This window comes from Halioxenophilus aromaticivorans (genome assembly GCF_042850945.1).
Lineage (GTDB): Bacteria > Pseudomonadota > Gammaproteobacteria > Pseudomonadales > Cellvibrionaceae > Halioxenophilus > Halioxenophilus aromaticivorans.
Map to the genome: position 1 here is coordinate 57,672 of NZ_AP031496.1, position 57,671 is coordinate 115,342.

Here is a 57,671-nt window from a genome sequence, read left to right on the forward strand (position 1 = left end):
TTTATGTTAATTGGCCGAGAAAATCTGAAGATTGAAGTAGACGGTAAAACCGACCTCGAATCTGTTGTTAGTAGTTCCATAAAAAAAAATCTTTATTTGATTTCTGATAAAGAAATATCCGTCGCGAATCACGTCGAAGCTAATGTCGTATTACCACAGCCCAGGCAACTATTAGAAGTGGTGATCGATAATGTTTTGCGCAATTCTTTCCAATATACCGATCATGGTAATGTGACCATACGAGGTGATCATCGTTACATTAGTGTTGCGGACACGGGCATCGGCTTCGATCAAGCCGCACTGGATCGCCTAATGCAGCCCTATGAAACGTTTCACGGTCAAGGTGTGGGTTTAGGGCTAAACATCATCAAACGAATTTGCAACCTGACTGGTTGGCAATTACAAATAAGGAGTCAGCAAAGTATTGGTAGTTTATTAATGGTTAGCTTTGAAGGCGATGCCGATCCGGTATTTCCCGCGGGTTAATAGCTAACCATACTCGTGATTAAATGTTGTAGACGGTAAGGTGGTTTCTTCATGTTAAGACTGAATAGTGTCTTAAATTCCGTTTTGACCTTGTTGTAGTTCTTTTCTCTAAGTTTGACACTGTACAACTAAATTCAACAGCGCCATTTTACCGTTCTGTCACATATAGAGTTTTAGTCTGTATTTCCTCAAGTGTAAATTAACTTAGTAGGATACTACGCTATGAAGCGCTCTATCTTGATTCTCCCGGGGATGTTTGTCTGTATTTCTCAATTCGCATACTCACTGACGCTCGTAGAAGCGCAATCCATCATTGATGGGCACTCAAATGGTGGCGTTGCGACAGGGATCAGAACCTTTGGTGGTGGCGAAACACAGGTCCATGAAATTGAATATGTACTTGATAAGAAAGAGTATGAAATTCACGTCGATAACCAGGGCCAATTAATTGACCACTATTACGGTCCGCGATTGCCCGTGACTATGAGTTTGGCGGTTAATGTATCTGACCAAATTTACGCCGATCAAGACGTAGACCCAACAGCTATTCCGGTAATTATAGGTGATTGGGGGCGCTTTTGGTTTCGCGGTTTAAATCATGGCTTTTATGCCTATCGAAACAGGCTGGTATCTATTTCCCCGATGATTAAATTGAATTTTGATCGCGGCTATGAAGCCAGCGAGGCCAATAGCGGCTCGACTCTGTACGACGATTTTGACGATACCACGTTTAATGTCACCGCCGGGGCTCAAATTCTTTTTAACCTAAGAGCTACACAACTCGAAATCAATTTAGTAACCGATGTGTTAAACGAACATAACGGTAATATCGCTGAGATCGCTTTATCGGCGCCGCTGATGATTGGTGGGGTTTTGATCAAGCCAGAAGTCAGATTTAGCTATAACGATTCGGATGTGAATCAATATTACTTTGGTGTGAATCAGCGATTTTCCAACACACAACGTCCGGTGTACTTTGCTGATTCCGGCGTCAATGCGGAAGTTGGCGTAATAGGGATGTGGAATTTCTTACCAGACTGGCAGATTTTAGGAAAAGTCGGTTATCGACGTTATGACGATTCGATTGAAGACAGCCCATTGATTGATGAGGCAGACGAGTACAGCGTGTTCTTCGGTCTCGGCTACGTTTTTTAATCACGGTTTTTGATTGGGCTTGGTAGTACGTTGTCTAATGGCGTTACAGGCTAAGCTCGGCCTAATTTGTTGAAAATTTTGCGCATCATTATGAAAGCACTGACTGCTTATTCTGGTTTCATATCGTGTCCATCCATGGGTGATCTTGGTAAGTGCTATGGTTGCGTCATTCTGGTAGTTACCTGTTTTCTATCGGGTTGTTTAAACAAATCTCCGGTGAGTTCCCCTGCGTCGGACACTCAAGAGTCCCCGCTGTATGAAGTGCGAGTACAACCCTTATCTCGGGCGCAATATACCAACACGGTTTCTTCCTATGCAGAGATACAAGCGCATCAAACCAGTCAATTAAACCCGTTAGTTTCTGCCCGCGTTGAATGGATCAGTGAAAAGTTTGAAGTAGGCCAATTTGTCTCTCAAGATGAGCCTCTAGTAAGGGTAGATACAACAGATTTTGAGTTTGCATTAGCCCAAGCCCAGCAGCAAGTTCAACAGGCGCACGTTGAATTGGCAGAGCAGCGCGCCTTGCAAAAACGTGCTCAAGCCGATTGGCGCACTGTTAATAAGTCTGGTCAACCAACGGGATTGGCCGCCCGTGGCCCCTACGTAAAGGCCACTCAGGCGAAGCTCGACGCAGCAGAAAAAAACGTTACCAAAGCCGAACGTGACCTGGCAGCAACTGAAATTAAATCACCCTACGGTGGGTGGATTACACAGCGTAACGTGAGTTTGGGGGATCGAATATCGCCGCAGGATGCGGTGGCTCAGTTGATTTCGGCCGATAAGGTTATTGTTCGTATCCCTGTGACAGTGGCGCAATTGTCAACGATAGAACATGCTGGTGGTTTGTCTGAAACCCAGGTTTTGCTGCAGCGCTCAGAACCCGCTGGCGAGAAGTGGCAACTGCAGGGCTTGTCGTTGCGACCAGTTACTGAAACCGAAACCCGTAATCTTATGTTGCAAGCCATTATGGTACGCCAGGATGACAGTAAAACGGCACTGCCTTTTCCTGGCGAAGTGCTGGAAGCACAGATACAGACACAAGAATCTGGTGAGTACTTCGCCATTCCGGAATCCGCCATTAATGAACGGGGTGAGGTGTTTTTATTTGACCAGGGGGTGGTCCGTGCTGTGGCCATTGATGCGTCTTTTCGGACACAAGGTAAGGTTGTTGCTGGCGTTGGACAGTTTGAGGATATCAATTTAATCGTCAATAACACTCAGCGAATTTGGGACGGCATGCCAGTTAAATCCAGGGTATTAGATCCATGAACAAAAGCTCCGGGATTGTCGCCTTTTTTTGTCGACATGCCATTGCCAGTAAAACTCTTATGCTGGGGTTTATATTAGGTGGTCTTTTGGGGGCTCTGGCCTTGCGGCAAGAAGTGTTTCCGCCGTTTGCACCTGCTCGGGTCGATATAACCATCCCGGTCCGTGGCGGGTCTGCTGCTGAAATCGAGCAGCTTATCTTACTCAGTATTGAGCAAGCGATCAGTGAGATACCCGAGGTTAGTCGTATTACCGCGAGGGCGTATTCTAATTATGCCCGTATACAAATTGAATTGGCTGAAGGCGAAGACCCAGATGCGATGTTGACGGTGATTAAGTCCCGTGTTGATGGCATAGCCAGCTTTCCCGATTACATGGAAGAACCGCTATATTCTATACCGCAGACAACGGGCCCTTTGCTGCGGGTTGAAATCAGTTCTGATATAGATCCTTTGGTCTTGTATCAGCAAGCGGTAACGCTTCGTCGTGAGCTCAGTTTGTTGTCTGCTGTCAGTGCTGTTGAGATCGATCAAGCGCCTGAATTGGAAGTAGCAGTATTATTAAAGCCCCTGGTACAACAACGCTATAACCTTGATTTTGTTCAAGTGGCCGAGGCAATTCGCGGTCAATCGACGCGTTTAAATGCCGGTTCCATCGAGTCTGATAATGGCCGAATTTTGGTTCGTGGTGGTAATTGGTCGGTAGTTGCTCAAGATTTTTTAAAAATACCCATTAAAACTCTCGCCACTGGAGAACAGATTCTGCTAGATGAAATTGCGGAAGTCGTTATTCAGCCAACCCGGCAGTACAACTTCCCCACTTTAAACGGTGCCCCTAGTTTTACGCTGGAAGTTAGGCGCAACGTATACATTCCTTTACAAAAAGCCAGTGATCAGGTGCATCAATTTATCGAGCGAACCCAAACCAAATATGGTGATAATGTTAAGTTGTCCATTTGGATGGATGACTCTAAGGAATTTAAATCGCGTGTGGGATTATTGATTAAAAACGGCATGCTCGGGTTTATTATTATTTGTTTTTTTATGGCGCTGTTTGTCAATTTGCGAGTCGCTTTTTGGACAGCGGTGGGAGTACCGATATCGATGCTGGGAGCCTTGGGTATATTGTATTTTAGTGGCTTGGATATCAGTTTAAACGCCATTACTTTGTTTGGATTTTTAACGGCTATTGGTTTAATAGTCGACGATGCCATCGTTATTGGGGAAAGTATTCACGATTGTACCCAACGCTTAGGTCAGACCTTAGATAATGTGGTTGATGGTGCTCAACGCGTGGCTTTCCCAACCACCTTTGGGGCGTTGACCTCCATTGCTGCTTTCTTTCCTTTGACGTTAACCGACGGAAAAATGGGCAGCCAGATGGCGGGTATTGGGCTGATTGTTATTTTGTGTTTGGTTGCATCAATCATTGAATCAAAACTAATTTTACCTCGTCACCTTAATGGACGCAGTCGCTTAGACCAGCAGGGTGGTTTTCTAAGTGGATTACAGAATCGTAATAATCGCCGATTGGCGCAGTTCAGCCACGGACCCTATCGCAAAGGGTTAACTTACGCACTTAATCATCCTTGGTGGGTGATTGCCGGGGCAGTAGTTTGTTTGGCAATAAGTGTGATTTTGTTGGGCAGTCGCGTGATTCCGTTAGTGACGTTACCGAACTTAGCAGACTATGAAATAGAGGGAGAGTTTGATCTTGATCCCAATTTAACGCGAGATCAACGGCAATGGGTCATGAACCGCGTGGAAGCGTCATTGCTTTCGACCAACCGAGTCATAGAACAAAAGTACCCGGATATGCTTCGCATGCTGGCCAACTACGCCATCCGTGCGGATACCACGCAATTGTTTGTCGATATCGAATTGGATATAACACAGACTTTGCCGCTCGATGCCCATCAGGTGGCGGCTATTTGGAGGACTCAGCTACCAAATTTACCTGAGATATTGGCGACGAATATAGCCACAGGCCCCAATGGCGATGAGCAGATTGAAATTCAATTATCCGGCGAAGATTTAACGCAGTTGCACCAGGTAGCGCAGTTGGTGAAGTCTCACTTGCAGGGTATTAACGGTGTAGTCGATGTGCGCGATAGCCAGATGAGTCAATCGCAAGACGTGATCGTTAAATTAAATAAACTAGGATGGACGCTGGGGCTGACTGAAATGGGGTTGCTGAATCAAGTGCGCAATCACGTTTACGGCTTTGAAGCCCAGCGGGTGCAGGTGGGTGAAGAAGAACGTCGTGTTATGTTGCGAAGTTCGGCGTCGTACTTGTCTTCTATCGATGAGCTGCACGAATTGCCCATTGTATTGTCCAGTGGCGAAGCGATTTCGTTGCGGCAGGTTGCTGACATCGAGTACTCCATGTCAGACAGTTTCATTCAGCGGGTTGATGGCCAACGTACGGTGGTAGTGTACGCCAATACATTGGACGGCGTCAGCGCAGAAAGCGTGGCAGAAAGCGTGGTAGAAGAGCAGTTGCCCAAGATGATCGCGGCGTTTCCGGGGGTGTCTTATGGATTAGAAGGGGCTGCCAAAGAAGCCAATAAATCCGTACAAAGCTTAACGTATGGTGGCGTATTTGCTGGCTTTTTCATGTTGGTGCTGTTGGCCATACCCCTTCGTTCCTACCGTCTCACCTTTGTCATTTTGGGAATTTTACCCATGTCGTTTGTCGGCGCCGTTGTTGGCCATTTAATTGTACCGGTGGAGTTCAGTTTAATATCCATGTTTGGTGTGATTGCCTTGATGGGGGTTATGGTGAACAACGGCCTGTTATTGGTTGATGCTTACTTAGCGGAAGTGGCTCGTGGCGTACCAAAACGGGAGGCACTTATAAAGGGGTGCATTAGCCGTTTGCGACCGATTATGTTGACCGCGGTAACTACATTTGCTGGCTTGATGCCGTTGTTATGGGAAACTAACCCCGAAGCCTTGTGGTTAATTCCGATAGCAGTGTCCCTTGGAATTGGAATTCTGGTGGCTACTGTTCTAACACTTGTGTTACTTCCGTCAGTTTTGATGCTGGTTCCGTTACACCCGCTGCACAACCGGCAAAGCGAGTCAGAAGAGATAACCCGAGATAGTACAATACCGTCGCCAACGTCGGGTTATGTTCAACGAAGGGCATCCTAAGGTTGAGCACATAGTAGAGTGCGAGTGAGAATGCTTTTACTGAGCCAAATTCAGCCTGTCGAGATACGCCGGTTTGCCGTTCCCAGTGATGCTTCTTGTATTCGCTAAGCCTAATTAAACATGCCAGTTCCTAGTAGCTAGCGGATGACTCTTACGGTGAGTGCCGCTGCTAATCATCCCTCTTAGCAGTGTTCCTTGGCGGCCAAGCTCAACAAAAACAAAATCGCCGCACACAACACAATAGATGGCCCGGCCGGGCTGTCCCAGAAGTAACTGGCGGTTAGGCCACCGATCACCGAAGTCATTCCCAATAGGCTGGCAAAAATGGCCATTTGTTCTGGGGTTTTACTCAGCTTGCGGCTGGTGGCGGCGGGGATAATTAATAGCGCGGTAATCAGCAACACACCCACCACTTTCATAGCAATGGCAATCACTAAGGCCATTAACAACATCAGGCTGGCGCGCACCCAAAACACCGGCACATTCTCAACATGGGCTAAATCTTCGTCCACCGTTATGGCCAGCATAGGCCGCCATAGGGCGACAATAACCAGCAACACCAAAACACTGATAGCGCCAATGGTGATGGCGTCCACCCATTCCACTGCCAATAAATCACCGAATAGATAAGCCGTGATATCCAGACGGTAGTCTGATTGAGTCGCGGCGATTACCAAGCCGAGGGCCAGGGTGGCGTGGGACAAAATTCCCAGCAGAGTATCGGTGGCTAAAAAGCGTTTTTGCTGCGCCATAACCAGCAACAAGGCCAAAATTAAGCAGCCACAGGTAACGGCAATATTGATATTGATATCAAACAACCAGCCAAAACTCACACCCAATAAAGCGGAGTGGGCCAAGGTATCTCCAAAATAGGCCATGCGCCGCCACACCACAAAGCAACCCAGCGGGCCGGCAACCATGGCTACTGCCAGGCCGGCAAACAGCGCAAGTACAATAAATTCAGGTATCACGAGGGCATTCAGTCGCTTAAAAACAAGTTAAGGATCACAGCATTCACCGCTGCCATGGCGGTGTTGGTGATCGTGATGGTGGGTGTACATGGCCACGCCAGTGTCTTGCTCGCGGCCGAACAGCTCCAAAAAGGCCGGGTCGGCGCTGACGTTTTCAGGGTGGCCTTGGCAACAGATATGGTGGTTTAGGCAAATAACGGTATCGGTTTGCGCCATTACCAGGTGCAAATCGTGGGAGATCATCAGCACGCCACAATGAAGCTCATCGCGCAGTTGGCCAATTAAGCCATACAACTGCGATTGGCCGGCGATATCCACGCCTTGAACGGGTTCATCCAAAACCAGAATATCCGGCTTGCGTAAAATAGCTCGGGCTAACATCACCCGCTGCAGCTCACCACCGGACAGCTTACTCATGGCTTGTTGGCGTAGGTCGGCCACGCCGACCCTGGCTAATGCGCGGGCGATATCGTCTTTGCCGCTGCGGGTGAGGGCCAAAAACCGATACACAGTGAGTGGCATGGTGGCATCGATAAACAACTTTTGTGGCATATAGCCTACAACAGCGCCGGGTTTGCGGGTGATCACACCGGAATCCGCCGCCTGCAAATTGAGCAATATCTTCACCAGCGTGGTCTTACCCGCGCCATTGGGGCCAATAAGCGTTAGTATCTCGCCTGCGCTCAAGCTCAGATGAACATCGCTGAGAATTGCTTTGCCATCTCGCGTAAAATGAACGTTGCTTGCGGCCAACAATTGAGTCAAAGGGTTCCCCAGGGGTTTAAATCATCACTGCGGGCGATAGGACTCCCGCGGCCGCTATTAGACCATTGTATTGAAAGTGGGTAAATGAAGAACCAAACAAACCCCAACCCGGCAGGGCTCTGCCTGTTATTGATCAGCGCGCTGATGCTGCTGGCAGCCCCCGTGCGGGCCACCACGGTGGTGGCCAGTATTCAACCGGTGTATCTGCTGGCCCGAGAAGTTCTGGCACCCCAGGTGCAAGTGCAGCGCCTACTGCCGCCTGGTGTTACGCCCCATGGCTTTCAAATGGCGGTTTCCCAGCGGCGAATGCTAGAACAAGCCGATGTGATCGTTTGGGTTGGGCCCCAGTTAGAGACCTTTCTCACCTCGGTGCTGCGCAACAAAGACAACCTGGCCTTGGCCAGCGTGCCCGCGTTGCAATGGCCTGCCAGAGGCAGTGACCACAGCCACAACAACAGTCAAAAGAACAGTCACAACGGGCAGGACCCGCATATCTGGCTGAGCCCGGCCAATGCCTTGGTGATGGCCCAGGCAATTGTGGAGGCCGTTGGCCGGTTAGAGCCAAGCTTGCAACCCGCGTTGGCTACCAACTTGGCCCGGTTTACCCAGCAGTTACAAGCACAGCAACGGCAGTGGCAACAGAGCTTGCAGGCGGTGAGCGCACAACCCTGGTTGCTGTACCACGATGCCGCGCAACACTTTGAGCAGTTCTTTAACCTGCGCCAATACCAAACAGTAACGCGCACCCCAGAATCCAAACCCGGTGCCCGGTACCTACATCAATTGCGCCAGCAAATCACCCCCGGGCAGTGCCTGCTGGTGGAGGCATATTACCCCACCAAACAAGCCGATAAACTGGCCCAAGAATTTAATTTGCGGGCCACGCCCTACGACCCGCTCGGTACCCAAGCCAACAGTTACCTTGAATTAATCTCTGCCATGGTGCGCCAAGTAGAACACTGCCTAGCACCCGGTTTAGCCACGAACAACAACAGCAATTAAAAACAATATGAGTAAAAAAGCCCCCCTAGTACTGGTTGATGGTTCCTCTTATTTATACCGCGCATTCCATGCCATGCCGCGTTTAACCAGCACCAAAGGCCAAGAAACCGGCGCAGTGCGTGGTGTAATCAGCATGCTGCGCCGTATGGAAAAAGACTTCCCCGACAGCCCCGTAGCGGTTATTTTTGATGCTAAAGGCAAAACCTTCCGCGATGAGATCTATGCCGAATACAAAGCCAATCGGCCACCCATGCCGGATGAGCTGCGCAGCCAAATAGAACCCATCCACAGCATTATCAAAGCCATGGGCGTGCCGCTGATTATCATCGATGGAGTGGAAGCCGATGATGTTATCGGTACGCTGGCAGGGCAAGCCATAGAGCAGGGCATCGAGGTAGTGGTATCTACCGGCGATAAAGACATGGCGCAATTGGTGAATAGCCACGTCACCCTCGTAAACACCATGAACGACACCACCATGGACCCGCAAGGCGTACAAGATAAATTCGGCATACCGCCGGAGCTAATTATCGACTTCCTAGCGCTGATGGGTGACAAGGTGGATAACATCCCCGGCGTTCCAGGTGTGGGCGAAAAAACCGCTCTAGGGTTGCTACAAGGCCTGGGCAGTTTAGATACCATCTACGACAACCTCGATAAAATCAAAGGTCTGAGCTTTCGCGGCGCTAAAACCATGGCCAAAAAACTCGAAGACAACAAAGACAACGCCTATTTGTCCTACGAGCTGGCCACCATTAAAACCGATGTTGCCCTAGAGGTTGGGCTGTCTGATATCAAGCACCCCGAGCCCGACCAAGCGCAATTGCTTGAGTTATTCAAAGAGTACGAATTCAAATCTTGGGTTAGCGAACTAGAAAAAGCCAGCGACGGGCCGGTGGCTGAGGCGGAGCCCGAGATCGAAAAAGATTACCAAATTATATTGGATGCCGAAGCGTTAGACACATGGCTAGAAAAGCTCACGGCGGCGGAGTTGTTCGCCTTTGATACCGAAACCACCAGCCTAAATTACATGCAGGCAGAGATCGTGGGTGTATCGTTTGCGGTGCAAGTCGGGGAGGCCGCCTACGTACCCTGCGGCCACGACTACCTAGGCGCACCGGCGCAAATCAGCCGCGATGAACTACTGCAAAAGCTAAAGCCACTTTTAGAAGACCCCAGCGTTAAAAAAGTTGGCCAAAACTTAAAGTACGATCGCAACGTACTGCGTAACTACGACATTACCTTGCAGGGTATCGAGTACGACACCATGTTGGAATCCTACGTGCTCAATTCCGTTGCAACGCGCCACGACATGGACAGCCTAGCGGAATTTTACCTCAACAAAAAAACCATTCATTTTGAAGACATAGCCGGCAAAGGCGTCAAGCAACTCACATTTAATCAAATTGAGTTAGACAAAGCCGGCCCCTACGCCGCAGAAGATGCCGACATTACCCTGCAGCTGCACAACACGCTGTGGCCCAAATTAAGCGCAGAAAGCTCCCTACAAAGCGTGGTGGAAACCATCGAAGTGCCGCTGGTATCCGTGTTGTCGGATATAGAACGCACCGGTGCCCTGGTGGACGTTAGTCAGTTAAATAAGCAAAGCGACGAAATCGCTAAGCGCCTCGGCGAAATAGAGCAAGAAGCCTATGGCTTGGCCGGCGAAGAATTTAATTTGGCTTCGCCCAAACAATTGGGCCAAATACTGTTTGAAAAACTCGAAATCCCAGCGCTGAAAAAAACCAAAACCGGCACGCCATCCACCGCAGAAGATGTATTGCAAGAGTTGGCGTTGGACTACCCGTTGCCCAAGGTGATTTTAGAGTATCGTGGTTTGGCGAAATTAAAATCCACCTACACTGATAAACTGCCGCTGATGGTGGATGCCGCATCCGGTCGTATCCACACCTCTTATCATCAAGCCGTGGCCGCCACCGGGCGATTATCGTCGTCCGATCCCAACCTACAAAATATTCCCATCCGCACCAGCGAAGGCCGTCGCATTCGCAAGGCGTTTATTGCCCCCAAAGGCTACAAGGTGGTGGCTGCGGATTATTCCCAAATAGAATTGCGAATAATGGCGCACCTATCCGGTGACCAAGGTTTACTGTCTGCGTTTCAAAATGATTTGGACGTGCACAAAGCCACCGCTGCGGAAGTGTTTGGTGTAGAGGTGGATAACGTCAGCTCGGACCAGCGGCGCAGCGCTAAAGCCATTAACTTTGGGTTAATTTACGGTATGTCCGCGTTTGGCCTATCGCGCCAGCTCAATATTGCACGTGGTGACGCTCAAGGTTACATCGATAAATATTTTGAGCGTTACCCCGGCGTAGCCGAATTTATGGACGAGATCCGGGCCAGCGCTGCCGAAAAGGGTTACGTAGAAACGTTGATGGGGCGCAGGCTCTATTTACCAGAAATTAACTCTAAAAATGGCATGCGTCGCCAGGCTGCGGAGCGCACGGCCATTAACGCACCCATGCAAGGCAGTGCCGCGGATATTATTAAAACAGCAATGATTCAAGTACACAGCTGGCTCGCTGATAGCGAGCTAGACGCTCGTATCATTATGCAAGTACACGATGAATTGGTGTTAGAAGTGGAAGCATCGGTAGTAGACGGCGTGAAACAGAAGCTGTGTGATTTGATGTCACAGGCGTTGGACTTGCGTGTGCCTTTATTGGTGGAGGCCGGTGTAGGGGACAGCTGGGACGAGGCGCACTAGCGCCTCTTTCTGCCTAGCGTGATAAATAAAGTGTGGTATATAACAGTGGTTATAACAACAGCAGTGGACTAGGCCATATAGAATTTGAGTAGAGTGCGCCGTGCTTGTACGATAATTTTTCGCGTGGCGTAGGCTTTGGCAAAGGTCGCTTTGCCGCCGGCGAGCCCATAGAGCGCACCCAGCGCTGCAGAAGAAAGCAGTACCTTGGGTTTCTCTGCTTGGTGGCTGCACCAAGCACCCATGTTACGAGCAGCCGATACATTTTCAATGAGGCTCTCGTAAGCATCTAATTCATCTTTGCGGCATTGTTTTTTTTGAGCAAGGTAATGATTCAACATGTTCAAGTCTCACATACGTGCGCAGTCTATTTGATCAGTGCGCTAGGACTCAGATAATACGATCTTTATTAACCGCTCGGTCTTAGGGATGCCGATAGAATCGATAAACCCTTTGAGCGCGTACACCAAGCCGAAAATAATCATCAGCTGGGCGACTATCAATGTAAGTATTGTGGCCGCAAGACTCCAGCCTGCGGAGGTAACCAGCAACACACCCACCAGCGCTAAAATGCCTAACCACGCTGACAAAACCATCATCCCTACTAGGGAAGAGGTGATCAGAACTAAAGTAATACTGATCTTAGACAGGTTTAATTCGGCGACTAGTAGTCGCCATAGGCTACTGACGCTGTGGGCACTGGCCGAGCCAAATTTGCCGGCTAAGGCAGCTCCGGCAGCGAAGTCTTCGGTACGGACTCCGCCGGGTGCCGGTGCGATATTCTCTCGCGCACCGAAGGGCTGCTGTGTGCTCTGTGTCGTGTGTTGCACGGTTCTTTCTCTACACTTGCTCTAGGGCTGTAACTGATTACTTACGTTTGCCCAATAGAGCGGCTACTAAAGCGCCGGCAGTAAATGCGGCGCCAATGGTTAGCACTGGGTTGCGGCGCGCGAAGTCTTTCGACTGCTCAAGGCCATCATTAAATTTTTGCTTGGCCTCATCAGACTTTTCTTTGACGTAAGCCGAGGTATCTTCGCTGCCAGTGCGCAGGCGCTGCTCCATTTGCTCGAGCTTCGGGCTTGCTTGGTCGATGGCGTTATGGGCTGCCGCAGCAACGCGCTCAGCAACGGTGTGGTTGGTAGGTTCTGTAATGGTGTTTGCTTTACTCATGGTGAAACTCCTGGTGTGCCTATTTTGTTGCGCATAATTGCGTTGGAGGAAACGGCTTGGCTGTTTCCGATTGTAATATTACTAACGCAAAAGGCTTGCCAAAAAATGAAATCCCGTAATTACGGGCGTTCTAGCGGACCACTCAGCACAAAAATTCATTTGTCAGGAAGCTTTTACACACGGTAGATTGTGTTTTTGAACAAGTTACAAATAATATTTTTATTAACGTTTTAAAGAAGAGATTTTTTATGACAACAATTTTATATGGGTCCACCACATCGCCCTACGTGCGCAGAATTCGTTTGTTGTTAGAAGACAGCGACTATCAGTTTGAACCGGTCAATGTGTATGAACAAACCGCGCGGCAAGCGTTCTCCGATATTTCGCCCATTCGCAAATTGCCGGTGTTAAAAATAGACGACAACGTGATCTACGATTCCGGTGTCATCTCACAGTACTGGTTAATGCAAGCAGGCGCAGACCCGCTCACGGTACAACAACACAATCTGATCAGCGCGGTGGATGCAGCTACGGATTCACTTATCATCATTATGCAGAGTAAAAACTCCGGATTGACTGTGGACGAATCCAAGCTGTTCTACGACCTGCAAATTGGTCGAGTGGAGGCCTGTTTTGATTGGTTGGAGACGCAGGCGGAGCAGGGCGCATTTGCCCAGTGGGATTACCCCACTATCGCACTGTTAACGCTAGTTGGCTGGGTGGAGTTTCGACAGCTCAGGGATCTTTCAGTATACCCGGCAATTGAGGCAGCTTTGGCGCCGTTTGCCAATCGCCCCAGTGTGCTGGCCACCGTACCTCAGGCCTAGCGCAGCGCGAGCAGAGGCGTCGCCCGGCTGTGGTTTGGTGTCTAGCCGCGCGGACTGGGGTTGGCGCCTAGTGTAAAGTTTACGTAAAGGTGAAAAAAATTTCGACTTGGAGTGAACAAACTCCAATAAGGGCAGTCAGAGTATACGAGCCTAGGTTATGGTGGTGACATAGGCTCAAAGCTTCTGCCGACTACTCTTACAAGTCAGTCGGCGAGCTCTCCCTAAAGTGTGTGTTGTGCCCCGGCCACGATTGTGGTTGGGGCTTTCTTTTTTTTGGCCTTTGTGATGGCTCTAGTCTCACACACCCGCAGTACCATACCCTGCTCGCAGTCTTCGCGCCAGCCTAATTAAGTAAAATCTTGTTATTCCGGTTCGCTCATTGGTTCACAGGCCAGTGTTGGCGGCTCTGGCTGTAGCCATTGGTTAAGCGTGGTAGCCAGTTGCTCTACTCCGGATTTTTTAAGCGAAGAAAACAGCTGAACTGATACCAAATCGTCGATGTTTGCCTCTTTTAGTTGCTTTTGTACGGCAAATTGCGTGGATTTGGCAGGGCCTTTCTTAAGTTTATCGGCCTTAGTTAGCAGTATTTGCACCGCCATCTCCCGTTCAACGGCCCAGTTCAACATCATGGTATCGAACTCTTTCATGGGTTGGCGAATATCCATCAGTAGAACCAAACCAACCAGGCTCTGCCGCTCGTACAAGTACTCCGAGAGGTTCTTGTCCCACTCTTTTTTGGTGGCCAGCGGCACCTTGGCAAAGCCATAGCCGGGTAAATCCACCAAATACAGTGGCTCGTCGCCGAGTTGGAAATAGTTGATCAGCTGCGTGCGACCGGGGGTCTTACTGGTTCGCGCCAGTTTGCCGTTGCCGGTTAAACAATTGATAGCGCTGGATTTGCCGGCGTTGGAACGCCCCGCAAAGGCAACTTCCCGGCCCACTTCTGGAGGGCAGGTGGCGAGGGTTGGTGCGCTTTGAAAAAAGGCGGCTTTACGAAAGTCGAGTTTTGACATAGGTCGATTGCAGGGCAAGTCCTTAGAAAAATTAGTGTCTATATGAGCGCATCGTATATAATATTGCGCCCTAACGCCGGATTGTACGGGCGATAGTTCAATAGCAAAACCACCAATTACGAACTACCGCCGATAGGGGGTGTGTCATTATCACGCTCTTACGTATAAAATCCGCGTGGTTTTAGCACCTAACACGTTAGATAGTCATAAGACTCCACGGATTAGCCAATGTATAAGATAGTTAAACACGCATTTTTCGCAGTTGCCCTAGGGTGCGCTGCACAAACCGCCCTGGCTGCGGGCGACGCTGCCGCCGGTAAAGACAAAGCGGCAACCTGTGCTGCCTGTCACGGTGCAGATGGCAACAGCATGATGCCCACCTTCCCAAAATTGGCAGGGCTGGGTGAGAAGTACATATATAAGCAGCTTAAAGATGTGAAATCCGGTGCCCGAGTCATTATGGAAATGACCGGTATCTTGGATCCGCTTTCCGATCAAGACATGGAAGACATCGCAGCCTACTACGCCGCTCAAACCATGCAGCTCAGCGGTGCTAAAGATCTGCAACTTCTTACCAACGCTGGTGTGGAGGTCGATGGCTTAGAGCTAGGCGCTAAAGTATACCGTGGCGGTAATAAAGAAACGGGTGTACCTGCCTGTATGGGCTGTCACAGCCCAACCGGCCAAGGCAATTCGCCCGCTGGCTATCCCCGTCTTAGTGGCCAGTACCCAGAGTACATAGAAAAGCAGTTGCGTGCTTTCCGCGCCGGTGAGCGCACCAACGACGGTGACCCAATGACCATGCGTTCCGTGGCCAAAGGCCTATCAGACGCAGAACTTAAAGCATTGGCAAACTACATCGCAGGCCTTAACTAAGCATTAAGCTTGGCGCGGTAGTATTAGAGAGGCGGCCTAGGCCGCCTTTTTTGTGGTTATTGCCTGCCAAAGGGCGCAGTTACGACCTTTTGGCGGCTATAAATTGCCAGTTACGGTAACTCCAAGGAACCCATCGTGCTTTTGGAGTCTAAAGCTGGCTTTGTAATTTAAAGATGGAGATTTTTATGCGACTGATAGCAGCTACATTGGCCATAGTCTTTGGCCTAGTTGGATCAGCCTTTGCCGAGGATGCCTTTAAAGAAGGGGTACACTATCAGAAGTTGGCGCAAAAGGTTGCCACCGTAGACCCATCCAAGATAGAGGTTACCGAAGTGTTTTGGTACGGTTGTGGCCACTGTTACACCTTTGAACCCATGCTTCAAAGCTGGAAAGCAGAGCAGGCTGAAGACGTGAATGTCGTACAGTTACCTGCTATTTGGAACGGGCCCATGGAAGTTCACGCCAAGGCGTTTTTTACTGCAAAAGCGCTGAATAAGTTAGATACACTGCATCAGCCATTGTTCGATGCCCTCAACAGTCAGCGCGCGCGCCTGGATAACGAACAAGCACTGGTCGATTTCTTCGAAAAGCACGGTGTCAGTGAAGAAGATTTCCGCAAAACCTACCGCTCATTCGGTGTTGTGAGCCAAGTGAACATTGCTAACTCCAAGGCACGCGGGTATGGCATCACCGGAACTCCGGAAGTCATCGTCGATGGCCAGTATCGCATTAGCGCTCGTATGGCCGGTAGCCAAGAAAAAATGCTGCAAGTGGCAGACTTCTTGGTAGAAAAAATCCGCAACAGCCAAGGCAGCTAATCCGCCTTTGGCAACATTCAGTGGGTCGCCCGGCCCGCTGATGCTTCGCCCCCCCCCCGCTTTCCAGCAGTCCACACCTGTACCGCCGTCTATACTCTTGGTTCTAAAACCGAATAAAGAGACCGGCAAAAGTGACCTCCAATTGGCGTGAGAAATACCTACAGGCACTCGAAGATCAAGAGAATGCCGAAAAGCGCAGCACTAAACAGATTCAGCATCTTAGAGCTTGCTTGCAATCCATGGCTGGCGCCGCTATGGGGTTGGACCCAGAGCTAGACGAGTTGCTAGAGCCATTATTGGATCAGCAATCCGCCCGTCCCGTTAAGTCGGATCAAATTGTAGTGGCGGCCAACAAGGTACGTGATCGCAAACCAACTCGCGAGGCAGTAAGTAAAGACTCGCTTACCGCTATGGTGTTTGCGTTGCTGGATCTCAACCCGGATGTCGAGGTCACAAAAAAGCTCAAGCACTACCAAAAATTGTTGCCGCAGCGTGTGAAAAACCACCACGCCTACCCGCAGCTATTAAAAGAAATCGTCACCTTGCACGATCAGGTGTTGCGCAGCGTTATCACCAAAAAACCAGGTAAGCTGGCCAAGCTATTTGGCGCGAGCCCCACACTGGATATCGAACACTCACAGGCAGGTGAGGTTGAGCCACTAATCGGAGATGAAAGTGGCGGTGGTGAAGAAGCTTCGGCTGGAGAAGAGATGCCAGCCTTGGTAGATAAAGCCAACGATTCATCGCTGGCCAGGGAGCCTGCTTCGCCGGCTGCCGAACCGGTGGCCCCGGTAAGTTCGCAACAGCAAGTGGAGGCGGGCTTTGCCAGTATCCAGGCTAAGATTCAGTTTATTCTGCAAGAGTTGGCGCAATCCGCCGAGGTCGATTCCGGCGTTAAAGAGCAATTTGTTGAGGCCAAAAATAAATTAGAAGAGGGTCTCAATTGGTATGAAATGATCGCCATGCTAGAGCAGGTGCGTAACCTGTTCGCTAGCATGCAAAAAACCGCTAACGATCAATTTGCCGGCTACTTAAAAGAAGTAGACAGCACGTTAATCGCTATTAAGCAAAATTGGGCAGAGCTAATTGACGGCCAGCTGCGCCAGGTGGCCCACCATCAAAAGGTTAAAAAACAACTCCAAAGCCAGGAGTCTCAATTGCTGTTAGAGGTTGAAAAAACCACAGAGCTAGATGCGCTCAAGGCCTCGGTTAACAACCATGTTCGAGATCTAAACGCTACCATAAGCCTGGTCAGCACTGCCGAAGACCAAGCGGTGTCGTCCAGCCAGGTCATGCAGGCCATGCAAACCCAACTGGACGAGCTGCAGGCCAAAAATGACATTCTTCAGCAAGAACTGGAGAACCAAAAACACAAGGCCACCCATGATGCTCTAACCCAATTGCCCAATCGGGCCGCGTATGGGCAGCGCGCCCAAGAGGAGCTTAATCGGTGGCAGCGATACCAGCGGCCGTTGTCGGTGGCAGTGGTGGATGTCGATCACTTTAAACGCTTTAACGACACCTATGGCCATCAAGCTGGAGACCGGGTGCTAAAGATCCTAGGTAAGTTATTACGAGATAAACTGCGCAGTGTTGATTTTGTGGCAAGGTATGGGGGAGAAGAATTTGTCATGCTACTACCAGAGACAGCCTGCGAGGATGCCAAGGTTGCCTTGGACAAATTACGTGTATCGTTGTCTAAAACCCAGTACAAATTCAAAGATGAGCCCGTCACCATCACGGCTTCCTTTGGTGTAACGCAGTTCACGGAAGGCGACAGCGTAGAAACCGCTTTCGAGCGAGCCGACCAAGCCCTATACAACGCCAAACAGGAGGGCAGAAATTGCGTGTCGGCTCTATAACCCGTTACTGAGCTTACTATGAATCTACTTATCGTCCTTGTCGTACTGATTGTCGCCTTGTTAATACTGGTGCCGCTGATAGAGCGCAGCGGGTTGGGCCAAAACAGCCCAAGGTTAGCGGCAGTGAGTAAATGGCTGTTGCCTTTAGTTGGGGTTAGTTTGCTGTTACAAATGGCATTTTACTATTTGGGCTAGCCGCGCGGGGCACTTTGGAGTCAGAAAAGGCCGATCGGAAGTGGCGACTAAGAAGTGGCTTCTTGTACCTTAAGTGTTGGTCTAGCAGAGAAGCACAAAAATTCAACATTCTGAGGCAATTAAAAAGTTTTCAATTATTTTGAAAAAACGGTTGCCACAAAAAATTCCTGGGCGTATAGTTCGCGCCCTCTTGAGCAACAGCGCGCAGCGCTACCGCCACAGCTTTTACAGTCGTTGGCACCGCACAAGAGCCTTTGAAAAGTTTTTAAAATTAATGCTTTACAAAGGAAATCGGATCCGTATAATGCGCATCCCTAGCTTGAAGGCGGGGCAGAAAACAAGCCCTAACCAAACCCTTCAAGCAGCCGCCAAACCCACGGGTGACGCGGCCTACGAAGAGCGCCTGGCGCGCCTTTGGTACTTTAACAAGTTAAACAAGCAATGCGTGTGGGAACTTGCGGAGATGAATCAGCCATATGATTTATCAACGCAAGTCCGACAATTCAAACGTTCTGTTTATCTCAAGTTATCTTGGGGTGAGCATAACCAGTTAAGAATGACGATTAAGCGTTGAGCTAAGTTTGGAGTTACCTAGATTTGATGTTCGCATCAAGCAGTATTTAGAGTAATTCAAAGAAATTAAACTGAAGAGTTTGATCATGGCTCAGATTGAACGCTGGCGGCAGGCCTAACACATGCAAGTCGAGCGGAAACGAACCTAGCTTGCTAGGAGGCGTCGAGCGGCGGACGGGTGAGTAACGCGTGGGAATCTACCGAGTAGTGGGGGACAACTTAGGGAAACTTAAGCTAATACCGCATACGCCCTACGGGGGAAAGAGGGGGATCTTCGGACCTCTTGCTATTCGATGAGCCCGCGTCAGATTAGCTAGTTGGTGGGGTAAAGGCCTACCAAGGCGACGATCTGTAGCTGGTCTGAGAGGATGATCAGCCACACTGGGACTGAGACACGGCCCAGACTCCTACGGGAGGCAGCAGTGGGGAATATTGGACAATGGGGGCAACCCTGATCCAGCCATGCCGCGTGTGTGAAGAAGGCCTTCGGGTTGTAAAGCACTTTCAGTTGTGAGGAAGGGGTTCTAGTTAACACCTAGGATCATTGACGTTAACAACAGAAGAAGCACCGGCTAACTTCGTGCCAGCAGCCGCGGTAATACGAGGGGTGCAAGCGTTAATCGGAATTACTGGGCGTAAAGCGCGCGTAGGCGGTTATTTAAGCCAGATGTGAAATCCCCGGGCTCAACCTGGGAACTGCATTTGGAACTGGGTAACTAGAATGCAGCAGAGGATAGTGGAATTTCAGGTGTAGCGGTGAAATGCGTAGAGATCTGAAGGAACATCAGTGGCGAAGGCGACTGTCTGGGCTGACATTGACGCTGAGGTGCGAAAGCGTGGGTAGCAAACAGGATTAGATACCCTGGTAGTCCACGCCGTAAACGATGTCTACTAGCCGTTGGGATCTTTAAGATTTTAGTGGCGCAGCTAACGCGATAAGTAGACCGCCTGGGGAGTACGGTCGCAAGATTAAAACTCAAATGAATTGACGGGGGCCCGCACAAGCGGTGGAGCATGTGGTTTAATTCGAAGCAACGCGAAGAACCTTACCTACTCTTGACATCCAGAGAATCCTGTAGAGATACGGGAGTGCCTTCGGGAATTCTGAGACAGGTGCTGCATGGCTGTCGTCAGCTCGTGTCGTGAGATGTTGGGTTAAGTCCCGTAACGAGCGCAACCCTTATCCTTAGTTGCCATCAGTTCGGCTGGGAACTCTAAGGAGACTGCCGGTGACAAACCGGAGGAAGGTGGGGACGACGTCAAGTCATCATGGCCCTTACGAGTAGGGCTACACACGTGCTACAATGGGCAGTACAAAGGGTTGCGAAGCCGCGAGGTGGAGCTAATCTCATAAAACTGTTCGTAGTCCGGATTGGAGTCTGCAACTCGACTCCATGAAGTCGGAATCGCTAGTAATCGTAAATCAGAATGTTACGGTGAATACGTTCCCGGGCCTTGTACACACCGCCCGTCACACCATGGGAGTGGGTTGCACCAGAAGAGGCTAGTCTAACTTCGGAGGACGGTCTCCACGGTGTGATTCATGACTGGGGTGAAGTCGTAACAAGGTAGCCCTAGGGGAACCTGGGGCTGGATCACCTCCTTAAACGAAAGCTGACATCTTCGTAAGTTTCCACACGCATTGCTTGTTTCTTGTTATTGCAGCTTAGGCTGCGGTAAGCGTTTCGCTTTACCTTAAAGCTTTTGTGATTGAGTTATTGCAATCAGCTTTTATTAAAAGCCTTAAGGTAAGGCGAAAGTCTTAAGTGTTTTAAAAATCAAACTCCGAGCGGGTTTGAGTTCTTTAAAAAAGTGGAAGATAAAGTAATAGTATTGATATTGCTGAGTCGTTAGTTTTGAGTTTGCGCGTAAGCGTGATATTAAAATTAACACTTTCAAAGTGACCGAGTTTAAGTGCCGTAACTTAAGTGAATCGTGACAAGAAATTGTTTCAATTTATGAAGAGTTATCGTGTTTAAAAACAAAACTCTGTCCGGTGATATTATCGTTACAAGATTGCAATCAAAGAGAACGTTTGTTTGTTTTGGTTTTAGCTTGCAGTTTAAGTTGAGGTTTAAAACAGATGAACACTATCAAACATTGTAAGTCGCAATGGCGTGAAAGGCGCCAAAACAGTAGCTTGAGTTATATGGTCAAGCGACTAAGTGCACACGGCGGATGCCTTGGCAGTTAGAGGCGATGAAGGACGTAGGAGCCTGCGATAAGGTGAGGGGAGCCGGCAAACATGCTTTGATCCTCACATTTCCGAATGGGGCAACCCACCTGTTTACAGGTATCTTGCACTGAATACATAGGTGTAAGAGGCGAACCCGGGGAACTGAAACATCTAAGTACCCGGAGGAAAAGAAATCAACCGAGATTCCCTAAGTAGCGGCGAGCGAACGGGGAGTAGCCGATTGTTATTGTGTTAGTGGAACCATCTGGAAAGTTGGGCGATAGAGGGTGATAGCCCCGTACACGAAAACGCAGTAATGACATATTAAGTAGGTCGGGACACGTGTTATCTTGACTGAAGATGGGGGGACCATCCTCCAAGGCTAAATACTCCTAACTGACCGATAGTGAACCAGTACCGTGAGGGAAAGGCGAAAAGAACCCCGGAGAGGGGAGTGAAATAGAACCTGAAATCGTGTGCATACAAGCAGTAGGAGCAGATTTATTCTGTGACTGCGTACCTTTTGTATAATGGGTCAGCGACTTATTGTCTGTAGCAAGGTTAACCATTTAGGGGAGCCGTAGGGAAACCGAGTCTTAATAGGGCGTATAGTTGCAGGCAATAGACCCGAAACCCGGCGATCTACCCATGGCCAGGTTGAAGGTGCCGTAACAGGCACTGGAGGACCGAACCGCCATCTGTTGAAAAAGATTCGGATGAGCTGTGGGTCGGAGTGAAAGGCTAATCAAGCCGGGAGATAGCTGGTTCTCCCCGAAAACTATTTAGGTAGTGCGTCATGTCTCACCCTCGGGGGTAGAGCACTGTTTGGGCTAGGGGGTCATCCCGACTTACCAACCCCATGCAAACTCCGAATACCGAGGAGTGCAATCATGGCAGACAGACGGCGGGTGCTAACGTCCGTCGTCGAAAGGGCAACAACCCAGACCGCCAGCTAAGGTCCCCAATCTCAGTTAAGTGGGAAACGATGTGGGAAGGCTTAGACAGCTAGGAGGTTGGCTTAGAAGCAGCCACCCTTTAAAGAAAGCGTAATAGCTCACTAGTCGAGTCGGCCTGCGCGGAAGATTTACCGGGGCTCAAACTGAGAACCGAAGCTGCGGATATTTTCGAATATGGTAGGGGAGCGTTCTGTAAGCCGCTGAAGGTGAACTGTGAAGTTTGCTGGAGGTATCAGAAGTGCGAATGCTGACATGAGTAACGATAAAGGGGGTGAAAAACCCCCTCGCCGGAAGACCAAGGGTTCCTGTCCAACGCTAATCGGGACAGGGTTAGTCGGCCCCTAAGGCGAGGCTGAAAGGCGTAGTCGATGGGAAACGGGTTAATATTCCCGTACTTTGTGTTATTGCGATGGAGGGACGGAGAAGGCTAGGCCAGCGTGGCGTTGGTTGTCCACGTTTAAGCTAGTAGGCTGAGATTTTAGGTAAATCCGGGATCTTAAGGCCGAGAGGTGACGACGAGTCCTCTTTGAGGATGAAGTGGTTGATGCCCTGCTTCCAGGAAAAGCTTCTAAGCATAGATAACACAGAACCGTACTCTAAACCGACACAGGTGGTCAGGTAGAGAATACCAAGGCGCTTGAGAGAACTCGGGTGAAGGAACTAGGCAAAATGGTACCGTAACTTCGGGAGAAGGTACGCTGCTGACGGTGATCCAATCGGAGTTGAGCTGTTGGCAGTCGAAGTGACCAGGTGGCTGCAACTGTTTATTAAAAACATAGCACTCTGCAAACACGTAAGTGGACGTATAGGGTGTGACGCCTGCCCGGTGCCGGAAGGTTAATTGATGGGGTTAGCACTTGTGCGAAGCTCTTGATCGAAGCCCCGGTAAACGGCGGCCGTAACTATAACGGTCCTAAGGTAGCGAAATTCCTTGTCGGGTAAGTTCCGACCTGCACGAATGGCGTAATGATGGCCACGCTGTCTCCACCCGAGACTCAGTGAAATTGAATTCGCAGTTAAGATGCTGCGTTCCCGCGGCTAGACGGAAAGACCCCGTGAACCTTTACTATAGCTTGACACTGAACTCTGAGCCTACTTGTGTAGGATAGCTGGGAGGCTTTGAAGCGATGACGCTAGTTGTCGTGGAGCCAATCTTGAAATACCAGCCTGGTATGTTTGGGGTTCTAACGCTGGTCCATTATCTGGATTGCGGACAGTGTCTGGTGGGTAGTTTGACTGGGGCGGTCTCCTCCCAAAGAGTAACGGAGGAGCACGAAGGTTGGCTAATCATGGTCGGAAATCATGAGGTTAGTGTAATGGCACAAGCCAGCTTGACTGCGAGACTGACAAGTCGAGCAGGTACGAAAGTAGGTCATAGTGATCCGGTGGTTCTGTATGGAAGGGCCATCGCTCAACGGATAAAAGGTACTCCGGGGATAACAGGCTGATACCGCCCAAGAGTTCACATCGACGGCGGTGTTTGGCACCTCGATGTCGGCTCATCACATCCTGGGGCTGAAGCCGGTCCCAAGGGTATGGCTGTTCGCCATTTAAAGTGGTACGCGAGCTGGGTTTAGAACGTCGTGAGACAGTTCGGTCCCTATCTGCCGTGGGCGTTGGAAAGTTGAGAAGAGTTGCTCCTAGTACGAGAGGACCGGAGTGAACGAACCGCTGGTGTTCGGGTTGTCATGCCAATGGCATTGCCCGGTAGCTACGTTCGGACGGGATAACCGCTGAAAGCATCTAAGCGGGAAGCCTCCTTCAAGATAAGCTTTCCCTGGGAACTTGATTCCCCTAAAGGGCCGTTTAAGACTAAGACGTTGATAGGCTGGGTGTGTAAGCGTTGTGAGGCGTTGAGCTAACCAGTACTAATTGCCCGTGCGGCTTGACCATATAACTGAATCTGCTGTTTAAGCGCCACAGATCAGTAACACCAATGTCCTGGACAGAGTTGGTTATAAACCAACACCAAGACAAGGTACTTTGAAAGCGATATCAATCTACTTTATCGACCACACCCTATTGCGAGACATTGCCCAGCGCAGTGCCTCCTACAGAATTGCTTGACGACCATAGAGTCTTGGAACCACCTGATCCCATCCCGAACTCAGTAGTGAAACGTGACATCGCCGATGGTAGTGTGGGGTTTCCCCATGTGAGAGTAGGTCATCGTCAAGCTTCTATTCAAAAGCCCAGCCAATTTGGCTGGGCTTTTTTCATTTCAGCTTGCCGATGACCAATCCTTCGGATTAGGTCATGGTGATGACAGACATCCATGTCTGGTCCCCCTACGGGCAACCTTCGGTTGTCTTGATCGGCTATCCTGCCGATCAATCAAGCTTCTATCCTAAAGCCCCGAATCAGCAATGGTACCTACGCGGCCCGCCGGTCTTTCATTCTGTATACGAAACGTCTAGTTTTTATTTTTTAGCGAAGCTGTGACGCGGAAGCAAGTTATTAAATGACAGGTCGGTGGTTGGACTCAGCCTCTACTTTCAGCTTGAGTCCAAGGCCGTGAATGAGCTTTGTAAAGCTCGATAGCTTGGGGTTGCCGCTTGTTGAGAGCATCTTATACATGCTTTCTCGACCAAGATGGGCGCGCTCGGCTAATCCGCTGATACCGTCTTCTTGGGCCTCGGCAATATTGCGTAAAGCCATTAGGATAACGGCAGCATCACCGTCTTCTAGGGCTTCGCTTAAGTACTCTGCGGCTATTTCAGGATCGCGCAACTGTTCATTGTGTGTCGCTCTTATATTACGCGCCATGTTGATACCTCCGCTTGTGATCTTTCCAATACAATTTAGCTTTCTTAATGTCTTTTGACTGAGTGGATTTATCACCGCCACACAGCAGTAAGAACACTTGCTGACCTTCTTTACCGTAATACACCCGGTAACCAGGGCCGTAATCGATACGAAGCTCGCTTAAACCTTCGCCAATTGGCTCAACATCACCAAAAAGCCCGAGCTCCATTTTATCTACCCGCATGATTATCTTAGCCTTTGCTCTATTGTCACGTAGACCGCGAAGCCAGTCGGCATAAGGGCTTTTGCCCTGACTGTCCGTGTACTCATGGATAATGTTTGTCTTCTCAGCCATAACCTATATAGTATCCTAAAGGATACATGATGCAATTAAAGTCTGTCCTTGAGTGTATCCAAAATGCCTTATAAACCCCACTTGCTTGTATGTAAGTCGTCACTGAATTCCAATTTACAAGAACAACACCACAATTTCTGGCGGTGAGATAAGATGACTACACAATCCACACACTACCACCGAGAACACTAATCGATTAACGTAACCTTCGTAATCCACTGTAAGGCAACTGGCATGTTTGGCATCGTCCACTTTGAAGCATTCCTACTGGCGTGCATATTACTTAACCTAATACCCGGGCCGGATACCTTCTATGTGCTTGGTCGTAGTTTGTCCCAGGGTAAACGTATCGGTGTTGCGTCTGCGCTGGGGATTTCTGGCGGTGCGTTATGCCATACGTTTGCAGCGGCCATCGGCTTATCGGCGATCATAACGGCCTCACACACGGCGTTTATGGCGGTCAAATTTATAGGCGCTGGGTACTTGATCTATCTCGGCATAAAGATGCTGCTATCCAAACCCGTATCCATGGGCAACCCCAATAGCTTTGGTCGCTCGAGTGGAGTGGCAGCGTTTAAGCAAGGCTTACTGACCAACGTTTCAAATCCCAAAGTAGCGTTGTTCTTTTTGGCATTTCTACCGCAGTTTATTGAGCCAAATACAAGCTCTTACTTTTTGAGCTTTATGTTCTTGGGTTGTGTGTTTGTAACAACCAGTACCATTTGGTGTGTAGGCTTGGCCTGGTTGTCTGGACTGGCAAGTGCCCACCTAAAACAAAACCCAAAGATAATGGCGTACATCACTAAAGGAACCGGAGTCTTACTCGCGGGGCTTGGGCTGAGGTTAGCTTTGGTGAGCGATGATTAGTACCGCAAGCTGGGTATGCGATAAAAGAATCGCATAACTGGTTTTATGCTATTTGTGATTTGATAAATAGCGTCAGGCCGATCTGTATTAGAACTAATAAACTATCGAGCTGATTGTCATTAGCTATTTACCTAATGAATTCCGAGTTAAAAATACATTTGTTATTAAAAATCATAATTAAAAATTCTAGATAAATTTGCTTAATCAATTCGATATAGAGTTCCAAGCTCTAATTGTTCTTGTAATGCCGTATAAAGATGCATTACGTTGTTGCTCGCTGTAAGCCCGAGTCACTTTAGTCGCAACGTATTATTTCAATATAAAAACATCTTTAGACGAAGAAGGACAAGGTAATCCCTATGATAAATTCTAAAAAACTGATGCTAAGCGCGTTAGCCGTTGCGGTATCTTTAGCGGTCAGCACACCGGCCAGCACCGCCGAAATGACCAAGCCAGGTGGAGCGGTTGGTATGGGCAAGGTGGCACCAAACCAAGCAAAATCCAATCTATTTTGGTGGCCAGAACAACTGGATCTCAGCCGTTTACGAGATCACGATTCACGTTCAAACCCGCTGGGCGAAGATTTTGATTACGCCAAAGCGTTTGCAGAACTCGACTACAACGCTTTAAAAGCCGATATCAATACAGTGCTAACTGATTCCCAAGACTGGTGGCCTGCAGACTGGGGTAACTACGGGCCATTGTTTATTCGGATGACTTGGCACTCGGCCGGTACCTACCGAACCATGGATGGCCGTGGAGGCGCCGGTGGTGGCCAACAGCGATTCGATCCGCTTAACAGCTGGCCAGATAACGCCAGCCTTGATAAAGCCCGCAGATTACTTTGGCCGGTAAAGCAAAAGTACGGCGAGCACATTTCCTGGGGCGACTTAATCGTTTTGGCGGGTAACGTCGCATTGGAAAACATGGGCTTTAAAACCTACGGTTTTGCTGCCGGTCGCGATGATGACTGGGAACCAGACATGGTTTACTGGGGCCCAGAGGTAGTCATGCTGGCCAGTGACCGCCGAGGCAAAGATGGCAAATTAGAAAAGCCTCTGGCTGCTGTACACATGGGTTTGATATACGTAAACCCAGAGGGCCCTGGCGGCAAACCAGACCCAGTGGGCTCGGCAAAAAATATTCGTGAGTCCTTTGCGCGCATGGCAATGAACGACGAAGAAACACTGGCCCTGGTTGCTGGTGGCCATACCTTTGGTAAATTGCACGGTGCGCACAAACCGGCTGACTGCTTAGAGCCAGAGCCCGGCGGCGCGCCGATTGAAGAACAAGGTTTTGGTTGGAAAAACAACTGCGGTAAAGGCCACTCCGAAGACACCATCACCAGCGGACTGGAAGGCGCTTGGACCCAAGCACCCACACGCTGGAGTTCGCTGTACTTACAAAACCTGTTAAACAACGAATGGGAGCTTACCCGCAGCCCAGCCGGTGCTGTGCAATGGCAGCCTAAAGATAAAGCACTGCACAAGACTGTGCCAGATGCCCACGTAAAAGGTAAATACAACCCGCCAGTAATGACCACGGCAGACATGGCGTTTAAATTTGACCCAGAGTACCGGAAAATCGCCGAACGCTTTGTGGCCGACCCTGAGGAATTCCGCCTAGCCTTTGCAAAAGCGTGGTACAAGCTAACTCACCGTGATATGGGCCCCATCGATAACTACATTGGCGGAGAAATTCCCAGCGAAGTTCACATTTGGCAAGACCCAATCGATAAGCCTACTTACAAGCTTATTGGTGACAAAGACGTTGCCAAACTAAAACGTGAGGTTTTAGATACCGGTATCTCCACCAGTGAATTAGTGCGCGTAGCCTGGGCTGCTGCAGCGTCCTACCGAGATACCGATATGCGCGGTGGCGCGAATGGTGCACGCATTGCGCTAGCGCCGCAAAAAGATTGGGCCGTAAACAACCCGAAAGACACCGCCAAGGTTGTTACCGAATTGAAAAAAATTCAGCAAAGCTTTAATGAAAAATCTGGCAAGAAGCAGGTTTCTTTGGCGGATTTAATCGTGCTTGCCGGTGCTGCCGGTATTGAAAAAGCCGCTGCCGATGCTGGTATGAATGTATCGGTTCCGTTTACTCCCGGCCGTGGCGATGCCACCCAGGAGCAAACCGACGTCAACTCCTTCAGCCTGTTAGAGCCTAAAGCAGACGGCTTTACAAACTACTACAGCACGGAACACTATTTATCGCCCGCAGAAGCGTTGGTTGATAAGGCGGACCAGCTTGCGCTCACCGTACCAGAAATGACGGTATTGGTAGGCGGTTTGCGATCCTTAGGTGCTAATGCAGACGGTAGCAAACACGGTGTATTCACCAGTAAGCCAGGGACATTAAATAACGACTTCTTTGTAGAGTTGTTGGATATGTCTACCAAATGGCGTAAAGCCGGTGACGATGGCCTTTACGAAGGCGTAGATCGTAAATCCGGCAAAGTTAAATTTACTGCAACACCGGTGGATTTAATTTTTGGCTCCAATACCGAGTTGCGCGCCGTGGCTGAAGTGTATGCGTTTGATACCTCTAAGCAGCGTTTCGTAGAAGACTTTGTCAGTGCTTGGGTCAAAGTAATGACGGCGGACCGCCACGATATGTAATTTGTTTTATGCCCGCCGGATTTCCGGCGGGCTTTCTATTTCTACCTATTAGTTTTGTAATCACGAACCCTCACCTCAAAAAGCCCTTCCTTTATCCGCACTGCATCGGTGCAACGCTTGTCACGTCAGTAATCTTTACGGCATAAAATTTCAGCGTAACGCGTAAAAGTTATTCAGGTTTGTCGGACTGTGAACCTGATCACAAGAGCAAATCTTATACTAATAACAAACCTTAATTTAACGTGCTCGGAGATGACACATGAACGACCGTAGCTGGATGATTAACCCAAAAGCCGTACGCGCAGCCAAACAATGTATTCAAATCGTCCGCGATGAATTGGGCGTTAAATTACTGTTGTCTAATCCGGATTTTTTGCATCTATTAACCGAATACGCAGAGCTAACGGATTCCGAAGCACTGCAAGCCTCATTGGCTGAATTAATGGTATTTGCCGGTGTTGGTAACACGGCCGCAAAGCTCAATGCCACAGACAATACCGTGGTAAATATCCGCCAAGAGTCGGCCATACCCATGGAAACAAGCCCGGCGCCACCTACTCTTAAAGAACTCATCGACAACAACGAAACCATCGAATGCGGCGGTAAAATGTATCAACGCTGGCGCGATGGCAAAGAGTTTTCTGGATTATATCGAGGCCAACCAACCTATCGATAAGGCGTCGATAAAATAAAACCGGCTTATATTAAGGGCGACTCAAAAAACCGCTAACCACGGATTGCTGCCACGTTATCTGAATAAATCGACCAGAAAATAGAATACGTTGACCGATGCTTAGATTAAGAATATTTTGAGCGCATTCTCAGGAGCACCAGTTTACAAGGAAGTAATATGCCGTTTAATCATTCGCATTATAGCAAGTCTATTTGGTTGGCCAGCTTTTTATTTGTCGGTACCATAGCCTTTAGTATGGCCCACGCCCAAAATCCATTTCGCTCTGCGAATAACGAATATCTACAAGCCAATAATTGCGTAGCCACCGGTGAAGTAGAAAGTGCTAGCGTATTGGTAAATGGTAGACTACGCAGTGTGGAGTGGCGTTACTACCAATGTGATAGTGGTTTGGCGCGTTTGTAACTTGCTCTCCAAAAGAGAGCACATCGAGGTAATGCGTTGATAATCTCCAAGGCTAAAGCAGCGCATCTACATATTGTGCGTAACGCAAAATTAAGAAGTAACCACAACATTTAAGAGGCGAGTTCCCAGCCGCTAAAAACACACTTCGTCTAACTGTTCGTTTTAGACTATTTTCTCCCGCCTAGGCACAAGCTTTTCGCGCATCTACCGCAGTATTATAAAAACTAGCGGTTGTAAAACCATCTATTTAGTTTACCGTATATAGCCATAGTAAATATCCCTATGTAAATTGCAATGTCTCGAAATTGGCAGGTGCTAGATCGATGCTGTTGGTGACTAAAGTCAGTAAACGTTATGCTACTAGCTCAGCAGCGTTATTTAGCGGTATTACCCTAAAAGTTGCCGCAGGCGAATCCCTGGCCATCATGGGCGCGTCCGGCTGCGGTAAGTCCACGTTGCTGAATATCATAGCGGGGTTAGTTACCAGCGACTCTGGCAGTGTGGTTATCGATGGGCAAGAAACCAGTGGCCTTGCTGAATCACTGCGAGACGCTTTCAGGGCGGCCCACATAGGCATGGTATTTCAGCAATTCAACCTCATCGATTGCCTCTCTGTGGTAGACAACATTACCCTACCTGCGCGCTATCTAAAGCGGCCCTATCAGCAACGCCTAGCGCTGTTATTACAGAGTATGGGCCTGGAGCACAAACAGAACTCGGCCATTGGTGACTTATCCGGTGGCGAGCAACAGCGGGTTGCCATTGCCAGAGCGCTTATCCATTCCCCCAAATTGATCCTGGCGGACGAGCCCACCGGCAACCTGGATGAAGCCACCAGCGATACCGTAGCGGATTGCCTATTTAGCCTGGCCAAATCCCACGGTGCAGCCTTGGTAGTGGTCACCCACGCAAAGGAGATCGCCGCCCGGGCAGATCGGGCTGTGGTGATTAAACATGGGCAATTAGAGCCGCTTACTAACCTATGATGTGGGTTGTGCTTGGGGTATTCGTTCAGCACGCTAAGCGCCATTGGCCCTATGTGCTGCTCATGCTGTTTGCTTTAATCACTGCAGGCAGTGGCCTGAGTAGTGTGTTGGTAATTAACCAAGCCGCGCTAGCGGCGCTCACTCCGGCCCAAGGCCCGGCGTATCAAATTGTTGCCAAACCTGGCCAAACCATCACCATGGCCCACTATGGCCGGTTGCGGCAGCAAGGTGTTATTGATGGCATTGCCGTTGCCCACCGGGAAGTTCGTATAAAACAGCAGGTAATCGACGTTTATGGCGTGGATGCCTGGCCGCTATTGAATAATCGCCTGCAGCTTGGTGGCGAGTATGGGAGCCTGAACAAAGTAGGTACTGGCCGAGCGTGGATCTCGCACTCAGCAGCCAATAAACTGAAGCTTACGCCCGGGGCAACGCTCACGTTACCCGATGATAAGCAAACCCCGCCTTTAGCCATAAGCGAGGCCGCACTGAATCCTCTACCGGGGTTATCCGATAATGCCTTGGTCTTACCCATCACAGATTATTTTGCGTTATTCGCTGACGACGTTGTTCAACCCTTACAAGCCATCTTTGTGCTCAGCAAGCGCAGCCCATCCGAACTACAGCAGCTAAAAGCACAGCTGCCCGCTGAATTAATATTACAAGCCACTACGCTGCCGATAGATTCCCAAACCATGGGCAAGAGCTTTTCGTTCCACCTGGTTGCTATGGCTGGGCTGTTAACGGTAGTGAGCTTATTTATTGTCACCAATGCGTTGTCCATGTTGTTGGCGTTTAGGCGGCAAACCATTGGCCATTTGCACAAATTAGGCGTGGCAAAAAAAAGCATTACCCAAGCGTTGTGTATAGAGCTGTCTCTGTATTGTGTGGTGGGTAGTTTAGTGGGCGTGTTGCTGGGGTTTTGGTTAATTACGTATTTTGCCACAGGCATAAGCACCAATTTAACGAATCTGCTGCGCGCACCGTTTTCACTTAGCTCGATTTCGTTTCTATCGGTTGGGTTACTGTGTTTATTTTTGTGTGCGGTGGGTATGGCTGTGGCGGTGGTGCTGCCCCTACGCCAGGCATTACAAACTGAGCCCAAATCACAGGCTAGCAAGGCTGGTGTTATTACTGGGGCTAGGGCTAGGGTAATGACCTCAGTAGTGGCTTTGATAATGGCAGCTGCAATCATTATTTTGCTTTTGAAGAGTAAAACCAAAGAGGCAGACCTAGCCGCACTGGCATTGTTTATATTGCTTGGCAGCCTAGTGGTAACAGCCGCATTACCCGGGCTATTGGCAACACTGGTTAATCCATTCACCCTGCGTTGGCCATTGCTGCATTGGGCCTTGGCCAGTGCCAGTGGTTTATCTCGCCGCTGCAAACTGGCCGCCAGCTCTTACTTTATTGCATTGGTAAGTGCGGTAGGCCTAAGCGGTATGGTGGATAGCTTTCGTACCGCTACCGACCAATGGTTGCAGCAACGCCTAGCTGCACCGGCCTACGTGTATACCGAGGCACCCACACAAGTACCAAGTACAGATAACATCCGCGTTCAAACTCGCCGTATAGCCCACGGCAAAATTAACGGCGTAGCAATGGAAATTACCGAACTACCGACCACAGAACATTACCAGCAAAGCATGGTATTTGCCCAATCTACCAATGATGTGTGGCGAGGGTTTACTCAGGGTAATGGCCTTTTATTAAACCAACAATTTGCCTACCGCAACGGCATAGGCATAGAAGACCAACTAACGCTGGCGATTAATGGCAATACAAGGCCCATGAGGGTGCTGGGTATTTATAAAGACTTTGGTAACCCCAATGGCCAGGGCATAGTTGCCCCCAGTGTGCTTACGGCAACAGGCCCAGGGGCAACTACTCTGGCGGATGTGGTAGCGCTACACCCGGTTAGGCCCGTAGCGGATTGGCAGCCCTATAAAACGCTGTTGGCTAATACGCTAAGCGACGCCTCGTTTATTACCAAGCAGGAATTAATCGATGTCTCTATGGCGGTGTTTGATCAAACCTTTGTATTAACCGATGGGCTAACCGTGGTTGCACTAATTGTGGCCGCGTTTTCGTTTGCAATTACCATCGCACTGTTATCCCAGCATTTAAAAAGTAATATCCAAACGTTAAGTGCTATAGGTATTAATTTTCGATCCATTCGGCGTGCCGTGTTTAGCCAGTTTATTGTGATTTGCCTGTTGGTGTCTTTGCTGGCCATACCGTTTGGTATAGGCCTGGCGTACTTGTTAATTACCACGGTTAATATCAACGCATTCGGCTGGACCTACCCGTTGAATATTTCCCCTGTAAAATTATTGGCTATTGTAGGCGCCGGGTTTGTAGGCTTATTACTGGTGTGTTGGCTAGCCATACAGCGCAGCACCAGCCACCGACTGCCACCGGGCTACTCGGCACTGGCCGTGGCTGGCTTGTTGATTATAAGCACGTTTTTAGTGGGTTGCTCGCAGGAAGACCGGGCACCTATCTTTGGTGGCTTTAACCAAGCGCCTACGGATTACGTTTATAAAACGGTGGATAAAGCGAATGCGATAAATCTACCGGCAGACCACGCGCCTCATAATGAATATCAATTAGAGTGGTGGTACTTAACCAGCGTATTAAGGGATGAGCAGCAGCGGACCTATCCATTCCAATATACTGTGTTTCGGTTTAACCAAAACGGCAAGCAAACCTATATGGCCCATGCCTCCTTGCACTCGCCGGATAACCATTGGTTTGAGCAGCGTTTCGCCGAGCCGGGCTTGCCCTATTTTAAATCTGAAACACAGCCATTTTTACTTAGCCTGGATAACTGGCAATGGCAGGGTGCGCAATCCGGCGAGCCATTCCCAGCACAGCTAACCATTCCTTTTTGGCAGGGGCCAAAGGTATCCGTATCTTTGCAGCCAACAGGGCCTTATGTGCTCCAGGGTGAGGGTGGGGTGAGTGTTAAATCGGCGGATGCTAACCATGTATCCTATTACTACAGCCAGCCATTTTTAAGCGCCACGGTACAAGTGCAAAACGAGAGTTCTGCTGATGGCACTACTCTCGGTACTGCTCCTGTTAGCACTACAAAATTAACCGGTAACGCCTGGTACGATCACGAATGGACGTCGCAATTGGTTAGCGAACAAGTGAATGGCTGGGATTGGTTCTCCATTCACCTAAACAATGGCGATAAAATAATGGCCTTTAGGTTGCGAATTCACCAAAAGGCGGATTTTATTACTGGTAACTACATTCAAAGTAATGGCGTGCGACAACCGCTTAACCAAAATCAAATGTCCTTACAGCCGGCAAACCAAAACGCGGTGCCGCTGGAATGGCAATTGGCAATTCCCAGCAGAAATCTCTCTCTTACCATTTCACCCATAAAACAGCAGCAGTGGAATTGTGGCTTGTTCACTTACTATGAAGGCGGAGTGAACGTGGCCGGTACCCACGCAGGGGAGGGCTTTATGGAGCTAACCGGGTATCCACACGGCGATGAAGGTTGCTGACGTGAAGTTTAAAATGCTAGCTGGGTGCCAAGCTCTATAAACTGATTCGCCCAGGGCCAACCGACTTATCTCTGCTTTACTGATCATCTTTAAATGCAATTATTACATCCAATGTGTAATAAACGCTTTTGTTGACTCGGAAGTTTGCACCAGTGCTACCTTGACCTTACCTAACAAAAAATCCATTCAGAACTACCATGACGGATGCAATCGCCCCTTCCTGCCTATTAATAAACCTATATTCAAGCAGTATGTGCTCTCTCCTAGTCCGTCTCTTGTAATTCCTTTCTCGCAATAAAAAGCAGATTGTCAGCGTATTTTATGCTCAGGCATGTGCTTTGCTAACAAAGAGTTTGTTAGACACTACAAATGGAGTGGCCGGGCCCAATTGACACTCGTATGCAGGTTACGCGATGTTGCTGCATACAACGATGATCGATCAATTTTCAGTAATCCGGTCATTTCGATTCTCCAATCATTCTCATTCGTCGGCTTTGGCAGTAGCAAAGCTGACAGCTCGTCGAAAGTTAACTGAGGCGGTAATAAATGAATTTAGAAATAGAAGGCCGGATGGCTCTGGTGACAGGCGCGGCAGGGGGCTTAGGTAAAGCCACCGCAAAGCGTTTAGCAGACGAGGGCGTTCGTTTGTTTCTCACCGATACAGACGAAGATGCTGTTGCGTCTTGCGCCAGTGACTTGCATGAATCCGTAGTTGGATACAGCACTGCTGATCTCACAGACATCAGCAGCATCAATAATTTAGCGGGCAGTTTAACGGAACTTGGTGGAGCCGATATTCTGATACATCTAGCAGGCATAACCGGTGCCAAAGGCGATCCGTTGGAGATGGACGACGATGCTTGGATGAGCTGCTGGAACACAAACTTTATGTCCGCCGTAAGACTTTGCCGAAAAATAGTACCCACGATGGTTGAGAAGAAGTGGGGCAGGGTAGTGTTAACGGTTTCTGAAAACGCCGTACAACCCTATCCGGACGAGGCCGTTTACAATGCCTCCAAAGCAGCTCTGCTCAGTTACACAAAAGCTCTATCCCTACCTTACGGACCAAAAGGTGTATTGGTAAATGCGGTAATGCCGGCATTCATAGAGAGCCCTATGACCGATGGCATGATGGATTCATTGGCCGAAGAAAAAGGCATTTCACGGGAAGAGGCAGTAGACCAATTTTTGGAAAACGAACGTCCTTACTTGTCACTCAAACGCCGTGGTAGAGCGGACGAGGTGGCGGTAGTTGTTGCCTTACTCGCTTCGGACATAGCAACGTTCACTAATGGCTCCGCGTGGCGTGCCGACGGCGGTGCAGTAGCCGCAATCAATATATAGGCAGTTACCACAACTGAGTCCATAACCGAATTCACAGAGAGCAACCATGGCTAATAACACAGTAAAACACCTACCCGATCCCGAATATATCAATGATGCCTATCGCGGCGCGGGCAAACTCGCAGACAAGCGCGTTTTGATCTCTGGCGGCGATAGCGGCATTGGCAGAGCGGTAGCACTGCACATGGCCCGCGAGGGTGCCAAAGTAGCCATCATCTACCATTCGGCGGAAGACAAGGCTACAGAAACTAAAAAAGCAATCGAGGCCGAAGGTGCTCAGGCATTGGTGCTACAGGCCAACACCGGCAAGAGCGCGGACTGCGAGAGTGCTGTCGACCATGTTTTAACCGCTTGGGGCGGTATCGATATATTGGTTAACAACGCCGGTTTTCAAAAGCCATATGACTCGTTGGAAGACGTATCCGACGAAGATTGGCAAGCGCACTTCGATGTGAATATGGCCGGATTCTTTTATTTAAGCCGGGCGGCGCTACGCTCCATGGACCAAGGCTGCGTCATCATCAATACCACTTCCATCAATGCGTTTGTTGGCAACGATTCTTTATTGCCTTATTCGTCCACTAAAGGCGCCATTTCAACCTTCACCCGTTCCCTGGCTAAACAATATATGGCGCGTGGTATTAGAGTAAATGAAGTTGCACCGGGCCCGGTGGCCACCGATATACAGGAAGTTTTTGAGGACTTCGACGAAGATAAGTTGAAAAATATGGCTGCGCCCATTGGGCGTGTTGGTCAACCTCGGGAAGTGGCTCCGGCCTATGTATTTCTAGCCTGCCAAGACAGCTCGTTTATTACCGGCCAAACTATTCACGTCAATGGTGGAATGATCACCAGTGGGTAAGTTGACCAACCCCTTAATATATGAAATCTATCCTCGTTCTTTCTACGATTCCAGTGGCACTGGCGAGGGAGACTTAAACGGTATCGCAGAGAAGCTTAGCTACGTTAAGTCCCTTGGTGTTGATGCCATATGGATCGCACCGTTTTACCCCTCAAGCTGGCACGATGGCGGTTATGATGTGATAGATCATTGTAATGTCGACCCCCGTCTTGGCACCCTGGCCGACTTTGATCGCCTTGTCGGCCACGCGCAAGACCTCGGCCTGAGTGTGTTGGTTGACTTGGTATTTAAACACACCAGTGTTGAGCACCCGTGGTTTAAGTCTGCGGTGGAGGGAGACCAATCGGCAGCAGAAAGGTACGTATGGCGCGATGCCGCGGCCGACGGCACCCCTCCCACCAACTGGATTGGCTATTTTGGTAAGCCAGCATGGAGCTGGTGCCATCAGCGTCAGCAATATTATCTTCACCAATACCACGCGAGCCAACCAGCGCTCAACCATCGCAACCAAGATGTGCAAAACAGCATTCGAGAAATCATGGCCTTTTGGTGCGACCGGGGGGTTGCAGGTTTTCGATTTGACGCGGTAACGTCTTGGTTTCACGATGATCAATTCCGAGACAACCCGCCGGCTTCAGATCAAGAGCAACGTTTAATTGATGGCGTGCCCAAAAGTCCTTATACCCGGCAGCGTCACGAATACGATATGTTGGTGCGAGAGGGTGCCAACTATATGGAAAATATTCGTGCCTGGGCTGGGCGGGATCTGTACTTATTTGGTGAAAATAATTTTGGCATCGCTTCGTTAGATATCGCCCTAGATTACACAGGCGCCGAGAAATTGAATGGCTGCTACACAACAGATACGGTACGGTGCGGACATTCGAGCAAAGCATGGCAAAATATCTTCGATAAGCTCGACGGCCGTTGGCGAACGCCTTGGTGGTTTGAAAGCCACGATCGGGCTCGCAGCAGAACAAATCTAGGGAACGATTCAGAAGAATTTGTAAAGTTCTTAGCCGTGTTGACAGCGATTCTTCCAGGAGCTGCTCTTATCTATCAGGGCCAAGAGCTGGGTCTGCCTCAGCCGCCCTTAGACAAAAGCGAGATTCAAGATCCATTTGATTTGAGCTATTGGCCCGATGATCCAGGTAGAAGCGGCGCCAGAGTGCCTATCCCATGGACTGAGGCTAAAGATAATTTCGGCTTTAGTAGTTCGCCGCCATGGTTACCTATGCGCTGGCAGGCTGGTATGTCGATAGAGTCACAGGAAACTGATAAAGGTAGCCCGCTCAATTGTTATAGACATGCCATTTACCTAAGAAAAAAATACGACCTATCAAACCCGATCGTTTTCAATTATCAACAACATGGCCAGTTATTGACAGTCTTTTCTAAAACGAAGGCGGGCAGTTTTTCAGCCGTGTTTAATTTCGGCGACAGCGAAAAGGATTTCGAACTTAGTAACTCGTTGATAGTTACCGGTGTCTCGGGTGGCATGATAGCGCCATACGGTGCGGCTATCATGGAGCAGGTTTAGCGCTGCTACTGGCATTTTCCAAGACGAATTGCGCGATGCGGGCAAGGCTCTGGGCACCTGATTGAAGAGCATCTGGCCAGAGTTGATATAGATGAAACAAACCTGGCGCTACATGCAGCGTTAAGGGACGGCCTGCAAGTGCAGCCTGTCGTGCGAGTAGCAGAGAATCGTCTAGGAGTATCTCTGCAGACGCCACCTCCAATATCATTGGTGGTAAGGTCGATAAATCCCCTAATATCGGAGACTTGTCCGAATGGAACCTGTCCACCCCAGGTAATGCCATTTCAGCCAGGGCGGTATCGGTCTTGTCGTCGTTCATCAAATCACTGTCTCTATTGCGTGTAGTGCTCTGACCACTGCGGTCTGTATTTGGAGATATTAAAGCCAGGCTTTTTACTTTTCGTCTCAGTGCGGCGCATAATGCTAGGTGACCGCCGGAACTATCTCCACCGATAGCGGCAGGGTCGGAAGCATCAATAACCGCAAGCGCATCCTGTAGTGGGGCGGGCCACACACACTCTGGTGCCAACCGATAATAGGGCATTACAACGCAGAGCCCGTGGCTCGCTATCTCTCTAGCTAGAGTAAGGTGAGTGCGAGGAGAACCAAACACATAGCCGCCGCCATGGAACCAAATAAGCTCCGGCCCTTTGCCTATTTTCAAACATCGCACGCCGCCCCTGGTAACGCCTACGACGCCATGGGTATGCTGGGCACCTGTCAGTTTTTCGAACGTTTTTCGCATTTCTTCTGGCGTGCCCGATACGTCAGATTCTTCTATCTGACGGCGTAGTTCGATTTCGTTTAGTGGCCGTTTCAACACCGGTTGCCTCTATTAGATTAGGATATTTTCTCAATACATTGATGTGCCTTCCATCGCTGAGCTGTTTGCGGAATTCACTAGCTGTAGAGGAGCAAAATCTGTTCCGATATGAGATCTGAACCGATTTGAAAGAGTAGACTAGATGGCCTCAGGCATTGGGAAATACCGGCACGGCTGTATTTTTTAAAACTTAGTCAAACTAACTAAAAATTCCGTTTTAGTTAACGTCTTATTGTCTAAAATCCGGTTAAGGTTGATTATCTAGAAGGGATTGGAGTCAAGATTAGATTGTAATTCTAGTTGTACCAAAAGGGTGGTAGTAGGATTATATTCAATTAACTTGGCTTATTTATATATCGGAGCTGAAGACGCGACTAACGTACTCTAACACGTGGTTCAATAGTTTACCCCAGGGTTAATCGGGCTTATTAAATAAAGACAATTTACCAAATTCTATCTATTATTTATGCAGCAAATAAAAATCGGGTAAACTGCCCAGAGACTAATTTAATAGAGCTGTAATAGAATAGCCCTCGCCGAATTTCTCCGAAGTAAAACTCACTTGGCTGTGGCCACTGGCTGCCAGTAGCGCCGGTAAATACTCTAGCGCGGCTTCATCACCGTTAAAATTCAGTTGCAGCCGGCATGTAGTGCCGCGGCATTCTGCATCACCCAACTCTAAACCGTTCAAGTTAAAAACAGCTACTCTGTTTTCCATATCGGCCAGTGCGCTTGCCAGCTCTGAGGTTGCAGATTTGTCGTGTTCTTCCAATTCAAACAGTAGTTCTTGGTCTGCAAATGCTTGTCGCTGCTCCTGCGCGGAGGCTTCAAGCTGCTCGTTAATTTGCTCTTCGCTAAGCGTTGGTTCTTGCTTGGTTGAAGTGTTGGCGGATAGCAATTGCTCTATTTGTTGCGCAAGCTTTGTTATTGTAAGTTGCTGCTGGTTTAAGTGGCCTTGCATTGGCTGCAGTTGGCTTTCTACCAGCTTGTTAACCTCACTGAGTGAAACGCCCTGATTTATCTCTGGCTTATGATGATTAGTGTTAGCACGAATAGGCATAGGCTCTTGCGCTGCCACCCCACTCGGTACTCCGGTAAATAAATGAGCGCCCGCGAATGCCGTTGCTAATCCAGTTGCCAGCCCTAAAACTATGCCTGCTGTTAGCCATCCAGCTTTTGCAGAATTAATATTAATCTTTGGCATTGATAAAACCCTTGGGTTGATCAGCGCAGCAACACTCATGCGCTGCGCTGTGGTTTATTAGTTCTTCTGCTTGTATCTCACGCCAAACAAAACGTCATTTTGAAATAACACACAGTACATATCGGCATAGCCGGAATGGTATTGAGTGGATGGTTGCATTCTAACCGATTGATTGCCTGTATGGTTGGCTGCGTAGCCATACGTATATTGATTTATCGAGCCCCAATTGTTTTTAGAGACGATATAGCAAAAAGGTTGAGCACCAGTGCTGGTGGCTCTTTTCATTCTTGCATAGGAGTCTGTAATTGCATCGGTTGCAGATTCCTTTATAAGTGGGCATTTTACAACGGCCGTACCACCGCTGGCTTTTAGCCCTCCTTGCGAATAGACGGTGTTGCCTAAGTTTGTTTCACAATACGCTTCTGCGCTCATAGTCCAATCTTCAGCTTGGGCTGTGGAGGCCAATACAAATACTGGCAGTATGATTGCAAGCCGTGCAAGTTTACTTTGAATAAGTGGTTTCATAATTCCCTCATTAAAATTCTATACAAATTAGAAAACAAAATAGCTGTGGAGTTACATCGATAATGTGTAAAGCAATCGCTGGTAATCTCAGGTGTGCGGCCAAATTAATAAATAAAAAAGTAAAATGATTTTTATCTAAAGTGGCCAAAATTTTTTGTGAGATTTATGGGTTTTAAGCGGCACTGCATTTTGGCAGCTAACGGTAGGATCAAGCCAAATAAATGAGGGAACTATCATGAGAAGAGTAATTGTAGAATTGAAACCAAGCGCCAATATGCAAAAATCCATGGCGGCGGAAAGTTCATTTGAGGTGGACAATGACATTCAATTGCCGGGGATTAATATCGATAAAGCATACGGTGCGGTGCAAATCGATGCTGGCGCTTTGCACAACAAAGAAGCTGTGTTAGAAATGGGCGTTAGCAGCGCCATGACCAGTGTTAAGGGCGAAACTGTTATCGTACGCGGAACGCTGAATGCAACCACAGACGATGAAACTAAGGCCGCAAAAAAGGCCTTACTCAAACAGGCCGAAGTGATTCACGTATGGGACGACGGTTTAATCGAAGCCTTCAGCGGTTGTAACTGCCAATCCGGTGATGCCACTTATTCTTCACCTGCCAGTGCAGTGGCCACAGAGGATTTGCCATCCTTCACTGAAATCCTAGGGGATATCGCACCGTTAGAGGAGGGCGTTTCTTACCATGCTTCTTCCATGGCCGGCGGGGCATTTTCCGGATCGCCTTGCGAGCCAACCGACTGCGCCCCAACCGTGGCCAAGGGCACCATCGCCGATGTGGCCCGCTATTTAAATTGTCACCGGCTGTGGGATAAAGGCATTCGTGGCCAGGGCGTAGCCGTGGGCATTGTAGACACCGGTGTAGATAGCACCCGGGTGCCTAACGTAACCGACGGCTGGACACCAGTAGTCAGTTTACCTTGGGGTACCGATTCCGGCTCCCACGGCTCCATGTGCGCCACCGACGTAAAAGGCATGGCGCCGGATGCAGAAATCTATGACGTGGGCCTGCTCAAGGCTCAGGGCGGTATATCGGCGTTTTTATCCGATGCCATTGTGGCTTTCCAGTGGGCCATCGATAAATACAAAAATACAGGCAAGCCGCAAATCTTATCCAACAGCTGGGGTATGTACCAAAGAGCCTGGGCGCCAGACTACTGCACAGACCCCAACCACCCGTTCACGCGTAAAGTGGTAGAGGCCATTAACGCGGGTATGATTGTAACCTTCGCCGCCGGTAACTGCGGGCAGGTGTGCGCCAGTGGCCGGTGCGGATCCGATAGCGGCCCCGGTAAAAGTATTTGGGGTGCCAATGGCCACCCGGCGGTAATTACCGTGGGCGCTACCAATATCCGAGAAGAGTGGATCGGTTACTCCAGCCAAGGCCCCGCCGCGTTGGATGCCAAAAAACCAGACTTCGTCGCCCCCAGCCACTTTAAGGGCTTTACCAACTCCGATAACGGCACCTCCGCAGCCAACCCCGTGTGTGCGGGTGTATTAGCGCTATTGCGCGGCCACAACCCGGCGTTAAAACAAGCCGAGGCAAAAAAAGCGCTACAGCAAACTGCAAAAGACCTTTGCGGCAACGGCTGGGATCAACACAGTGGCTACGGCATGATCAACGCAGAGCGGGCGTTTAATAAGCTCAACTACTTCACAACAACCCTGATACACGCCTCCTGGACCCACGGTCACGCAGCAACGGTACAAAGGCCAGAGCTATTAGATCAAAGTTCTCTCTACGCGCCTTACAGCCTATTTAAGGGTAAGCCAAACACCACCAACGTATTCCACTTTGCCGTGCCCACGCCGGTAATCGTCAACAATAAACGATTGGCGTTAGACTCAATCATGTTGTTATTCTGGACAGACGTAGGTGTGGAAGTAACCGCCGTAGAAATATGGGACGCTAACGCGCGCCTAAAGCGCTACGACGGCCTGAGCCTAACCGGTAGCCACTGGTTTGAGCGCTTTGACGTGCTGAACAACCGGGTGCGTTACGGAATAGGCGTAAGCGTTACCGCGCGTTTCTCTGAAGAGGGTGACCGGCGTATTATTTTCGGCTCCTGCGGCGGCGACTTTACCGCCTAGCTCGAACACCCAATTAAAAAAGGGCGCTGCAAAGCGCCCCAATTTTGAGAGGTAACTATGGAAAACGTCATAGTAGAATTAATCGTAGCCGCGAACCTTACCGGTGCCGCATTAATGCAAGATGTAAAAACAGAATTACCGCTTTTAAATGTGGATGAAAATTACAAACCCATAGAAATGGTGCCCGGCGAACAAGATGCAGCAAAAGTACCGCAGAGTGCAAAAGTGATTGTTATACGCGGCGCTGTAAACGAAAGTGATATGGCCAAGCTAAAGCAGTTGGATAACGTGCTGCATGTTTGGACTGATGGGAAAGCTGAGGCTTTTTAGGGTGTGGTAGCTAAGCGGTACGCCGATTTGCGCGGTGGTATAAAAGTGCTTGGCTTAGTACTATGGGGTTCACTCAGCTAATGATTGCCGAGGAATAATTAGTGTTGTCTAGGATTGATGTTCGCATTTGTGGCCTGGTATGTCTATTTTTGTTGGCGACCAGTAGTATTGCCAAAGATCAGCGACAAAACGCTAACGCAAATAGCGTCTACAGATATTCAGTAGAGTCTGGAAAAGTCGTGTCACAAAGCAATCTTGCAACTTATAAGGCTGACCACAAAAATATTATCGATGTAATGAGCAAGTGGAAAATAGACTTTGTGTGCGACTACCAAGCAAGCATCCTAACAATAAAATCAGCAGAATCTTCTATAAACGAATTTGAAATACTACTCGACGAAAATTGCCCACAAAAAGTGGCCATATTAAATAAATTAACGAACGGCAATTTGGAGCCTACACTCGCTCCCGCTAAGTCACCGGCTGCATTCTATGTGGTGACCGAAGGAGAAAAAATCATTCTTCGTAGCTACCAAGGCTTGCCGAGATAACGAATAAAGGATGCCGCCACTTATAAGCAATCACTTTTATTGAGCGGTCCTATGCTTTTTCTTGAGTGCGTGCTCTATCGTTTTTGCGTCATGTTTAATGGAAACTTTATTAGCATCTAGCATTGCTTTAATTTCAGCCTTACTTGTGCCTATTTTCTTCAAGTCAATCTTCATTAGTTCTATCTCGGTACAAGTCAATCTCGCTGGGGTTTGTCAACGCGCCGGATGGCTCGTCCTCTAAGTTCTCCAGTGCCTTACGACGGATCTCTTTAGCCTCTGCGCGAAGTGATTCCAAACGTCGAGCGATTTCAGAACGCCCTTCGGGAGTGGTTGGATCTGGAGTTGAGTTCATATAATCTTCCTCTGTCCGATTCGTTTGCCGTGGTAGACCTCTCTAGGCCCAAACCCAGAGGATTGGTAATAGTCTTCAAGATTCGCATAGGGATCGATTAACCATACCTCGTCGGCTCCGACGATTTTACCATAAGCTGCAGCTGCGAATGCGATCACAGGCAAAGCTCGTATGCCAAGTGGATTAGGTTTGACAGGAGTTGATTCTACTAAGTTCATCCTTACCCTTGTACCGTGTTTGGAGAGCTGTCCTAAACAGATCCCACAAAGTATACCAGAACGCTTTACAGTAACTTCAAACCTTTTGGGTCGGTTTTGGTACATTGGATATTCTCTAGCCCAGCTCCAAGCTGACCGGGCAGTGCGTTGACTAGCTGAAATTTGATCTTTCCATTTGTCGGCAGTCAATGCGTCCATGAAGCTAACACCAGAAACCTGGATGCCATTAAATTCTTCCATAGTAGTTTCAAAAGCAATTTCTCGAAACGTCTTGTATCGCTCTTCCGCCTCTAGGTGATCTATACGCGCGCTGTGGTGTGCCATATTACCTCCCTGTACAACATAACTAATGTGGTGTTCAGCGTAGCAGTCAAGTGGATCGCTCGCCGTGACTGTAGTCGCAATTTCACTAGCGATGACCTTGAAGGCGCGGTACGCATTTGGAAAATGGTTTGTCTTTTATACTATTGGCAGAAATTGGAAATAGTGGTTGGCCAAGAAAGACTTCGTCTAGACTTAGCTTTGGTATAAATAGATAACAGGTTAATAACTTGTTAAGTAGCGGTGTTTGATCCAAGCTTGGGTCAAGGTGCTTCAGTAGGCGTGAGCTTTTCAAATCAAAATGACGCTTAATTAATTTAGCCAGTATTGTAGAAAATATTTGCATCCCTTTGCACTATGCTTGTTCGTAGTATCAATAATTAATACGGCTTGACTAAGTATACGATTGGCTTAGCTAAAATGGGGGGCGAAAGGGCGCTCACGAAGAATTAGGTTTTATTACTCAAAAGCTAAGAGTTGGTGTTAAACTGAAATGCGTCTTGATAAAAATTTAATCTAACTAAATTCTGCTGTTCGCAAACGAAAGGCACAGTTCTGCTGATAGTTAGAACTTTAATAAATTCAGTATTTTCAGGGAAAATGAGCAAAATATTATCGCACGAATCCTGGGCTGGAATTAATGGTATCGTGGCAATCGTTGCAGTGATAGTTACAGTGGTTATAGGTGTTATTACTATTAGCCAAGGCAAGGAGTCACATGATGGGAGCGGTACCGGAGATACACAGGGTACTGCTCTTAACGAACCTACGGTTGCCACGGCATCTGCACTTCACGGTGAGCAAGAGAATGATGAGCGCAGGCACGAAATTGCAGACCCAACGCTATATACAGTAGTTGTAAATCGATCTGGTTTCGAGAAGAAAGCGGGTCGTTCCGTAATGTTTGGCGAGTTATTTAATTTGTGTGGCTACAGTGGATTTTCAGTCGAAGAAATGACGAGTAAGCGTTTTGCTATGGTTTCTCTTCAGAGTCAAGACCAAACTATACCTGGTACACCTGCCAGAGGCCTTTCTATGGCAGTACCGACGGGGAAATTAATATCGATATTCGGCAACTGTCTTGTCGAGTTTACCGTAGAGCGTGGGGGGGCATCGACTCAGATCAGCATAAAGGAATTTCAATGAAAAAATTAATAATATTTTTAGTGTTTATAATGTGTGCATCTCAAGCGAACGGATGCGAAGAGTTTGTGAGTTACGAGCCATCAGAGTTAAAAGAATATCGTGATCTGCTTAGTAAAGTAGGTGCAGACCCTATTGACCGTTTGTTTGCGTTTGAAAAGCTAGTATGTTCGGACAAGCCAATAATGAGAACCTACGCAGTCAAAGTTGGCCTAGAAACCACTGATAATGAGCTGGTAAGAAACCAAATTATGCTTAGTGCCATGATGCAAAAAAAGCGTATCGATATAGAGCTGTTCCCCAACAAAACAGCCACTGATTTAGATAAAAAATTTATCCAAACCCATGATGGAATATATTCCGTTGTTGTTACTTATTACTCAGAGAAGGAGGGCTGTTTAGGGCTACATGGTAGTAGAGAATGTAAAGCAAATTACAGCTTGATAATAAAGGGTGATAAGGCTGAATTTAAATACGGAAACCATATTGGCTGGTTTGATTTAACGTCATCAGGGGAGTTAGTAGGCGTATTAAAGGCTGGCATGGATGCTCGTTATAGTAGTATTCCAGCTAAGATTAGTCTCTATTAGGTTTCTTATATTCATATTATCAGATACATAGGGAGTGGCGATTTAGGGTGCGTCTTACTTACCTGGCATCCTGGTGACCATTTCCGCGCTGGAAGCGCAAAAAGTCCAAAGTTTAGTAGTTGGCGCAAATCGAGGAGGGGAGCGATTGTATGATGGCGGTGAAGAGAGTCTGAGACTGGGAATTAGACTCTACGGTAAAGCTTGCTAGAAGCTACCACCCCCTTTACCCAGCTTTGGCGGAAGTGATTGGCAAAGCTAGCAAGTTTACTAACGGAGCCAACACCGTTGGCGTAGCGCAGCCCAAATTGCTCTATATGATCTAGCCAATGATCCGCATTCACGCCCAGGCTTGCCAAGAGGCGGCAGCTTTTCTCCGAGATGGCACCACGTTTGTCAGCCCTCAGTTGTTGGCCAGTAGAATCCACGAGCTCGAAATAATCAACTAAGGTGAAGGGTAGGGCAGTATTAATATCGGTATGAGAGCTACCGTCAAATTTCATTAACTCGGCTTTTGGCAACTTATCAGTACCAATCTGGTGTTCTAGTTCGTTATTGGCAGAATAGCGCTTCGATGCAGTAGCCGCGCTTTTGGCGGTAACATTACTACTTATGTCTTCGGTTATCTTGACGCAATCACGGGTGGGCTCTGTAGCTTTCTGTTGGCTACTGTATTCATGAATGCGCTGCTGTATGGATGTGAAGTCACTGGTTTCCAAGCTATCCGCCATGGCTGCACGCACGGCGTTAAGATCTACGTAGGCCATGCAGCTCAGTAAAGCGGCTTCATCTAGGAGGGCCTGGCTTTTATAGCGGCCTTCCCACTAAATTTGTAGGGAACAGATTTGAACAGCTCCGCTGGCCCGCAGGGCGATTGCCAGGACGGCAATCGTACTAGCGACCTTTGCAGTTTTCTTCTTTATTGGCCATACGAGCGACGGTTTCATTCACGCCGCAAAAACAAAAATGGAGGGAACATTTTTGAACGCCAATAGTGGCGGCCCGTAGGGCGATTGGCAGGACAGACAATCGTAAACCACTCAAGGCTATACGGTTGTAGACGACACCCCTCTATACCCTATTTATTACATATGGATGTAGTATCTACTGCTTATGCGACCGTCGAATTTATTTGGTGGGAGGTGTTGCTATAAAAATATACCAGCTAAATTTCTGGTTAAAGACTCCTGCCAAATGAAATACACGTAAGTTCGCTATATCTAACTGTGAATTACTTTAGAATGAAATGGAATAGAATCGCGATAAATTTAATGTTGCGAAGGTACTATAGAAGACGCCTTAATAATTTAATCAGGGAGATCAAAATGTTTAAAATGAACAATAAATGAATTGTCAACAACTACTGCGCCACTATGCACCATTATCCAAGCTTGGTGCGTTTATAAAATAAAAACAATAAGAAAATTAGGTTGTTGTGAATAAAATTTATCTGCTGAGATTAAATAAATAATCATCACACATGAATATCGGGAGCTAAACAATGAATATTAATACCGAATATTTGGTGATCAATTGTAATGTTTGTGCTGCCAATCCATTTATTAATTACAAAGGTGATGAAATGAAAAAGTTAGTATTTCTAAGTGTATTAGGTTCTGCGGTATTTATGCTTTCGACAGCGGCACTGGCAGCAGATTGGAAAACCTACCCTGGTTCCATGGGTGTAAAATTCAAAGGCCCAAGCCCATACATCAATCATTCGGGAATCTATAACCCTTCGTCAACGTCGGTGATGTACGTTGATCTTCCCATTATTAACGATGATAGCAATGACATTGCATCATCGAATGTTCGCGTTATAGACCGGCACTATTCGCAGGATATTCGTTGCAGTGTGAATCAGAGATACATGTCTACCTCTTCCGGCTCGGTTTATGGGTATATGGGCGGTAATAAATTAAGCTCCGGGTCATCTGCTTTCTTGCAAAAATTGAATACAGGTGCGCTTGGTGGTAGTGGGTCAGCTGTGCATAGTTATTTCAGCTGTAAAATTCCACCTACGTATAGCGGCAACCGCTCGGGTATCTTTTCCTATTACGTCAACGAGGGCTAAATAGATAAAAGCACCTTGCAAATAAAGCGTGGTACGCCCAGCGACGGCTGCCACGCGTAACATTTATTGGAGATAACCATGGATAAGAAAAAGTTTGTCCGACTAACTGGCTTGGGTACAATTGCAGCGACGGCGATGTTTGGGTTTTGGGCGTATCAAAGTGAGGAGCGTATTGCTCACGAGCCAAGTAAGCAAGTGGAAAAAGTTGCTAAGGACGTACTGTCTGGAAACTATAAAAATGATTTCAAATCTAATCAAGTCGATCAAAAGATTGAAATACTACAGGCTGAGATTTTACATCTTCGCGAAGAGATGGCGTTAGCTAGAAAAGAAAACAAGGTAGTGATTGAGGAAATCAGGGGCGAAGATGGTCTGTCACAAATTGAAGCTGAACAGCTAGAAGCTGGTCACCAGGCGGATGAAGAATCAGATTTTGCTATAGAAGAAAAAATGCATCACCGGCAATCTTTATACCAAGCTCAACTTTTGTCAGAAGCGGTAGACGTCGAGTGGTCTGATGAAACACTGGCTCAAATCGAAGAATCGCTATTAACCGAGTCGCTGGAAGGGCTCGATTTCATGGAAGGGGAGTGTGGCACAACGCTGTGCCAGATAAAAATGAGAGCTAATGAAAATCTACCTGTAGAAGAAAGCTTGCAACGTTTATCGGTTGACCGACCATGGGATGGACCTACTTTTATGGCAGTGGATAGTACGGGGAATGTTGATCTCTTTTTTGCAAGAGATGGGCACGACCTTCCTGAAGGCGAATTAATGTAATTGAGCGCTGTGGCTTTGCTGGGTGCTAGGCAATTTGCCTGTAAATTGAAAGATAGCGTAGGGTAATTTGTTATCTAGTATGGATGGTGTGCCTGATAGAATTTAGAAGAAGCGCTTACACCCTTAACCCAACGCTGCTGAAAGTGGCCAGCAAAGCTAGCTAATTTGGTAACGGAACCAACGCCGGTGGCGTATCGCAGCCCGAACTGTTCGATGTACTCTAGCCAATGGTCTGGGTTTAGGCCGAGGGATTCCAATAAGCGAGCGCTATTTTTAGAAATCGCGCCGCGTTTATCTGCTCTTAGCTCGCGTCCGGTAGAATCTACTAAATCAAAATAATCTACCAAGGTGAAGGGAAGGGCCGTATTGATATCGGTATGGGAGCTGCCGTCGAATTTCATTAACTCAGCTTTTGGTAGCTTATCAGTACCTATGTCTGCTTCTAGTTCGGCTTTTTGTTTATAGCGTTTGGTAGCCGTAGCGGTTTGCTTCGCAGAAGTAGCGGTATCTTTGGCATCGTTGGGGTTTGCGCTTTTTATATTGGAAGATATCGCTTTTTGTCTACTACCGTATTCATGAATGCGTTGTTGAATGGAGGTGAAATCGCTGGTTTCTAAGCTGCCTGCCATAGCGGCGCGCACGGGGTTTAAATCAACATAAGCCATGCAACTGAGTAATGCGGCTTCGTCCAAAAGTGCCTGGCTTTTATAGCGGCCTTCCCAGAACCTGCCTTTGCAGTTCTCTTCAGCGTTAGCCATACGAGCGATGGTTTCGTTCACTCCACGCATAAACCACTCAAGGCTGTACAGCCGAAGCCGCCACTCGTTTATAATTCCCTGGATTACCTTTAGCTGAGGTTTACTAAGCGCCTCTTTATCTTGTAGCCACTTATCAACTACGTAATCGCCCTTATATAGCTGCATCCAACGTTCGACAACCTCTTCATCACTCCAAGCCTCAGCCCGCTTCTTATCTACGTGCAGCACTACGTGATAATGGTTGCTCATTACTGCATAGGCACAGATGTCGATTGCATAAACATAGGATAAGAATTTGAGACGACTGACAATCCACTGTTTGCGGTGATCGTAGCTCTCGCCCGTTAGATGATCATCACCGCATAGGAACGCGCGACGAACGCACCTAACGTAGCAGTGGTAAAAGGGCGTTGAATCGAGGTCAACTTGTTCGGAACGGGCTTTTGTCATAGTTCTGGATATTAAACTGCTTGGGAAGTGATGTCAATTTTATGGATGTCCTTTATATTTTTCATAGAGAGCTTCTGCTTGTTTCGCCAGCGTTTGAACAGCACCGCAAAGCGCGAGTAGCTGTAGTGGTTGTCGGGATTTTGTTGAGCGTATTCCTCCCACAGCAACTATCGGGGTGAGTATCTCTATGACAGAGAAATTTTGCGTAGCGTGAACACTGAATTTTGCCTGGCGGCAAAAGTGTTCACGTTTAGACAAAATTCGGTGTTCACAGTTGAGAAAATTGGGTGTTCACGCTTGGGGAAAATAGGTGTTCACGGTAGGCAAAAATACGCAGCAGTGATAAAAGGGTGTTGAATCGAGGTCAACTTGTTCGGAACGAGCTTTTGTCATGGTTGTGGATAATAAATTGGAATTTTACTGATGTCAATATTATGGATGTCCTTTTTATTTTTTTTATTTCGTTATGGATTTATAGGAAATATTTTTGAGTGTCTTTCGGCTACTGAATTATCGAACGATTTTTAGTATAGCGCGGTAGTTATAATACATGCTTTTTGGGTTGCTAATTTATCTATCTTCACTAAGTCTTCGAAAATATGTAAATTGCTAATGTATTTTAACAGATAAAAATACATCAGAGTGTTAGTTTGCCAGGATTAGGTAGTGACAACATTATTAATGTCCTATAAATCAAATTTGATCGATGCGTAAGTATTCAATGTTTGTGATTTTATTTCGTACTATCTGTTCTCAAATCAAATACATAGTTAATGGTTCCAGGAGGCTCATGTTCCTTGCCATCTTTCTTATTAAATGTGAAGACCTTGCCGCCAGCTATAGCTGCACATGCTAGGCGCTCCTGCTCTTTGATGTTGCCGATGAGCGAGGTATTCATGGTCTCTTGCGCAGTCCGGTATTGTTTCAAAAAATGGGACATGGCAGTCGGCTTGCTATCAACGCAATAGGAGCGTTTTGTTACGTCGACAGGCAGGCCCGCCAAGTCTCGCATGGATCTACCGGCGAACCATAGTCGTTCGCACCATTGGTGTGTGGGTCTCCAGTCAGTTCTTTTCTTGTAGTTTACGGCAGATTCCTTGCCTGCTATAGCAGCTGCAGCTTGGGGAGACCCATCCGCTGCACATTGCAATTCCTTCCAAGGTGTCCGTAGTTCTGATGTAAGAAGTAATTGCGAGCTCTTATCGTCCCAGCTGAAGATCGCTTTCCGATAGTGGACTGGCGCATCAATAAGTGAGCCAACGTTAATCTCTCGGATATCACCGTTGGACATGTCTCGGTCGTAGCCGATTTTAGTGTAGCCCTGGTGGGTATGAGCGCTGAAGTAGACGGGAGCTAGGAAAGGAAATTCGTCTTGTAGATTAAGCATCCAGCGCACTGAGTCAGGATGGAGGTCACTTAGTGGATAGTGGCCGGTCAGTATAACGGCCTTAACGCTGTGTTCGAGCTCCGCTTGCCATTCCTTAAGTTGATTTTCGACTAGTGTCCTTTGGTGTTTGCTGATAGTACCAATTTTAGAACTCGACTTATTAGATAATAATTTGAAGCTTGGCTGTTTAGGCCAATCTGTGGTGTCGAGCAGAATTAATCCAAGCTCTGGATCGTTGGAAACAGCGCATGGTTTTACTTTATGTTTTGAATTGGTGCATTCTTTGCTGGGTTTTAATGGAACTCGAACGGATTGCAGTAGTGAACCCCTGTTCCATTTCATTAACGAATTACCGGATGTCATTGTTGCTTTGTACTCATAAGGAGTATTTATTTTTTTGTCTTCTTTCCTCAGCGGGGGCGGCTTACCGTGCTCTGGCACTTTATAGTATCGATGATAATCCGAGGCGTCACAGAAAGCTTTTATTTCATTTTCGAGGTTGTCACTGCTTTTCAGCCGTAGGTAGTCACAATTGAACTGGTGTGGCCATTCTCTAGCGTCTAGTTTATCTCTACCGAGCGGTGCCTTAGGGTCAGATTTAGGTAGGTTGCCGTCTAGTGGGCCACAGACGGCGTTAAAGTGGCTCTCGAGAGAAGTATCGATTTTCTTGTTGACGAAAATTTTGCGCATGTATAACCAAACTCGGCCAAGCCAGCCGCCATATGTCATGTTTCCTTGGAAAATACCATCGTGATTGCCTCTTACAACATATACGTTTGGGGCGGCAAGAAAAGATAAATGCCGGAGACGACTAAATTCGGAATTGCATGAATAGTCCAAAACATCGCCTAGGTGAATTACGGGTGGAGTTCCGTCCTGGTTTGTGATTGTTCGCATTACAGATTCGGCGACATACTTTGTGTACAGGTCCTGTTCTACAGAGCGAATTGCCACCTTACTGCTAGTTTGTGCTAAGCCTGCAGAGTAATACGTGGGATCGCCAAACAGCTCGCGCTCCTGATTGTCAGCTATGAAATAGACAGTGGCTGAAGGGAAGTTATTCACGGTGTTAAGCTTAGAGGGCGGATAATCCGGTAGGACTTGAATCGAGCAGCATCCGACAGAAATCAATGACAGCAGTACGGCTCGCGACCAATTTTTAAAATTTCTCACCTAATTTGTCTCCGTCAGATTTCGTCGCTTATACACTGGTGGTTAGAGTTAGGGTCATCAAAAGTGCTAATACACATTTTGCGTGTAATCTAGGTTGCTAAATTAAAAGAGAAAGATACAAAAATAGGTGTCGCGATATTTTTAATATCAATTCCTAAAAAAGAGAGCTAGATCTGCTTATTTGCTAGTGGTGAGTTTAGAATTCTTTAAGTAGTAGTAATAGAGATGTCCTTCATATCGGGTAGGTGATTTATTAGGGTGATGCTAAAAAAAGCAAATCGGAACTTATCGATAGTCGAGACTAGCTTAAAAGTTATGTTTTCCAGAGTTTAATTTACATTGACCCACTTTAGAGTAGCCTTGACAGATACCGCCATCGTTAAACATATATGTTTTAATATAATCTGGTGAAAGATTATGTTGCGCAGCTTTATCATCGTCTGCTATGAGACATGCTAAGTGGCAAGTTATGAGTTCCATAGAGTGACCCTTTTTCCAGTGCTTTTTATTTATTTGAATTCCTAAGTCGTGGCGGTTGTATCTAGCCCTTGTGAATAAAGTTGAAATGCTTCTAACGCTAGCAAGAGCTTCTCCGCCATTGTATATCCTATGGATCACGGGATAGGCATTTTTGACTTTGCCCTCGAGAGCTAAGCTGGACCAGTTTGTCACTGGTGAGGTATCGAAAGTTATAACCTCTTTAATATTTTTCGATAAATACCCTGCCTGTTGAGCTAGTCCCCCTCCAAGCGAGTGTCCTGTAGTGTAGATATCGATATCAGGGTTAGTTTGTACTAAAGCTGATATTAAAACGGGTATATGTCTCGCCGCTATTTTATACTGTTTTGGTTGGAACCCCATTGCACTAGCGAAATTCGATGTCCAGTCATACCATATTTGATTCCAGCTGTTTTCTGTTCCTCGGAACGCTATAACTGCAGTTTGTATTTTTGTCTCAGTACCATAAACGTATGTTTCGTAGTATAAGCCCTGTTTGTTGTAGCATGGCCTCGATTTTATGTTCGGGTTACCTTTCCATCTATACCACTTTTCCTTGCTGGTTCGTGTATGAGGCATCCCGTAATTGGTCGGCTCAGAATCACTTTTTCGGTAATCACAAGCTCCTTTTAAGCTCTTTTTCGTTGATTTCACGGATTTGATATAGCCGTTATCGTAGAATTCTTTCTCTTCGCCCTTTAGATCGTCCCTATAAGCTGTATTGGCAAATAAAGCCATTATGCCAAACTTGTCTGCCATATCTTTTAAATACATGTCATGCTGATAGTCTGGGTCTTCTTTATCGTTTCTGTTGTTTTCATATTGGTGGTCAGCCCATATTGTTTTGACTACCCCACAAGAGTTTAATGTTAGTGTGCCTGTGATTAGTATCAGTATTTGCAACTTCATTTTGGTTAAATTAACTTTTTTTAAAGATGTATTATTAAATTGTACTAAAATCAATTCCCAAGAAATGAAAAGTTACTCCCTATTTTTATTGTCAATAATCCATTTCCACCATTGAAAGATTTCGCCCTCTCAAGGCCGACAAAAAATTTATCTCCGTAGAATGGGAAAACAGCAGAAAATACTGTTGAGCTTCTGTTGTCGATATATTGTGCAAACTCACCTTCATCGCTACCCATTACGTAGTGTTTTTTGATATACCAGGATAAGGTTGGGCCGCCTTCTGTTTTATATATAAATCCTAGAGCGGGCGTTACCACCTCCGTATCAACCTCTACCAACTCAACTCCAGAGCTTTGATTGTTTGTTAGGTCACTGTCGTCAGCGGGGATAGCTATGCTTGCGTCTGTTAGTACTGAATATTTGGCTGCAAATCCAAAGTAAAGAGTACCCCAAGGAACTTGTTCGTCTTTGGCGTCTTTATTTGTAAAACTAAATTTATGCAACCTATAGTTTGCATCGTAGAATAAATCTATATCCCCGCCGATTAGCGTAAGCTGTTGCGCTGCTTTATCTAAATCAGACTGTATTGATGTGCCAGCGAAATCAAGCCCAATTTGCGACCTGTATCTCTCGATAAATGAGCCCTCTATTGCTTGATCTGTTCCGCAGTATCCTGAATCGTAAATGACTTTTACAGAGGCCTGCGTATCGCCGTCATCGGATAGCCCCAAGCTAGGTACCGTTCTGGTTTTATCAGCAAAGCCCGCACAGTTGTCAGTTTCTTTTGAGTCACTAGCAGCACCAGCACCAGCAGCACCAGCGGAATCGGCGGGATCTGCTGTTTCCGTGCTGGTATTACTTTTTGACGTTGCAAATATTTCTAATCCGTTTTGTGCGACGCATATGCTTGATACTAAAGTCGTTATTGATAAATTTAGGCTGATAACTAAATGTTTAATTTTCATCTGGTGTATGTGCTCCTTGTAAGATTTACTTTACATACGTTCGTTAAGCTTTTTTCTGAATTTACAAATACTGTAAGTTAATCAACCTTTAGATGGCGGTTTTGTTGAGGCATATTTTAGATTCTGAATGACACTGAATATTTTATATTGATTGAGAACTTTCTTAATCAACAAAAATCCCGAGACCCAACCAAAACCCCAGCCAAACTCTCACTAGCATCCACCATATCCCCAGCAATCACATGAATAACATCGCCATCGGTCTCCACCGTCCCCTTAATCACCAATAACTTACTGGTCAACAAGGCAGACCTGTACCGTTCTTGTGTGGTTTTCCAAACCACCACATTCATATTGCCGGTTTCGTCTTCTAACGTTAAAAATAAAACACCTTTGGCCGTACCGGGCCGTTGGCGGCCGGTGACTAGGCCGGCGACTCGTACAAAGCCGCCGTGGTGTATGGTGTTTAGTTCCGCGGCTTTTTTGCAGCGGTTAAATGGGTATTGATTTCGTAATAGCGCCAATGGGTGGCGCCGTAGACTCAAGCCAGTGTGCTCGTAGTCTTGGTATACGTCGTCTACTTCTTGGGGTGCTTCTATAAAATTATGGCTTGGCGCATAATTTTGTTTAGCTTGCTGGGGGTCTTTTGATTTTGTAATTATTCCCTGACTAGGGAGGCTTACACCTTGTAAACCTTTTTTACTTGGTGAGGCTACTTTCTGTGCGTCTGTCTGTGTGCATCTGGCCGCCTCTTTCAACTCGGTTTGTGAGCTGTGCACTTGTTTTTTTGGTTCAAGTGCTTTGTTGCTTATAAAATTTACAGAGATTTTATTTTCTTCACCAGTGTTAACAAAAAGTTTTTTATTAACTTCTTTGCTTTTGTCGCCTCTGGTTATTTCCCTTTCTTCTTGCATGGCATAAGGCGCCGTTGCGTCTACGTTATCCAGTAGTGGGCGGTTGGGTTCTATGCCAGAGGCAACCCAATGCGCTTGGTGGCGGTGGCCGCTTAGGCTTTTTAGCGCGTCTGCGCTGGCCAATAAATTTAAATCCGCTTTGGTTAAGCCGGCGGCGTGGGCCAACTCTTTGAGCGTTTGGCTTTTCTTGCGGGCGTTAATAATATTGTGGGCAGTATTTTCATCCAGCCCTTTTATGCAGCGCAGGCCTAGGCGGATTATTCCTAAACTGCCGGCTTTATATAAGTCGGCCTCAGATAAATTATTTGCGTTTAAATTTAACTGGTCGGTTTGTTGGCGTTGATTATTTTGTTTGTGTTGTAAGTCTGGATTAATTTGACTGGGCGGTTGTTCCAGTGTGTGGTCCCATTGGCTCACGGTTACATCCACCGGTAAAACAATGACGCCGTGGCGTTGTGCGTCTTGCACCAGTTGCGATGGCGAATAAAACCCCATGGGTTGGCTGTTGAGTAGTGCGGTGTAAAACGCCGCCGGGTGGTGGCATTTAAGCCAGGAGCTTAGGTAACACAAAATGGCAAAGCTGGCGGAGTGGGATTCTGGAAAGCCGTAACCACCAAAGCCTTTTAATTGCTCAAACATGCGCTCGGCAAATTGCAGCTCGTAACCCCGTGCCAGCATGCCGTTGATGAGCTTGTCTTTAAAATTTAATAAATTGCCGTTGCGCCCCCAGGCGGCCATGGCCCGGCGCAGTTGGTCGGCCTCGCCGCCACCAAAGCCCGCCGCCACCATTGCAATGCGAATGGCTTGCTCTTGGAATATTGGCACGCCCAGGGTTGGCTCTAATACATGGCGTATGGCTTCGCTGGGGTAGCTTACTGGCTCTTCTTTATTTCGCCGACGTAAATAGGGGTGCACCATATCGCCTTGAATGGGGCCGGGGCGCACGATGGCAATTTCTATTACTAGGTCGTAAAAACATTTGGGCCTTAGTCTTGGCAACATGGCCATTTGCGCGCGGGATTCCACTTGGAACACGCCCACGCTGTCGGCCCGGCTGAGCATGGCGTAGGTGGCTGGGTCTTCCTTGGGGATATCTTGCAGGGTTTTAATGGCCGGGTTGTAGCTGTGCACCAACTCTAAACCTCGGCGTAGGGCAGAGAGCATACCCAATGCCAGCACATCCACTTTTAATAAGCCCAGGGCTTCTATGTCGGTTTTATCCCATTGGATAACGGTACGGCCGGCCATGGCGGCGTTTTCTATGGGTACCAGTTCAGATATTTTGCCCTGGCTGATCACAAAGCCGCCCACGTGCTGAGATAAATGCCGGGGGAAGCCGATAATGGTTTGGATTAACTGGTAAAAGTGTTGCAGCAGTTGGTCGCTGATATCAAAACCGTTTTCGGCAAAGCGGGTTTTGAGTTCGTGGGTGCGTTCCCACCAGGCGATGTCTTTGCTGATGTGATCTAACAGGGCTAAATCAAACCCCAGGGCTTTGCCTACCTCGCGCATGGCGCTGCGGGCGCGGTAGGTAATTACCGTGGCGGTAAGGGCGGCACGTTCGCGGCCGTATTTTTCATAGATGTATTGGATAACTTCTTCGCGCCGCTGGTGTTCGAAGTCTACGTCGATATCTGGTGGTTCGTCGCGCTCTTTGGAAATAAAACGCTC

46 protein-coding genes and 3 rRNA genes (2 of these 49 cut by a window edge) are annotated in these 57,671 nt (G+C 47.9%); 30 read left to right on the plus strand and 19 right to left on the minus strand.

Annotated features, from left to right (window positions below):
• The 4 genes from ACGHM3_RS00280 to ACGHM3_RS00295 form a co-directional block, all read left to right on the plus strand.
• A protein-coding gene (locus tag ACGHM3_RS00280; protein WP_345427207.1) for a HAMP domain-containing sensor histidine kinase crosses the window boundary here: on the plus strand, positions 1-486 show its final stretch. It extends 891 nt beyond the left edge of the window; only the last 486 of its 1,377 coding nucleotides appear in the window; the start codon falls outside the window, past its left edge; the stop codon is at positions 484-486.
• A gap of 222 nt (positions 487-708) precedes the next feature.
• On the plus strand, positions 709-1,641 hold the full coding sequence (locus tag ACGHM3_RS00285) for a MipA/OmpV family protein (RefSeq protein WP_345427209.1): 933 nt from the start codon (positions 709-711) through the stop codon (positions 1,639-1,641).
• Between the two features lie 216 nt (positions 1,642-1,857).
• Positions 1,858-2,910: an efflux RND transporter periplasmic adaptor subunit gene (locus ACGHM3_RS00290; protein ID WP_345427211.1), complete on the plus strand. Its 1,053-nt coding sequence runs from the start codon at positions 1,858-1,860 to the stop codon at positions 2,908-2,910.
• Positions 2,907-6,062, plus strand: coding sequence for an efflux RND transporter permease subunit (locus ACGHM3_RS00295; protein WP_345427213.1), 3,156 nt, complete (start codon positions 2,907-2,909; stop codon positions 6,060-6,062). The genes ACGHM3_RS00290 and ACGHM3_RS00295 overlap by 4 nt, the downstream gene beginning before the upstream one ends.
• Positions 6,063-6,244: 182 nt before the next feature.
• On the opposite strand, the gene znuB is transcribed toward ACGHM3_RS00295, so the two are convergent.
• Both znuB and znuC read right to left on the minus strand, forming a co-directional pair.
• On the minus strand, positions 6,245-7,033 hold the full coding sequence (gene znuB / locus ACGHM3_RS00300; RefSeq protein ID WP_345427214.1) for a zinc ABC transporter permease subunit ZnuB: 789 nt from the start codon (positions 7,031-7,033) through the stop codon (positions 6,245-6,247).
• 27 nt (positions 7,034-7,060) lie between these two features.
• Positions 7,061-7,798: a zinc ABC transporter ATP-binding protein ZnuC gene (gene znuC, locus ACGHM3_RS00305; protein ID WP_345427216.1), complete on the minus strand. Its 738-nt coding sequence runs from the start codon at positions 7,796-7,798 to the stop codon at positions 7,061-7,063.
• A gap of 84 nt (positions 7,799-7,882) precedes the next feature.
• Here znuC and ACGHM3_RS00310 point away from each other — a divergent pair, with 84 nt between their 5' ends.
• Positions 7,883-8,800 (plus strand): metal ABC transporter solute-binding protein, Zn/Mn family, encoded by a 918-nt coding sequence (locus tag ACGHM3_RS00310; protein WP_345427218.1) that lies wholly within the window; start codon positions 7,883-7,885, stop codon positions 8,798-8,800.
• 7 nt (positions 8,801-8,807) lie between these two features.
• Positions 8,808-11,528: a DNA polymerase I gene (polA, locus tag ACGHM3_RS00315; protein WP_345427220.1), complete on the plus strand. Its 2,721-nt coding sequence runs from the start codon at positions 8,808-8,810 to the stop codon at positions 11,526-11,528.
• A gap of 68 nt (positions 11,529-11,596) precedes the next feature.
• Here the strand turns inward: polA and ACGHM3_RS00320 are convergent, their stop codons facing one another.
• The 3 genes from ACGHM3_RS00320 to ACGHM3_RS00330 are packed head-to-tail and all read right to left on the minus strand — an operon-like array spanning position 11,597 to position 12,695.
• On the minus strand, positions 11,597-11,866 hold the full coding sequence (locus tag ACGHM3_RS00320) for a hypothetical protein (RefSeq protein WP_345427222.1): 270 nt from the start codon (positions 11,864-11,866) through the stop codon (positions 11,597-11,599).
• A 42-nt stretch (positions 11,867-11,908) separates the two neighbouring features.
• A complete protein-coding gene (locus ACGHM3_RS00325) occupies positions 11,909-12,355 on the minus strand; it encodes a hypothetical protein (RefSeq protein WP_345427224.1) in 447 nt (148 codons plus the stop codon).
• 37 nt (positions 12,356-12,392) lie between these two features.
• Entirely contained in the window at positions 12,393-12,695 is a 303-nt protein-coding gene (locus ACGHM3_RS00330; protein WP_345427226.1) for a hypothetical protein, read from the minus strand.
• 248 nt (positions 12,696-12,943) lie between these two features.
• Here ACGHM3_RS00330 and ACGHM3_RS00335 point away from each other — a divergent pair, with 248 nt between their 5' ends.
• Entirely contained in the window at positions 12,944-13,522 is a 579-nt protein-coding gene (locus tag ACGHM3_RS00335) for a glutathione S-transferase family protein (RefSeq protein WP_345427228.1), read from the plus strand.
• 362 nt (positions 13,523-13,884) lie between these two features.
• Here the strand turns inward: ACGHM3_RS00335 and yihA are convergent, their stop codons facing one another.
• Positions 13,885-14,535, minus strand: coding sequence for a ribosome biogenesis GTP-binding protein YihA/YsxC (gene yihA / locus ACGHM3_RS00340; protein WP_345427230.1), 651 nt, complete (start codon positions 14,533-14,535; stop codon positions 13,885-13,887).
• Positions 14,536-14,763: 228 nt separating this feature from the next.
• Here yihA and ACGHM3_RS00345 point away from each other — a divergent pair, with 228 nt between their 5' ends.
• The 7 genes from ACGHM3_RS00345 to rrf all read left to right on the plus strand — a co-directional run bounded on the left by ACGHM3_RS00345 (position 14,764) and on the right by rrf (position 24,169).
• A complete protein-coding gene (locus ACGHM3_RS00345; RefSeq protein WP_345427232.1) occupies positions 14,764-15,411 on the plus strand; it encodes a c-type cytochrome in 648 nt (215 codons plus the stop codon).
• A gap of 185 nt (positions 15,412-15,596) precedes the next feature.
• A complete protein-coding gene (locus ACGHM3_RS00350) occupies positions 15,597-16,229 on the plus strand; it encodes a thiol:disulfide interchange protein DsbA/DsbL (protein ID WP_345427234.1) in 633 nt (210 codons plus the stop codon).
• Between the two features lie 131 nt (positions 16,230-16,360).
• Positions 16,361-18,091, plus strand: a complete 1,731-nt coding sequence (locus tag ACGHM3_RS00355) for a diguanylate cyclase (protein WP_345427236.1) — start codon at positions 16,361-16,363, stop codon at positions 18,089-18,091.
• A 334-nt stretch (positions 18,092-18,425) separates the two neighbouring features.
• Positions 18,426-18,860: a hypothetical protein gene (locus ACGHM3_RS00360; RefSeq protein ID WP_345427238.1), complete on the plus strand. Its 435-nt coding sequence runs from the start codon at positions 18,426-18,428 to the stop codon at positions 18,858-18,860.
• A 67-nt stretch (positions 18,861-18,927) separates the two neighbouring features.
• Positions 18,928-20,465, plus strand: a 16S ribosomal RNA gene (locus ACGHM3_RS00365).
• A gap of 545 nt (positions 20,466-21,010) precedes the next feature.
• Positions 21,011-23,884, plus strand: a 23S ribosomal RNA gene (locus ACGHM3_RS00370).
• Between the two features lie 169 nt (positions 23,885-24,053).
• A 5S ribosomal RNA gene (rrf, locus tag ACGHM3_RS00375) occupies positions 24,054-24,169 on the plus strand.
• The 16S, 23S and 5S rRNA genes sit together here, the layout of an rRNA operon.
• A gap of 279 nt (positions 24,170-24,448) precedes the next feature.
• Here rrf and ACGHM3_RS00380 read toward each other — a convergent pair.
• Both ACGHM3_RS00380 and ACGHM3_RS00385 read right to left on the minus strand, forming a co-directional pair.
• The gene (locus tag ACGHM3_RS00380; protein WP_345416316.1) at positions 24,449-24,757 is read right to left on the minus strand and encodes an addiction module antidote protein; all 309 of its coding nucleotides are present in this window, start codon (positions 24,755-24,757) and stop codon (positions 24,449-24,451) included.
• A complete protein-coding gene (locus ACGHM3_RS00385; protein WP_345416313.1) occupies positions 24,747-25,091 on the minus strand; it encodes a type II toxin-antitoxin system RelE/ParE family toxin in 345 nt (114 codons plus the stop codon). Before ACGHM3_RS00385 ends, ACGHM3_RS00380 begins: the two co-directional genes overlap by 11 nt.
• A 234-nt stretch (positions 25,092-25,325) precedes the next feature.
• Here ACGHM3_RS00385 and ACGHM3_RS00390 point away from each other — a divergent pair, with 234 nt between their 5' ends.
• The 9 genes from ACGHM3_RS00390 to ACGHM3_RS00430 all read left to right on the plus strand — a co-directional run bounded on the left by ACGHM3_RS00390 (position 25,326) and on the right by ACGHM3_RS00430 (position 37,928).
• Positions 25,326-25,958: a LysE family translocator gene (locus ACGHM3_RS00390; protein ID WP_345416310.1), complete on the plus strand. Its 633-nt coding sequence runs from the start codon at positions 25,326-25,328 to the stop codon at positions 25,956-25,958.
• Positions 25,959-26,317: 359 nt separating this feature from the next.
• Positions 26,318-28,579 (plus strand): catalase/peroxidase HPI, encoded by a 2,262-nt coding sequence (gene katG / locus ACGHM3_RS00395; RefSeq protein ID WP_390517730.1) that lies wholly within the window; start codon positions 26,318-26,320, stop codon positions 28,577-28,579.
• Between the two features lie 259 nt (positions 28,580-28,838).
• Positions 28,839-29,255 carry a hypothetical protein gene (locus tag ACGHM3_RS00400; RefSeq protein ID WP_345416307.1) on the plus strand — a complete coding sequence of 139 codons (417 nt, stop codon included), beginning with the start codon at positions 28,839-28,841 and terminating at the stop codon, positions 29,253-29,255.
• A 174-nt stretch (positions 29,256-29,429) separates the two neighbouring features.
• Positions 29,430-29,675 carry a hypothetical protein gene (locus ACGHM3_RS00405; RefSeq protein WP_345416305.1) on the plus strand — a complete coding sequence of 82 codons (246 nt, stop codon included), beginning with the start codon at positions 29,430-29,432 and terminating at the stop codon, positions 29,673-29,675.
• 323 nt (positions 29,676-29,998) lie between these two features.
• On the plus strand, positions 29,999-30,661 hold the full coding sequence (locus ACGHM3_RS00410) for an ABC transporter ATP-binding protein (RefSeq protein WP_345416302.1): 663 nt from the start codon (positions 29,999-30,001) through the stop codon (positions 30,659-30,661).
• A 62-nt stretch (positions 30,662-30,723) separates the two neighbouring features.
• Complete coding sequence (locus tag ACGHM3_RS00415) at positions 30,724-34,182, plus strand: lipocalin-like domain-containing protein (protein ID WP_390517731.1); 3,459 nt, start codon at positions 30,724-30,726, stop codon at positions 34,180-34,182.
• A gap of 546 nt (positions 34,183-34,728) precedes the next feature.
• Entirely contained in the window at positions 34,729-35,526 is a 798-nt protein-coding gene (locus tag ACGHM3_RS00420) for an SDR family NAD(P)-dependent oxidoreductase (protein WP_345416296.1), read from the plus strand.
• A 46-nt stretch (positions 35,527-35,572) separates the two neighbouring features.
• Positions 35,573-36,388: an SDR family oxidoreductase gene (locus tag ACGHM3_RS00425; RefSeq protein WP_345416293.1), complete on the plus strand. Its 816-nt coding sequence runs from the start codon at positions 35,573-35,575 to the stop codon at positions 36,386-36,388.
• Positions 36,381-37,928 carry an alpha-amylase family glycosyl hydrolase gene (locus ACGHM3_RS00430; RefSeq protein WP_345416290.1) on the plus strand — a complete coding sequence of 516 codons (1,548 nt, stop codon included), beginning with the start codon at positions 36,381-36,383 and terminating at the stop codon, positions 37,926-37,928. Before ACGHM3_RS00425 ends, ACGHM3_RS00430 begins: the two co-directional genes overlap by 8 nt.
• Here the strand turns inward: ACGHM3_RS00430 and ACGHM3_RS00435 are convergent.
• From ACGHM3_RS00435 to ACGHM3_RS00445, 3 genes are all read right to left on the minus strand, one after another.
• Positions 37,912-38,748 (minus strand): alpha/beta hydrolase fold domain-containing protein, encoded by an 837-nt coding sequence (locus ACGHM3_RS00435; protein ID WP_345416287.1) that lies wholly within the window; start codon positions 38,746-38,748, stop codon positions 37,912-37,914. The two genes, ACGHM3_RS00430 and ACGHM3_RS00435, sit on opposite strands and share 17 nt — an antisense overlap.
• 505 nt (positions 38,749-39,253) lie before the next feature.
• Positions 39,254-39,811, minus strand: a complete 558-nt coding sequence (locus ACGHM3_RS00440; protein WP_345416284.1) for a hypothetical protein — start codon at positions 39,809-39,811, stop codon at positions 39,254-39,256.
• A gap of 201 nt (positions 39,812-40,012) precedes the next feature.
• A complete protein-coding gene (locus ACGHM3_RS00445) occupies positions 40,013-40,480 on the minus strand; it encodes a hypothetical protein (protein WP_345416281.1) in 468 nt (155 codons plus the stop codon).
• A gap of 235 nt (positions 40,481-40,715) precedes the next feature.
• Here ACGHM3_RS00445 and ACGHM3_RS00450 point away from each other — a divergent pair, with 235 nt between their 5' ends.
• From ACGHM3_RS00450 to ACGHM3_RS00460, 3 genes are all read left to right on the plus strand, one after another.
• On the plus strand, positions 40,716-42,590 hold the full coding sequence (locus ACGHM3_RS00450; protein WP_345416278.1) for a DUF6623 family protein: 1,875 nt from the start codon (positions 40,716-40,718) through the stop codon (positions 42,588-42,590).
• 57 nt (positions 42,591-42,647) lie between these two features.
• Positions 42,648-42,920: a hypothetical protein gene (locus ACGHM3_RS00455; RefSeq protein WP_345416275.1), complete on the plus strand. Its 273-nt coding sequence runs from the start codon at positions 42,648-42,650 to the stop codon at positions 42,918-42,920.
• A 101-nt stretch (positions 42,921-43,021) separates the two neighbouring features.
• Positions 43,022-43,471: a hypothetical protein gene (locus ACGHM3_RS00460; protein ID WP_345416272.1), complete on the plus strand. Its 450-nt coding sequence runs from the start codon at positions 43,022-43,024 to the stop codon at positions 43,469-43,471.
• 163 nt (positions 43,472-43,634) lie between these two features.
• Here ACGHM3_RS00460 and ACGHM3_RS00465 read toward each other — a convergent pair whose 3' ends face one another.
• Both ACGHM3_RS00465 and ACGHM3_RS00470 read right to left on the minus strand, forming a co-directional pair.
• Positions 43,635-43,823, minus strand: coding sequence for a hypothetical protein (locus ACGHM3_RS00465; RefSeq protein WP_345416269.1), 189 nt, complete (start codon positions 43,821-43,823; stop codon positions 43,635-43,637).
• Complete coding sequence (locus ACGHM3_RS00470) at positions 43,820-44,365, minus strand: hypothetical protein (protein WP_345416266.1); 546 nt, start codon at positions 44,363-44,365, stop codon at positions 43,820-43,822. Before ACGHM3_RS00470 ends, ACGHM3_RS00465 begins: the two co-directional genes overlap by 4 nt.
• Positions 44,366-44,962: 597 nt before the next feature.
• On the opposite strand from ACGHM3_RS00470, the gene ACGHM3_RS00475 reads away from it, so the two are divergent.
• The gene (locus ACGHM3_RS00475; protein WP_345416263.1) at positions 44,963-45,508 is read left to right on the plus strand and encodes a hypothetical protein; all 546 of its coding nucleotides are present in this window, start codon (positions 44,963-44,965) and stop codon (positions 45,506-45,508) included.
• On the plus strand, positions 45,505-46,095 hold the full coding sequence (locus tag ACGHM3_RS00480; protein WP_345416260.1) for a hypothetical protein: 591 nt from the start codon (positions 45,505-45,507) through the stop codon (positions 46,093-46,095). The genes ACGHM3_RS00475 and ACGHM3_RS00480 overlap by 4 nt, the downstream gene beginning before the upstream one ends.
• Positions 46,096-46,277: 182 nt before the next feature.
• Here the strand turns inward: ACGHM3_RS00480 and ACGHM3_RS00485 are convergent, their stop codons facing one another.
• A complete protein-coding gene (locus ACGHM3_RS00485; protein ID WP_345416257.1) occupies positions 46,278-46,859 on the minus strand; it encodes a hypothetical protein in 582 nt (193 codons plus the stop codon).
• A 734-nt stretch (positions 46,860-47,593) separates the two neighbouring features.
• Here ACGHM3_RS00485 and ACGHM3_RS00490 point away from each other — a divergent pair.
• Positions 47,594-48,166: a hypothetical protein gene (locus tag ACGHM3_RS00490; protein WP_345416254.1), complete on the plus strand. Its 573-nt coding sequence runs from the start codon at positions 47,594-47,596 to the stop codon at positions 48,164-48,166.
• A gap of 78 nt (positions 48,167-48,244) precedes the next feature.
• Positions 48,245-48,946 (plus strand): hypothetical protein, encoded by a 702-nt coding sequence (locus tag ACGHM3_RS00495; protein WP_345416251.1) that lies wholly within the window; start codon positions 48,245-48,247, stop codon positions 48,944-48,946.
• A 74-nt stretch (positions 48,947-49,020) separates the two neighbouring features.
• On the opposite strand, the gene ACGHM3_RS00500 is transcribed toward ACGHM3_RS00495, so the two are convergent.
• The 5 genes from ACGHM3_RS00500 to ACGHM3_RS00520 form a co-directional block, all read right to left on the minus strand.
• Positions 49,021-50,154: an alpha-amylase family glycosyl hydrolase gene (locus tag ACGHM3_RS00500; protein WP_345416248.1), complete on the minus strand. Its 1,134-nt coding sequence runs from the start codon at positions 50,152-50,154 to the stop codon at positions 49,021-49,023.
• Between the two features lie 733 nt (positions 50,155-50,887).
• Positions 50,888-52,606: a metallophosphoesterase family protein gene (locus ACGHM3_RS00505; RefSeq protein ID WP_345416245.1), complete on the minus strand. Its 1,719-nt coding sequence runs from the start codon at positions 52,604-52,606 to the stop codon at positions 50,888-50,890.
• A gap of 414 nt (positions 52,607-53,020) precedes the next feature.
• On the minus strand, positions 53,021-54,121 hold the full coding sequence (locus ACGHM3_RS00510; RefSeq protein ID WP_345416243.1) for a lipase family protein: 1,101 nt from the start codon (positions 54,119-54,121) through the stop codon (positions 53,021-53,023).
• A gap of 50 nt (positions 54,122-54,171) precedes the next feature.
• Positions 54,172-55,086 carry a hypothetical protein gene (locus tag ACGHM3_RS00515; RefSeq protein ID WP_345416240.1) on the minus strand — a complete coding sequence of 305 codons (915 nt, stop codon included), beginning with the start codon at positions 55,084-55,086 and terminating at the stop codon, positions 54,172-54,174.
• Positions 55,087-55,253: 167 nt separating this feature from the next.
• A protein-coding gene (locus tag ACGHM3_RS00520; RefSeq protein ID WP_345416237.1) for an error-prone DNA polymerase crosses the window boundary here: on the minus strand, positions 55,254-57,671 show its 3' portion. It continues 1,068 nt past the right edge of the window; the window shows 2,418 of its 3,486 coding nt (coding positions 1,069-3,486); its start codon lies off the right edge, out of view; it ends in the stop codon at positions 55,254-55,256.

Coding starts and splice junctions, on each gene's coding strand:
- ACGHM3_RS00285 (WP_345427209.1), top strand. CDS start 709: ATGAAGCGCTCTATCTTGATTCTCCCGGGGATGTTTGTCTGTATTTCT.
- ACGHM3_RS00295 (WP_345427213.1), top strand. CDS start 2,907: ATGAACAAAAGCTCCGGGATTGTCGCCTTTTTTTGTCGACATGCCATT.
- ACGHM3_RS00310 (WP_345427218.1), top strand. CDS start 7,883: ATGAAGAACCAAACAAACCCCAACCCGGCAGGGCTCTGCCTGTTATTG.
- polA (WP_345427220.1), top strand. CDS start 8,808: ATGAGTAAAAAAGCCCCCCTAGTACTGGTTGATGGTTCCTCTTATTTA.
- ACGHM3_RS00320 (WP_345427222.1), bottom strand. CDS start 11,866: ATGTTGAATCATTACCTTGCTCAAAAAAAACAATGCCGCAAAGATGAA.
- ACGHM3_RS00330 (WP_345427226.1), bottom strand. CDS start 12,695: ATGAGTAAAGCAAACACCATTACAGAACCTACCAACCACACCGTTGCT.
- ACGHM3_RS00335 (WP_345427228.1), top strand. CDS start 12,944: ATGACAACAATTTTATATGGGTCCACCACATCGCCCTACGTGCGCAGA.
- yihA (WP_345427230.1), bottom strand. CDS start 14,535: ATGTCAAAACTCGACTTTCGTAAAGCCGCCTTTTTTCAAAGCGCACCA.
- ACGHM3_RS00345 (WP_345427232.1), top strand. CDS start 14,764: ATGTATAAGATAGTTAAACACGCATTTTTCGCAGTTGCCCTAGGGTGC.
- ACGHM3_RS00350 (WP_345427234.1), top strand. CDS start 15,597: ATGCGACTGATAGCAGCTACATTGGCCATAGTCTTTGGCCTAGTTGGA.
- ACGHM3_RS00380 (WP_345416316.1), bottom strand. CDS start 24,757: ATGGCGCGTAATATAAGAGCGACACACAATGAACAGTTGCGCGATCCT.
- ACGHM3_RS00385 (WP_345416313.1), bottom strand. CDS start 25,091: ATGGCTGAGAAGACAAACATTATCCATGAGTACACGGACAGTCAGGGC.
- ACGHM3_RS00390 (WP_345416310.1), top strand. CDS start 25,326: ATGTTTGGCATCGTCCACTTTGAAGCATTCCTACTGGCGTGCATATTA.
- katG (WP_390517730.1), top strand. CDS start 26,318: ATGATAAATTCTAAAAAACTGATGCTAAGCGCGTTAGCCGTTGCGGTA.
- ACGHM3_RS00400 (WP_345416307.1), top strand. CDS start 28,839: ATGAACGACCGTAGCTGGATGATTAACCCAAAAGCCGTACGCGCAGCC.
- ACGHM3_RS00405 (WP_345416305.1), top strand. CDS start 29,430: ATGCCGTTTAATCATTCGCATTATAGCAAGTCTATTTGGTTGGCCAGC.
- ACGHM3_RS00410 (WP_345416302.1), top strand. CDS start 29,999: ATGCTGTTGGTGACTAAAGTCAGTAAACGTTATGCTACTAGCTCAGCA.
- ACGHM3_RS00415 (WP_390517731.1), top strand. CDS start 30,724: ATGCTGTTTGCTTTAATCACTGCAGGCAGTGGCCTGAGTAGTGTGTTG.
- ACGHM3_RS00420 (WP_345416296.1), top strand. CDS start 34,729: ATGAATTTAGAAATAGAAGGCCGGATGGCTCTGGTGACAGGCGCGGCA.
- ACGHM3_RS00425 (WP_345416293.1), top strand. CDS start 35,573: ATGGCTAATAACACAGTAAAACACCTACCCGATCCCGAATATATCAAT.
- ACGHM3_RS00440 (WP_345416284.1), bottom strand. CDS start 39,811: ATGCCTATTCGTGCTAACACTAATCATCATAAGCCAGAGATAAATCAG.
- ACGHM3_RS00445 (WP_345416281.1), bottom strand. CDS start 40,480: ATGAAACCACTTATTCAAAGTAAACTTGCACGGCTTGCAATCATACTG.
- ACGHM3_RS00450 (WP_345416278.1), top strand. CDS start 40,716: ATGAGAAGAGTAATTGTAGAATTGAAACCAAGCGCCAATATGCAAAAA.
- ACGHM3_RS00455 (WP_345416275.1), top strand. CDS start 42,648: ATGGAAAACGTCATAGTAGAATTAATCGTAGCCGCGAACCTTACCGGT.
- ACGHM3_RS00465 (WP_345416269.1), bottom strand. CDS start 43,823: ATGAACTCAACTCCAGATCCAACCACTCCCGAAGGGCGTTCTGAAATC.
- ACGHM3_RS00470 (WP_345416266.1), bottom strand. CDS start 44,365: ATGGCACACCACAGCGCGCGTATAGATCACCTAGAGGCGGAAGAGCGA.
- ACGHM3_RS00475 (WP_345416263.1), top strand. CDS start 44,963: ATGAGCAAAATATTATCGCACGAATCCTGGGCTGGAATTAATGGTATC.
- ACGHM3_RS00480 (WP_345416260.1), top strand. CDS start 45,505: ATGAAAAAATTAATAATATTTTTAGTGTTTATAATGTGTGCATCTCAA.
- ACGHM3_RS00485 (WP_345416257.1), bottom strand. CDS start 46,859: ATGGCCTACGTAGATCTTAACGCCGTGCGTGCAGCCATGGCGGATAGC.
- ACGHM3_RS00490 (WP_345416254.1), top strand. CDS start 47,594: ATGAATATTAATACCGAATATTTGGTGATCAATTGTAATGTTTGTGCT.
- ACGHM3_RS00495 (WP_345416251.1), top strand. CDS start 48,245: ATGGATAAGAAAAAGTTTGTCCGACTAACTGGCTTGGGTACAATTGCA.
- ACGHM3_RS00500 (WP_345416248.1), bottom strand. CDS start 50,154: ATGACAAAAGCCCGTTCCGAACAAGTTGACCTCGATTCAACGCCCTTT.
- ACGHM3_RS00510 (WP_345416243.1), bottom strand. CDS start 54,121: ATGAAGTTGCAAATACTGATACTAATCACAGGCACACTAACATTAAAC.
- ACGHM3_RS00515 (WP_345416240.1), bottom strand. CDS start 55,086: ATGAAAATTAAACATTTAGTTATCAGCCTAAATTTATCAATAACGACT.